The following is a 43693-nucleotide window of genomic DNA, read 5'->3' as shown; positions in this document are numbered from 1 at the left end:
GATGCCACTGTACCGCTGAAAAGCACGGCTCTCTGAGGGACATACCCGATTTTGTTATGGAGTGCCTGCTGCTTATAGTTTCTGACATTCACACCATCCACGAGCACCTCTCCCTCGGTCACATCGTAGAAACGGGGAATCAGATTGATCACGCTGGTTTTGCCGCTGCCTGTTGCGCCAATAAAGGCAACCGTCTCGCCCCGTTTCGCCGTAAAGCTAATGTTGCGAAGCACAGGCTCATCCGCGTCCGGATATTTGAAGCTGACATTACGGAATTCAACCTGACCCATAACGCCCTCTTTTCCAGCCGTCTCATGCCCGTTCATGATGCTGGATTTGGTGTTCAATACCTCCATGATCCGTTTGGCAGAAATCGAAGCGCGAGGCAGCAAGAAGAAAATCATACTAACCATCATAAAGGCCATGACCACCTGCATCGCATAAGACGAGAATACGACCATATTGGAGAACAGTGCAATGCGGTCCGGTACGGCCGTCCCGTTAATCAGGTAAGCGCCGATCCAATAGATAGCGACACTCAGACCCGACATAATAAAGGTCATACCCGGGCCAATCATCGCCATTAACCGGTTCGCAAACAGGTTTGTATTCGTCAATTCGACGTTGGCCTGTTCGAACTTCTGCTCCTGATACTGATCTGCATTATAAGCGCGCACCACTCGAAGTCCGGTCAAATGCTCACGTGTTACCCTGTTCAGATTATCGGTGAGACGCTGGATTCGCTGGAAACTGGGGAGAGCGAAAATAACAATAACACTTAGCATCAGGATCAGAACAGCCACGGCCGCTCCTGTAGAGGCGGTCCACTGCCAGTTTTTATCCGCAATCTTCACAATAGCCCACACGGCCAGTATCGGTGCCTTGATGATCACCTGGAGTCCCAACGCAACGATCGTTTGAATCTGGGTAACATCGTTCGTGGTGCGGGTGATGAGGCTTGCCGTCGAAAAGCTGTTCATCTCTTCCATTGAAAAGGATAAGGTCTTATCAAACACCATCGCACGCAGACGCATGGCCAGCCCTGCCGCCACCTTCGCCGCGAAGTAGCCTACAATAATAGATGCAACCATACTGCCGACGGCACACAACAGCATGTAACTGCCGGGAATCAGCAGTTCCGACATAGGCGTTCCTTCCGTTTGCAGCTTGGTCGTAATTTCCGCCATATAATCAGGCAGCTTCAGATCAAGCCATACCTGCACAACAATGAAAGCCAGGCTGCAAAGCACGAGCATCCATTCATTTTTCTTGAGATATTTGAATATCTTCAGCATTCTGTTGCTCTCCTTTTATCTGAAAATCTTAGGTGTTTGATGCAATTTAATGCATCCTGCATGCGACCTGCACAGGAATTCAGCTTTTAGAGACAATAAGCTTAATGAGTCGGATAAATTCTGTGGCATCCTGTTCGTCCAGCTTGCGAAGAATGCTCTCGGTCCAAGCGATTCCTTCATTATACTTGTCAATCATAAATTGCTTGCCTGAATCCGTAATGAATACAATCACCTTCCGTTTGTCGGTGACATCAGTACGCCGTACAACCAGACCTTTCTTCTCCAGGCTCTTCAGCGCCGTTGCTACCCGTCCCGTACTGACAGACAAGTATTCGCTCAAGTGGCCCGAGGTAACCCCGTCCTGATTGAAATTCAGACAGATGAGAATCCCCATTTCACCACGTGAGAAGTGCCCTCGTTCCTCTAATGCCGGTTTGCGCGATTTGACAACATACTCGAACAGTTCTTTCGCTAATGTCTTATAATCCAATGGTCACAACACCTTCTAGCTTTTATCTTATACTATAAGATAATAATGATGCCCGGGTAAAAAGTCAATTCGAGAAAATATGGAATAAAAGAAGCATCCATGACCATGTTTCACGGGAATACATTGAATGGGATCGATGATCTGGCAAAAAGAAGCACGTTCGGCCGATTCGTGTCGTCTACCAAGTGATTGAATGTTACAATGGAAGCCGATGGTCAGATCCTGGAGGGACGATTCCGATGCATATTGAACTCAGTCGCAATAGCAGTGTCAAATTATATTTACAAATTGCCAAAACATTGGCGGACCGTATCCAGTCCGGACTGCTGCCTCAGGGTACTAAGCTTCCCTCTGTCCGCCATTTGTCCAGTCTGCTTTCCGTTAGCCCTGTAACTGTAAGCAAGGCGTATGCGGAGCTGGAATCCATACATCTTGTGGTGTGTACACAGGGAAAGGGATGCTATGTAGCCGAACCTTCTGTGTCATTGCATCGTGAGGAGGCGCTGGATTTATCATGGCAAATGTCGCTGATTGATTACTTGCCGCGTGCACAGTTGTGGAGAAACTTTAATCATAGCCGTCAGGTTCCCTATTCATTTCATATTGCGGCAGTTCAGCCAGAACTTCTTCCCACTCGTGAAATCATTAACGATACCCGACGTTTATCCTCCGAAGATCCCGATGCGATGGCTGTTTACGGCACCTTCGAAGGGGATGTAGAACTGAGGGAAGTATGTGCAGTTCACCTGAGCGAACGTGGAATCCGTACTGAAGCAGAACATCTGCTTGTGACAAGCGGCGCCCAGCAGGGGATTGATCTTGTGGCGCGTACGTTCGTTGGTCCTGGTGACGTTGTCTATATGGAGGCTCCTACGTATACGGGTGCGATTGATGTATTCACCAGCCGAGGTGCCAAGGTGGTCATGATTCCGATGGATGAGCAGGGCATGCGCATGGATATCCTGACACGCCTCCGTGACACTCATCCTCCAAAGCTGATCTATACGATACCTACCTTTCATAATCCCACTGGAATAACCTTAACGACGGTCAGACGCATGCAACTTCTGGATCTGGCGCAAAGTTATCATTGTCTGATCGTCGAAGATGATCCGTTTTCTGATCTGTACTACAAAACAAAGCCGCCGCTTCCCATCAAGGCGCATGATCTGTCCGGACATGTGATTTATATTAAAAGCTTCAGTAAAACCGTCGCTCCCGGCTGTCGTATCGCTTGTGTAGTGGCTACAGGAAGTGTGCTGGACCGCCTTGTGGCAGCCAAGTCAACTACGGATCTGGGAAGCCCTTTGTTGACGCAAAAAGCATTGTTACCTTTCATCAGGCATCGGCTGGATAACCATCTCGTCTCGTTAAGAGATCAAATGCAGGACCGTCTGACCACTGCTCTGCACACACTCCAGCGCTTTGCCCCTGCAGAAGTCACCTGGCAAGCACCTGAGGGTGGTCTTAATATATGGATAAAACTCCCGCCTGCTGTTGATATCGCAGAGCTGGGGCGATTAGCTGATCGGGAAGGCATATCCTTTTTACCAGGAGGGGTATGTTATGCAGGTGGTATGGAAAGTAATCATATTCGTATTTCCTTTTCATACACGGCCAAGGACACACTCGAAGCAGGATTGCGCAAGTTATGCCGCTTGCTGGGAGAACTGCTTGACCGCTCGGTCATCATGGAACGAAGGCCTATTTTGTAAGGATATTTGCAATAGGGGGTAATCATCCAATCGCAGGGAGCCCCTTCGTAATATGCTGTACTAATTCACCGAAAGGAGTTGCACATTATGAGTCATTGCCCTAACGAACCGATCGTGTGCCCGCCGATCCAATTTGTAAATCATCAATTTTTCCCACAAGTGGTGCCTGTTATTCATCCGATTGAAATTATCAACCAAGCGCACATTATACCTGTACCACACCATGTATTCCCAGTGACTGTAAAAGACCCTTCTGATCCTTGCTGTCATACCCGCAGTCATACTCGCAGTAATGGCAAGCGTCAGGTACGTAGCAGCTCTAAGCGCTGAGGGATTACAAAAAAGCAGCCATGGAGCGTACCATGGCTGCTTTTTGCCCAAACGGAATCTTTTTTACGTTTCCAGCATCTTCAAGAGAGATTTTATCTTGTCACCCAAATGCTGTGGATAAAACTGCAAAGGAACATACGGACGTTGAGCTGCTTTCAACGCCTTATATACATCGATTTGGCCATATCCGAAATATTTGTCATGCCCCGGTGTACCCAAATCAATCACGCTGTTTCTCATCAAATCCATGACCTCTTTGTTCGTCAGGTCGGGGTTGATGGAACGAACGAGGGCCGCAAGCGCTGATACATGCGGACTGGCCATCGAAGTGCCTGAGAGGGCAGCGTATTGGTTCCCCGGATACGTGCTTGCTATGCTTGCGCCGGGGGCCATAACGTCAACATAATCTCCGTAGTTGGAAAAAGAAGCCCGGTGCATGGACGCATCTGTGGCAGATACGGCAAATACTTCCGGATAGGCTGCGGGATAGCCTGGCCGTTCCGTATTATCATTTCCCGTGGCTGCGACTAATACAACATCCTTGTCATAGGCATATTTAATCGCATCGTGCAAAAATTCAGCTTGCGCATAATTACCGAGGCTCAGATTAATGACCTTGGCTCCATGGTCTGCAGCCCATATAATACCTTCTGCCACGGAATAAGTGGTCCCGGACCCGGATTGATCGAGTACCTTGACTGGCATAACCTTGTTGTACCATGTCATGCCAGCAACACCCTCGCCGTTGTTCACGAGCGCGGAAATAATACCGGCAACATGCGTTCCGTGACCGACGTCATCGTAAGGTTTTTCCTTCGGGTTGACTACGTTGTGTCCCGGTAGGATTTGGCCCTTTAGATCAGGATGGTCCATATCCACTCCCGTATCCACGACGGCTACGACTACATTTTTGCTGCCTTTGGATAGCGCCCAGCCCCGGTTGGTTTCAGTGGCCGGCAGATTCCACTGATAGCGGGAAAAGAGCAGGTCATTCGGAATAGAGACATCCGAAGCTTTTACGGGTGTTTTTTCATTAGTCAGATACATGTAGTGAGGTTCTGCATATATCGGGTTCCACTTCTGCGAGAAATATTGCTTTAGCTCTTTGAAGTTCATGTTATTCGAATGAAACACATACGTATAACCGAGCTTTCGGCCTGGCTCACAGTTCAAATCTGCTGCGATCTCTCGCAATTGCCGTTGATCAGGATTGTGGCGGAAGCGAACGACGATTTCATTTTCAAAATAATGGCTCGCATTTTCATTGTCATGACCCGTCTTGACGGTAATATCGTGTAGTGTGTCGGGATGTACAGATTCGATTTTGTAGCTGCCTTCCTTCGGATATGGGATCAGGCGCAGGTTTTTACGCTGATGCTTTTCCACGTCACGAAGCACTTGCTGACTGACCAGCGCGGCAACGCCGTATGTCCCGTCAGTCGATGGCTCTGCCATGACAAAATATTTTCCACCCTCCGCCTGAAAAGCAGCGGACTCGTAAGATTTGTTTTGCAGGACGGAACGGCGAGCCGCAGCCAGGCTGTTTTTGACTTGAATGTGATTAAGCAGACGAGGTTGTGCCTTGCTGCCTGTGTAGGTAGTGCTCTTCCCGTCACGTGTATTGATCCACTGTAGCGTGTGAAGATGACTGTGCGACTGCTGAAGCTTGCGGGCAAAATGCTTTTTCTGATCATTAGTTTTATCATTCAGTTCTCGCATTACGTATTCAATATCCTGCCTGGCATCCATGCGAGTGATGGTATCCGTAGCGGACAAGTCCAAAGCCAACATTCCTTTTTTGAGCTGCTTTTCCTGCTGTGGCACCATTTTTGCCGTATATTCGGGCTGTGGTGTGTGGCGGTGATCTCGGGAAGGCAGCATCAGGGTGATGATAAGCACCCCGGCGGCTGCTCCGATCAGGGGTTTTAACCATTTTTGCCGAGACATGGGACCGTCCTCCTTGGGAGTTTATGAATTTATGGTTTAGCGTGAGAAGGTTGGCATGTTTTTATACCTTTCAATCCTTATTTGTGTTAGGATAAATACTGAAAATTACAGCTCTTTCGGTTAAGAAGGATCTATTTTCGGGTAACCAAATTGATGAACAAGCAACAAATAAGGGGGAGCTGCATTAATGTCAGCAGTCAACGTACAAAAATTATGTGAGTCGGCGCAGGAGAAACTGAAATCTGCCGTGGAACGGGTGGAAGCATTCCTTAATGAGCATGCACTGCCGGAGCTGGCTGTGGATCGCAGTGAGGAGTCCGTACTCTTTTACAAAGGCTTTTTGTCGGATCTCCGCCATGTCCTTGTTTTTTCCGAAATATCTTATGAAAAGCTGGGTGTGGCTTTGCGCCGTGCCAACTTTGACGTCGATTTTGCGGAAAAGGCATTGTATAACGTTTACCATGACTGCGTGAACAGCTTTTTTTATCCCAAAAATGAATCTTACGCAGAGGATGGACGCTACGCTTATACGGGACAAGATGCTATACGCTTCCGTAAAACGCCAGTAACGCCTGCCCGCGAAGTGATCATGGACATTACGAAAAATTTTGAAGAATTGCGCGATGATCTTGCTTATTACGAAAGTGATTATTTGACTCAGCGCCGGATGCAGACTCGCCGTACACATGCGTAAGCATCTAGCCAGGGGATTTTTTAATTGAAAACAAAAACATATGAGACAAGCAAGCCGTTTCCTGTTTGCTTCCTGCCAGTTTGGAGGAGGTGCCGGAAACGGCTTTTTTCGTATGTCACCAACTGCCATATGCTATGTGCGCATAGGTGAACGCTACGGGGGGGACAATGAATCCGAGGTGATAATCATGAGCCAAGAGGCCAAGCCAATAGTCAAATGCAGCGTAGCCAATTGTCATTATTGGGGAGAAAACAACTTGTGCAAGGCAGATTTGATCATGATAGAAATTGACAGTCATGCCGGGAAAAAATTTGATGAAGAATATGCGGGTGAAAGCTTCAGCTCAGTCGAACGTGACCAGGCTGCAACTTCTGCAGCAACCTGTTGTCACACCTTTAGACCAAAGTCTCTGTAACAATCCATCCCGCGAATCATTACGTAATTGGAGGTGCAGTGTATTATGGAAGATCATGAAACTGATAAGCATCGAGACGAAGAGCATTTTAGCCGCGAGCGTGTGGATTATCCCCGTCGAATTCAAGAACGCTCTGCCAAGCGTCGCAACCATCAAGAGGAATATGCGGCTGAGGTAGCTCCCGGCTCACCAGCCGTGACTCGGCATAAGGACAAGGATGAGCAGCATGTCATAAGCCAAAGTGGACGTATCTCAGGCTATATCGGTCTAGCCGCAGGTATTGCCGCACTGTTTATGTGGTCTATTGTGCTGGGGCCTATTGCTGCAGTGTTGGGTTTTTTTGCTTATGTAAATGGGAACAAAACAACAGGTATTTGGTCGATCGGGCTGGGTGCGCTGGCGACATTAAGTTACTTTGCTTTTATTCCGTTTGTTCGTTGATCTCGTGAAGGCACGAAAAGCCAGATGATCGCTTGCTCAGTTCGAGTAAAATTATAAGCGATCTATTCTGTATTGACCCAGTACCATGAAGCTCCGCTGTCAATTCGACAGATGCGGAGCTTTTTTCGTTAAAAAGTATGGCAGTACATAGCAAAACGTTGTATCATAAGCAATAATGATAGGCTGTTTGGGATATAACAACTAAAGAAAGTTGGGAATGCCACATGCAAATAGATCCGCGCGTGTCCAAGGCCATAATAGATACGCAGTTGTTGAGTAATATAGGTTCCACAGCACAAACGGATACAACGGACGCTTTTTCCGGATTACTTGAGCAGGCAGGGCAGTTGGAGACAGATGATGCTGCAGCTCGTGTAAATTCAGGGGACGTTACAAGGGATGAAAATGGGTTGCTCTGGCTCCAATTGGGACCATCGAGGGGAACGACTTCCCCATTGGCGGTGTATCCTGCTTCCAGCACAGCAACTGATGGGCCGACCAAGCCTACAGCTTATGATGATTTCATTAACGAGGCCAGCAATAAATATGGAGTTCCGGTGTCGCTGATTAAAGCAGTCATTGATACAGAATCTTCGTTTAACCCGCTGGTCACTTCTTCAGCTGGAGCCAAAGGGCTTATGCAGCTTATGGATGCTACGGCCCAAGGATTGGGAGTTAGCGATGCGTATGACCCTGCACAAAATATTGATGCCGGAGTTCGTTATTTGTCTTACCAGATTAAGCGTTTTAATGGACAGGAAAATATGGCCTTGGCAGCTTATAATGCAGGCCCCGGACGGGTACAGCGATTGGGCGTGAATAGTGACGAGCAGTTGATGGCTGTGCTGAACATGCTTCCGGTAGAAACGCAAAAGTATATTACCAAAATTCAGAATGCACGTGAAAAATATACGTTTTAAGCCCTGTAGCTTATAAAGAAAAAAACAAAAATTTAATCAGACAGGTCCGCAGGTGGGATCAATATGGGGAAAGGGTGTCACTGTGTAATGCAGTGGCCCTTCCCTGTTTTGGTCTTTTTTTGTTGTAGAGGTTGCAGGGCAGAAAGGGGAGTTTCATGAAATATTTTGATTATGCAGCGACAACTCCGCCTTTTGAAGAGGTGATTACGACGATTGCTGAGGTGATGAGACGCCACTATGGCAATCCTTCCTCAATGCATCGGTACGGGGAAGATGCGGATAAGCTGCTTAAGCGTTCCCGGGAGGTTTGTGCTACAGCTTTGGGGGTGCATCCGGCGGAGATTGTGTTCACATCCGGGGCAACGGAAAGCAATAATCTCGCTATTAAGGGAGTGGCCTTGCAGTATCAGGCCAGAGGCAAGCATATCGTTACGGTGTCAACAGAGCATCCGTCCGTGTATGAAGCTTGCAGACAACTGGCAGACCTCGGTTTTGAGGTCACATCTCTGCCCGTTGATGCGGAAGGGCATGTCAGTGCCGAGCAGGTATGTGCAGCTATCCGTAAAGACACGATTTTAGTCAGCATTATGCATGTCAATAATGAGACGGGAAGGGTACAGCCGTTGCATGATATCGGAGTTGCGTTGAAGGAACAGTTCCCACGTGTACTGTTCCATGTTGATGGTGTGCAGGGCTATGGAAAGCTTCCGGTGAATATCCGGGGCTGGAAGGCTGATCTGTACAGCCTGTCCGCACATAAGCTGCGCGGTCCCAAAGGAGCCGGACTGCTTTTTGTTCGGGAAGGTCTGGAGCTTTTCTCGCTGCTTAGCGGAGGCTCTCAGGAGCAGGGATTTCGTGCAGGTACGGAAAATGTTCCACTGCTTGTCGGTATGTCCAAGGCGGTCCGGCTGGCAGGAGAACGGCAAGCAGAGGCGGCGCAGCGTATGACTGCTTGGAGAGATCGGGTAGCCGCGGAAGTGAAGACGATCCCCCAATTGCGACTGAATAGCGGGGAGGAAGCACCGCACATTGTCCATTTTTCGTATCCGGGTATGAAGGCAGAGGTGCTGCTGCATACGCTGGAGCAATTGGGCTTTGCGGTATCGACCCAATCGGCTTGTTCCTCCAAATTAGCCGAGCCTAGCCGGATTTTGCTGGCGATGGGTCGAAATGAGGCGGAAGCGTCCGGCGGCATTCGGATCAGCTTCGGGGATGAACATACGGAACAGGATATTGACGAGCTTATTCTCGCGCTTCGCCAGGCTGTGGCGCAGTTGGAATCCCTTGAAAGGTGGAAACGTTAAAATGCACTATGATATGCTGTTGCTTCGCTTTGGCGAATTTACATTAAAAGGGAAAAACCGCGCCCGTTTTGAAAAGGCGGTACTGAATCACGTAAAACTGTTGCTCAAGCCGTTTCCCGGCGCTTCTCTGCGTAAGGAATTTGGACGGATTTATGTAGTTCTCGGAGGAGAGCCTTATGAGCAGATCATTCAGGTGCTACAAAAAGTCTTTGGTATCACCACCATCAGTCCTGTTAAAATGGCTCCTGTTGAGCTTGACACGATTATTGAGACCTCTGTAGCCTTGATGCGTGAGTTGAACCCAACGGAAGGAACGACTTTCAAGGTAAATGCTCGCAGGGTGTGGAAGGGATTTGCCCATTCCTCTCATGAGATGAATCATTTGATCGGTTCGCCGGTACTGCGCGAGTTCCCAGTGTTAAAGGTCGATGTCCGCCAACCGGATATCGAGCTACGGGTGGAAGTCAGAGAGCAGGCGGCTTATATATTTAGCGATATTATTACGGCTGTAGGAGGCTATCCGTTAGGTACAAACGGCAAAGCTATGCTGCTGCTCTCGGGCGGAATCGACAGTCCGGTAGCGGGATGGTCCTCCATGCGCAGAGGATTGGAAATCGAATGCGTCCATTTTTACAGCTATCCGTTTACGAGTGAGCGTGCGAAAGAAAAGGTTATTGACTTGGCGAGGGTATTGGCGGGTTACGCGGGACGCATTAAGATTCATCTCGTACCTTTTACTGAAGTGCAGACGGCTTTTACACGCACTGGACAGGATAATCTAATCATCACGCTGATGAGACGGTCCATGCTGCGTATTGCTACGATGCTGGCGGAGCGTGAAGGCGCGCTGGCGCTTGTGACGGGTGACAGTCTTGGCCAAGTAGCCAGCCAAACTTTATCGAGCATGAATGTGATTGGGCGTTCGACGGAATTACCGTTGCTGCGTCCTCTCGTGATGATGGATAAACAGGAAATTACGGAAATTGCCAAGCAAATCGGCACATACGATCTATCTATCCTGCCGTATGAGGATTGCTGCACGTTGTTTGTTCCCAAATCTCCAACGACTAATCCGAATCTGTGGGTTGTTCAAAAGATTGAAGCCTCTATTCGGGATTTAAATACGTTGATTGAGCAGGCCGTGGCTATAACGGAGACTGTTGTTCTTGAGGCAGATGGGGCTATAAAGGGACGTAAAGAGGAAGTTGTGCAGGAGGATTGGTTTTAAAATCTCCTTACAAGTTGCATCAAAAGCTTTTTAAGATGCTACGCTTAGCGGTATATAAAAAGGCAGATCCATCGACTAAAGTCGGGTCTGCCTTGTTTATAGATGTATGAGTTTTTTCTTAAAATTATTTCAAAACCGCTTTTTTTCGGCTGGATATGGCTCTGCGGTTTTGAAGATAGCCTGTGAGCAGAATACCAGCCATCACTGTGGCAACAAACAGGATACGCAGTGCGGGGTGCTCGGTAAAGTATGGCTCCAGCTTGCGTTCCTCGGTAATCATATTGGAGGCAGTATAGCCAAGCACAGCCGAGCCCAAATAGATGATCCAGGGAAATTTGTTAATAAGCTTGATGAAAAGAGTACTTCCCCATACGACAATCGGCACGCTGATCAGCAGACCGAGTACCACCAGTATCAAATGCTGTTGGGCAGCGCCTGCGACGGCAATTACGTTGTCTAGCCCCATGGCTGCATCGGCTACAACGATGGTGCGGATAGCCCCCCATAAAGTCGTTCCGGCTTTGACTTCGGCGTGATCCTCTTGATCTACCAGCAGCTTATATGCGATCCAGATCAGCATTACACCCCCGACGAGTAACAGCCACGGCACTTGAAGCAGCCAAAGCACCACAATCGTGGCGGCTATACGAATGAGTAGAGCACCTCCGGTACCGTACAGTATCGCTTTTTTTTGCGTTTCGGGCGGAAGATTTCGGGCGGCAAGTCCAATTACAATAGCGTTATCTCCTGCAAGCAGAAGGTCAATAAATATCACATTAAGCAGTAGCCCAAAAAACTGAAATCCGGACATGTCAATCGTTCTCATCTCCCTGATTAAACAACCTAAGTTCAGTATGCTCTGTTTATGATTAATACCCGTTTTTCGGAAATACGATTCATTATATTGCTGTTTGCTACTGATTTCAAGGATTATGCTCAACAAATCTGGTATTGATTTTTAATAAATTATGGCTATTGATGAATGAAATGATTAGATTCCAAGTACACAGCATAGCCTCGTCCTATTTCGCATACAAGTAGCATGGGGGTGTTTGTACACATGGAGCATATCATTTTGCTGTTGAAAATATTAATGATCAATTTGGTGTTAAGCGGTGATAATGCGGTTGTTATAGCCATGGCGAGCAAAAACTTGCCTGCAAGGCAGCGGAGCCAAGCAATATGGTGGGGGGCGCTCGGCGCAGTTGCCCTGCGCTGTGTGTTGACTTTTGCAGCTGTCATTTTGCTAGGCATACCCTTCATTCAGGCAGCAGGTGGTCTGCTTCTGTTATGGATTGCGTTTAAGCTACTTTATGAGAATAACGATAATATGGGAGTAAGAGCAGAAACGACCATATGGAAGGCTATACAAGTGATTCTGGTAGCGGATTTTGTGATGAGTCTGGATAACGTATTGGCTATTGCAGCACTTGCAAATGGGGACATTGCGATCATTGTCATCGGTATTGCGATTAGCATTCCAATTGTGGTGTGGGGAAGCAACATTATTGCAGTCTGGCTTCACCGTTTCCCTGTACTTGTTCTACTCGGATCTGCAATACTGGCCTTCACGGCAGGTGAAATGCTACTGCGTGATCCTAAACTGGGAGCATGGTTAGCCGGGTCTGTGGAAGTTTTACATTCATGGTTACCGGGATTACTGGCCACCGTAGTTGTAATAGCAGGATTATATCAGCAGTTGCGAGCCCGCCGTATTTGAACGTAGTTTTTTTGGAAAACATCGGCTAAACTAGACATAAGGCTTTTGCAAACGCCGGGGAATTTTCTCGGTTTTTGTAAAAACACTATAAAATCCAGCAAATAAAGGAGACTACGATGAATTCCGGAAAAGAGCGTATGATCGGATTGGGCATCATTGCCGTAGGACTGATTATTTTGTTGGGAAAACTGGGGGTCTTCTCCTTTTTGGGACGAAACTTCTGGCCCTTGCTGATTTTAATACCTGGTATTATATTGCATGCGATGTACATGATGCGTAAGGTTTCTCCCATTATGCTGTTGCCAGCCGGGATTTTGTCGGTGTACGGTTTTTTATTTTTTCTCTGTAATACATGGGGCTGGCATCTGATGGCCTATCTATGGCCTTTGTTACTGCTGGGTGTGGCGGTTGGATTATGGGAATACGCTATTAATGATATAACGCTGCCTCGCACTGTATATACAGGGAGCATGATTTTGGGACTCGTTTCGGTACTTCTACTGATTATTAGCATGTTGAGGACCGGAATGATTTATGTTGTTGCAGTTATATTGATCGGTGCAGGGATATGGCTGATGGTTAACAATCGTACCAAACGTAAATGGTGAAACGACAAGCAGTGCAAAATTTATGGCGGTAAATTACGGAACAGCCAATAATGTCTTGCTTTATGACATATTTCAACTATAATATAATGGATATGATAAGAGCGTCGGAATGTTTTCTGACGCTTATTTTAAGGTTTTCACGCGAATCGGAAAGAGAAGCTGCCTGCACAAAGCCTGAAATATACAGAGGGCTGGCAGGGAGCGGGCCTGAAGAACGATTGTTAGCCTTGGATAAGCATTACTTTCAGGATAGAGACACTATTTTGATATACGGAAAGGATATGGATACAAACCATGCATGCAAGAGAGAACATTCGCAATATTGCAATTATTGCCCACGTCGACCACGGCAAAACGACGCTTGTCGACAAGCTTCTTCAACAGTCCGGAACATTTAGAGACCACGAGGCTGTTCAGGAGCGCGCCATGGACTCCAACGATCTGGAGCGTGAACGCGGTATTACGATTTTGGCAAAAAATACAGCTATTACGTACAAAGATTATCTGATTAACATTGTGGATACACCGGGACACGCCGACTTTGGCGGCGAAGTGGAACGGATTATGAAAATGGTTGACGGTGTTTTGCTCGTCGTTGATGCTTACGAAGGTTGTATGCCGCAGACTAAATTCGTACTGCGTAAAGCGTTGGAGTCAAACCTGACGCCAATTGTTGTTGTTAACAAAATTGACCGTCCGGCAGCTCGTCCAGCCGAAGTTATTGACGAAGTACTCGATCTGTTCATCGAGTTGGGTGCGAGTGATGAGCAGTTGGAATTCCCTGTTGTTTATGCTTCAGCACTGAACGGAACATCCAGTTTGGATGCCGAAAAGCAAGATGATAACATGCAGGCATTGTACGAAACCGTTGTGGATCACATCCCAGCTCCAACGGAAAAAATAGATGAGCCTCTTCAATTCCTCGTAACACTGATGGACTATAACGAATATCTTGGCCGCATTGCAGTTGGTCGTGTAAACCGCGGTATTATCAAGCAGGGACAAGCGGTTACGGTTATGCAGCGTGACGGCAGCAGCAAATCAGCGCGTATTGAGAAGCTGTTCGGTTTCCAAGGTCTGAAACGGATTGAAACCGATCAAGCGGGTGCTGGTGACATTGTGGCTATTGCAGGGATCAAGGATATTAACATCGGCGAAACGATTGCCGATCCAAACCATCCTGAAGCTTTACCTGTACTCAAAATTGATGAGCCAACGCTGCAAATGACCTTCCTGGTTAATAACAGCCCATTCGCAGGTCGCGAAGGTAAATGGATCACATCCCGTAAACTCCGCGAACGTCTTCTGAAAGAACTCGAAACTGATGTCAGCTTGCGTGTCGATGAAACCGACAGTCCTGACGCATTTGTCGTATCCGGACGTGGTGAGTTGCATCTGGGTATCCTGATTGAAAACATGCGTCGTGAAGGTTATGAACTGCAAGTGTCCAAACCGGAAGTAATTGTGAAGGAAATTGATGGCAAGAAAATGGAGCCAATCGAACGTCTCCTCATTGATATTCCTGAAGAAAGCATGGGCGCAGTTATGGAAAGTCTGGGCTCCCGCAAAGCTGAAATGGTCAACATGATCAACAACGGCACCGGACAGGTTCGTTTGGAATTCCTGATTCCCGCACGTGGTCTGATTGGTTACACTACGAACTTCCTGACTTTGACTCGTGGTTATGGCGTAATGAACCATGCGTTTGACAGCTATGGTCCATTTATTGGTGGTCAAGTCGGTGGACGTCATCAAGGCGTACTCATTTCTACGGAAAATGGAAGCACTACATTCTATGGAATGATGGGTGTAGAGGATCGCGGTATTCTGTTCCTGGAGCCGGGTACTGAGATTTATGAAGGTATGGTCGTCGGAGAGCATACACGTGATAATGACATCGTTGTTAACATTTGTAAAGAGAAGCAATTGACGAACGTCCGCTCTGCAACAAAAGACGATACCGTAAAACTTAAAACGCCTCGTATCTTCTCTTTGGAACAGGCGCTCGAGTATTTGAATGATGATGAGTATTGTGAAGTTACACCTAATGCTATTCGTTTGCGCAAAAAGATTTTGAACAAAAGTGAGCGCGAGCGTGCAGAAAAACAACGTAAAACAGCACAAGCAAATTCGTAATTGATTGGATTGGTTTTGGCCACAGCGGCGACGCCCGGCAACGGGATGCGCCGCTGTATCTGTTTTAGGATTGTAAACTTGGAGAAAGTTTTATTTCTCAAAACGCAGGAAAAGGTGTTGAAGCATGAGTAATCTTTCTAACGGATTGCCTCCCCGGACACAAAGCGGGAAAAAATCCGCCAAACCGAAAAAAACGAAAAAGAAAAAAAGCTTTTTCAGATCGTTTATGAAGTTTGTTCTGTTTCTGCTCATTATAGGTATCTTGGCGGCTGGCGGTTATGCCTACTACCTATACAATCAGGTAGAGGAAGTTTTAGATACGGGGATCAATAAGGAAGTGCCCAAAACACAATTGGCCGAGGCCAAGCCTTTGACCATTTTGTTGCTTGGAACGGATTACCGCCCTGATCATCCAACTTATTTGTCGGACGTTATTATGGTAGCTACACTGAATCCGAATACCAAGTCATCTACAATCGTGTCGTTGCCGAGGGATACGCGACTGGAACTGGATGGATATAAACCTCGTAAGCTGAATGAGTACTATCCGGTGTTCAAGGCCAGAGAGAAAGAGTCTGGTGAAGTCGCTGAAGAGCAAATGAAGAAGATGGTCGGCAAATATTTGAATATTGACATCGATTATGTGACGGTTATTAACTTCCAGGGCTTCAGAGATGTTGTGGATAATTTGGGTGGCGTAGATGTTACAGTCGACAAAAATATGTGTTACCGTGACAGTGCAGATGGTACTAACATTAACTTGAAGGCTGGAGCACAACATTTGAACGGTGATCAGGCCCTTGATTTTGTTCGTTACCGCAAATCAAACTGTCGCCCGAGAACAGCTGAATCTGATGATTTTGATCGCAACCGTCGACAAAATCAGGTGCTTCATTCCTTAATTGACCAAATGCAGTCCTTCAGTGCTCTAAGTAAATTTAGTGCAATTATTAAATCTGTTGATAAGAATTTGATGACGGATATTGAGTCTCAGCAAATGAAAAATCTCGTACAGACCTATTGGAATATTTCCAAGCAAAATGTGAAATACAATCCGGTAGCAGGAACATGGCGCAGTCCTTATGTCTATATTGATGAGCAACAGCTTGAACTGGCCAGAAAATCCTTGCAAGAGGAGCTATCAAAAAAAGCGAGCGACAATAATACTGTCTCTTCTTCCAATTCTTGAGTTTGTATCTTTCTTCCCTCTTATGTTATACTCGCAGCGAGTAAAAGCTCTATTGCATAAGGGGGTTGAGGTATGTCTGAATGGGTAGCACGCCAAGTATATGGATTTGACATTCATACCCGTTTGCTGTCTAATGTCGTTTGCTTTTTCTGTAATGAAATGAATGAAATAAGTAAGGTCCAGTGAGTGATCACTGGGCCTTTTGTGTCTGATCCAAAGGTGTACAGGCTCTAAAGCTCTAATTACCTATCAACTTTTCGTTGTTTAACGCTGCTTCTGGGGTCTTTTTTCAGGGAATCAGCAAGTATTGGCTACTCGGTGAATAGGTATAGGTATGAAACACGAGATTGTCCACGCCGCTTTGGAGGGGATCTAAATGAAGAAAATTTTTGTGCTGGATACGAATGTGCTACTGCATGATCCGAAAGCCATCTTTACCTTCAAAGAACATGAAGTGGTTATTCCAGCTGTTGTTCTGGAAGAAATTGACTCCAAAAAACGCAACGCGGATGAGATTGGACGGAATGCCCGCAACGTATCGCGATTGCTGGACGGATTGAGGGAAGTAGGGCATCTGCACAGTGGTGTTCCGCTTCCGCAAGGTGGGAGGCTCAAGGTTGAATTAAATCATCGGAGCTTTTTGAAAGTTCAGGAGATGTTCGGGGAAGTTTCGAACGATAACCGAATTTTGGCGGTCGCCTTGAATTATCAGTTGGAGGAGCAGGAGCTCCCTGAACCGCGTTCGGTCGTACTGGTCAGTAAAGATGTGCTGGTGAGAATCAAGGCAGATGTGTTGGGACTGCTGACCGAAGACTATTTATCCGACAGAACCGGTGATCTGAGTGAGCTATATCCCGGGTACTCGGCAATTCAGGTGCATCCGTCCATCATAGATGAGTTTTATTCCAATCGTTTTTTACCGATTAAGCCATTGGAGCTATCTTATACGCTATATCCTCATGAATTCGTTATTCTAAAGGACGAGATGGGGACTGGAAAATCAGCATTGCTGAAAGTAAACCAGGAAGCAGACCGATTAGAGCCTCTGTATTTAAGCAATGAACCGGTGTGGGGGATCAGTGCGCGTAATGCCCAACAGCGGATGGCGCTGGAGCTATTGCTTAATGACGATATACCGCTGGTGACGATTACCGGAAAAGCGGGTACAGGCAAAACGTTGCTGGCGCTCGCTGCTGGTCTGCTCAAGGTAGAGGATGAACATCGCTTCAAGAAGCTGCTAATCGCCCGTCCTGTCGTTCCTATGGGCAAGGATATCGGTTATTTACCGGGAGAAAAGGAAGAAAAGCTTCGTCCGTGGATGCAACCGATTTACGACAATCTGGAATATTTGTTTGATACCAAAAAATCAGGCGATATTGATAAAATTTTGATGGGCTTGGGCAGTATTCAGGTGGAGGCGCTCACTTATATTCGCGGGCGTTCAATACCTGGACAATTTATTATTATTGATGAGGCACAGAATTTGTCCCGGCATGAAATTAAAACAATCGTGTCCCGTGTAGGTGAGGGGAGTAAAATCATCTTGATGGGAGACCCGGAGCAAATTGATCACCCCTATCTGGATGCTGCCAGTAACGGCTTGACGTATGTAGTAGAACGCTTCAAGCAGGAAGGGATTAGCGGACATATCATGCTGGAAAAAGGAGAGCGCTCCAAGCTGGCGCAGTTGGCAGCAGATTTGCTGTAGTAGCTCATATCACTATCCCATTATCAGGATGTTTATATACTGCGCAGTATTTGTTGTAAATAAGAAGACCTCGGGAACATCCCGGGGTCTCTTATTTTTGTCCATGTATTATTTATGATAGCAATACAAGGGTGACAAAGCCTTACTTCAGGCTCAATTCGAGCTTAACCTCAAGTACTCCGGCTATGGTGCGTACCTCTGTAGCCTTGACATAAGAAATGAGTTGCTGAGGATAGAAGCCCAGATCAAAATCCTTTTCCAGCTTGTTACGGGTCGTATCTGGTAGCTCCAGCCCATTAAAGACCAGGCGATCCACATGGAATAAAATCGCATTTTGCGGTTCATTCTCTACCGTGTAGTGCCCCTCTACCCTCAATTTCATGGTTCCCTGTTGACCTTCTACAACAATACGATCCTGCCCGAAGGAAAAGTTGAAGTGATTAAATAATTCATTTTCTGATTTCAGAAAACGGTTAAAATCTTCCTCACGTATGCTTATCGTAATGACTTTGCCGTTTGTAACCATGGCTCCTTGCTGTTGCTGAATAAATTGAGGTAAATCCTGCATCGCTTGAGCTAGCGCTTTAAAATGCTTGTTCACCTCGTAGACGCCTACATTCTCCCAATAAGCTGTCATTTCGCCGATCAGCTTGCGTAGAGTATCCGGGTTCTTGCTGGCGTTAACACCGTCATTTACACGCGCCTGAAGCAGGACAATACGCTTACGTTGTTCCAGCAGGTTTGTTTTGACGGTTTCCAAATCTGATGAAGCCCGGGTGACCTGTTCTTCTGTTTTTCGCATATTCCGATAATTGGACTCGTATTCTTGAAGTACATCCTGATCGTGGCTAATCAGCAACAAGTAGTAATCGTACAGGGAGAGAAGCTGTTTTAGACTTTTGGCACCCAATACTACACTGAGCAGCTTGTCCCTTTCTCCCATATAATAGGAGCGCAGCACAGAACCCGCGCGTTTCCTTTGCATAGTCATCTGTTCCTGCTGAGTGGCAAGATTGCTTCTAAGTTCCTGCTGACGTTGTAAAAGTATCTGTTGTTCCTGACTGATCCGCTCAATTTCATGATCAATCTCGACGATTGACAGACTATCTTGCAAAATCCGGTTTGCCTCTTCTGAAGGAGCGGCCAGAACAGGACGTGCTGACATGGAGGTCCATATCAAAATGATGGTCAGCAGAACACAACTTAACATTTTTAGAGCGGGTCTGATCATTGGTTTTCCCCTTTTGTGTATTCCCGAAAAAAGTCTAACAGTAATATATATGTGCCTTTCTTATTCTTTAACCATTCATATATTGTACAGCAGCCAGAGGATGCTTGAAACCCGAAACTATATTTGTCCACGTATGAGTTCTTATAGAAATGGAAATACAATTTAGTATCAAATAGATTCTATGAACTCTACGAGAGGCATAGAAATAAATAAACAGCTTTTATACCCTATTCAAATACCGGTAAGACCGGTTCATGAAGACGGTTATTTCAGGATGTTGTTAGGAGGGCTAGAGGCATGACTGCAATAAGACAAGATGCATGGAGTGTTGAAGATGATTTGATACTGGCGGAGGTGACATTGCGTCATATCCGGGAAGGCGGAACACAGCTCGCCGCATTTGAAGAGGTTGGGCAAAAAATAGGAAGAACCTCCGCAGCATGCGGCTTCCGCTGGAACAGTTGCGTGCGCAAGCGTTATGATGAAGCCATCAGCATTGCTAAAGCGCAACGTCAAAAACGTAGTTATATTCGCAAGCAGAGTCCAGTTGGTGTATCTCAGGTGGCAGCTTTTGCCACGCTTGATACGGCTGAAGGGCTATACAGAGCGGATGGAACGAGTGAGGATACGTTGTCCATCGACGCAGTGATCCGTTTTTTGCGTCAATGGAAGGGATCTGTACAGGAAACCAATCGACAGATCAAGATGCTGGAAAAAGATTTACGTGAAAAGGAAGAGGAATTAAATCAACTTCGCTCCATTAATGATCGGTTGTCCAAAGAGGTTAATGAGGTGCAAACCGACTATCGCGTCGTGAATGATGATTACAAAGCCTTGATTCAGATTATGGACCGAGCCCGCCGTTTGGCTTTAATCACTGAGGATGAGGAAGAGCTTAAATCCAGATTCAAAATGGACGCCAATGGGAACCTGGAGCGCATTGAGTAGCAAAATTACAGCAGTAAATGTTAAATAGAACGTCAACTCACGCTTTGCCGTAGTTGGCGTTTTTTGTATTTCTCTAGAGTGCATATGATATAGTAGAAAAAAAGATGGAAGTGAGACGATACATAGGTGATTGATATTATTGGAGCAGGTTCGCTCGGATTGTTGTTTGCCGGGAGGCTGGCAGCCTCAGGCACGAAAGTAAGGTTATGGACACGAACGCTTGAGCAGGCACGTATCATTGCTTGTGAAGGGATAACTGTACTTGAAAAAGAGGGGCATGTTGCTGTTCATGTGGCTGGAGGAGACGAATTAAAGGCAGCGCCATTGGCAGATTGGAAACGCTTGAATTCACAGGTTCCGGCACGGTGGATTTTGATAATGACTAAACAGGGGGCGATTGGGGAAGTGCTGGACCAGATTAAATCTGCGGCTAATACAGAAAGCGATATCGGAATTGTTTGCTTACAGAACGGAATCGGACATATAGAACGAATTAGACAAGCCTATCCTGAAGCGGTGGTATACCCTGCGGTAACGACCGAAGGAGCCAAGAGAATGGGGGTAGCATCCGTCGTGCATGCCGGGCTGGGGGCTACGGAGATTGGCTGTCCGGATGTGCTGGAGGAGAAACAGGTCGGGAGTTTCGAACAATATGTGCTAAATCGGCTGCTTACAGCAGGATTTGACGTTTGCTTGTCGAAAGAAATCGAGAACGGTATATACCGTAAGTTGCTAATCAACGCTGTGATTAATCCGCTGACAGCAATATGGCGAATCCCCAATGGAGAGCTGCTTTCCGATCCGGGCCGTATACATATGATGCACAAGCTATACGAAGAAGGCATTCAAGTGTACGAAGCCAATGGTATTCGGTGGGACAGCGCATGGTGGGATCAGATTATGAAGGTTTGCCGGGCAACGGCAGAGAATCAGTCGTCTATGCTGGCCGATGTGCTTGCACATTCCATGACAGAGGTTGCTTCCATTAATGGACAGCTGGTGCAGATGGCAGAGCAAGCGGGGGTTACTGCACCAACCCATGCGGTATTATGGCAATTAATTGAGGGCATGCGGCTAAAAGAGGGGTGATCAGTTGAGTCTCATACAAGGTACCATCATCACATTTAGTATTCTTCCCTTTTTTCCGTTTCTGATCGTGTTTGCGGTTTGCCGCTACCTGCTTAAACTGGAAAAAAAGAAGTCATTGCTTATATCTATGGACATTACCACGGCTTTTCTGATACTATCCGTCGCGGCTCTCTTTAATGTCATTTTTGCATCAAGATTCGGTTTTTATTTGATATTACTTCTGCTACTTTTGGCGCTGGGTTTAATTGGAGGAGCCCAAAATCGAATAAAGGGTAAGGTCGATGGGAAAAGATTATGTAGAGCAGTGTGGAGATTAACTTTTATAGCCATGACATTAGCGTATATTCTATTAACTATTGTTGGCATTTTTAAAAATATATTCAATAACATGTGATATAACATGACATGAAAACCCAAAAAAATATGAATTAATCATGTTTTTTTGAAAAAAAAGCTCAATTTCAAGAAATGTGATGTAGATTTTTTTGACCGCTGGTTGTATAATCTATAAACATATACCACTTTAGAACTAGGGGGAAAACGCTAGATGAAAAGGAAAAGCTTTTTAGTCCTTTTGACACTCATTCTTGCAGTTGGCGCACTGTTAGCAGGTTGTGGCTCCAGCAGCAAGAACGAAAACAATGGCAAGGGCGCGCAAGAAAATACCTCAACTACGCCGGCTCCGGCCGACAAACAGATTTTGCGCATTAATCTGGCATCCGAGCCGCCAACATTTGACCCGGCACAGGCTCAAGACACTCAAGCAAACACTGTTTTGAAAACAATGTATGAAGGTCTTGTTCGTATGGGCCCTGATGGTAAAGAAATTCCTGGCGTAGCTGAATCATGGAAAATTTCCGATGATGGCAAAACATATACGTTCAAGCTTCGGGATACTGCAAAATGGAGTAATGGTGACCCTGTCAAAGCAAGTGACTTCGTATTTGCTTGGCAACGGGTATTGGATCCTTCCACGGCTCCAGCACCTCCGTATGCTTACCAATTGTACTATATCAAGAATGCTGAGGGATACAACCTGAGCACATCCAAATCTTTTAAAGGAACTAAAATTCCAGACTTCAAAGATGTAGGTGTCAAAGCAGTTGACGACCATACATTGCAGGTAGAACTGGAACATGCAACACCTTACTTCTTGGGCTTGACTGCTTTCTACACCTATTATCCGGTGCACCCGTCTGTTAAAGGTAATGATAAATGGGCGACTAAAAAAGAAAGCATGATCACTAATGGGCCTTTCACATTGTCGACTTGGGAGACAGGTCAAAAGATCGAAGTTTCCAAAAATGAGAATTATTGGGGTAAGGACGAAATTAAGTTGAAGACAATTACAATGTCCCTTGTAAACAGCGGTGCAACAGAGCTGGCTTCTTACAGAAGTGGACAACTTGATTATGCAGGTAAACCTAATGGCGAAATCCCTGCAGATCAAATGATGGCTGTAAAAAATGAAATGCCTAATGAATTCCAGGCTAAAGGAATTGCAAGCACATATTACTATTTGTTTAACGTTACTGAAAAACCGTTCAACAATCTTAAAATTCGTAAAGCCTTTGCAATGTCCATTCAACGTCAGCCGATTGTTGAAAGAGTAACGATGGGTGGGGAAATTCCTGCTTATGGCTTTGTCCCTCCGGGTATTAAAGGTTTGTCTCAAGAATATCGTAATGAGCACAAAGATGATTATTTCAAGGAAGATGTGGCTGAAGCGAAGAAATTGCTTCAAGAAGGTATGAAAGAAGAAGGTGTAACTTCGCTTCCTCCAATAACCTTGCTTTATAACTCCACTGAAGGACACCAAAAGATTGCTTTGGCAGTCGCTGATATGTGGAAGAAAAACCTGGGTGTGGATATTAAAACACAGAATCAAGAGTGGGGCGTATTTATCCAAACTCGTAACAAATTGAATTTCCAAATTGCTCGTGGTGGATGGTCTGCTGACTTTAATGATCCAATGACATTCCTGGATATCTGGACAACTGGTAATGGTAACAATAATTCTGGATACGCTAATCCAGAATATGACGGTTTAATTAAAGCGGCTAGAACAGAAACTGATCCAGGTAAACGCATGGAAATATTTGCTAAAGCTGAGAAGCTTCTTGTTCAGGATGATATGATTTTGTTGCCTATTTACTATTACTCTAATACTTCCTTAACGAAACCAAATGTAAAAGGGATTGCCTTGGATTTTAGTGGTGCAATTGATTTTACAAGGGCTTATATAACACAGTAAGTAGCTGATACTTGATTCTGAAGTTGAAGGGTTACTTCGGGATATATATGTGGATACTACCATATATATCCCGTTTTTTTTGTGTGTGAGGGTTCCTTTCATGAATTATGTAACCATGCATATAAGTAGAGTGGACAACCTAACTCTATTTCTATAGAATCGAATGGTGTCGAAAAAAATGGGGGGTGTAAACGGGCGATGGCGCGTTATTTGATCAGTAAATTCGTTTTTATGCTTATTTCTTTGCTTATTCTGATCTCTGCGACGTTTTTTCTAATGAAAGCAATTCCGGGTAACCCTTTCATGAGTGAAAGAGCGACGTCTCCTGAGATTCAAGCCCGATTGATGGAACAGTATGGGCTGGATAAGCCGGTATATGTACAATATTTTAAATACTTAGGTGATATCGTTACAGGTGATTTTGGAATTTCTATGAAAAAATTAAATCAAGATGTAAGCGACATTATTGGACAAACTTTTATGGTATCACTTAAGTTGGGTCTGGTTGCTATCGTTTTTTCTGTTATTGTCGGTATTTTATTAGGTATGCTTGCGGCGTTGTATCATCGTAGGCTCATTGATACGGTAGCTATGATAATGGCAATTATGGGGATTGCGGTTCCCAGCTTTGTTCTTGCATCATTAATTCAGTTCTTTTTTGCTCAAAAGTTGGGACTATTTAATGTTATGGGCTTTGAGGGCCCGATGGACTACATTCTGCCTGTTGCGGCTTTGTCTGCTCAACCGATTGCATTTATTGCAAGATTGACGCGTTCCAGTATGTTGGAAGTGCTACATGCGGATTATATTAAAACGGCCAAGGCTAAAGGTTTGAAATCGATAACAATCATGTTCAAACACGTTGTGCGGAATGCTATTTTGCCAGTTGTTACCTATGTTGGCCCGATGACAGCAAATATTATTACCGGATCTGTTGTTATTGAACGAATCTTTGGAATAGGTGGTATCGGTAAAGTGTTTGTGGATAGTATCACAAGCCGCGATTACACTATGATTATGGGCATTACCATTTTTTATGGTGTTTTACTCATGTTAGCTCGTTTTATTACGGATGTTGCGTACGGGTTTATTGATCCTCGGATTAAGCTGACCGGCGGGAAGGAGGGGTAACTTATGTCTGTGAAAGACAATGCTATGAAACTGGACAAGCTCCAGGTAAAGCCGGAAGATTTCCAGAAAATCGGAGTGGATGAAAAGCAATCCGAAGTTATTAAGCGGGAAAGTTTGTCTGCTTGGCGCGATGCTTGGGAACGGCTTCGTAAAAACAAGGTTGCTATGACTAGCTTGATTATTCTATTTCTTATCGTGCTTTTCTCCTTGATTGGTCCGATAATGTCACCTTATAATTACTATTCTAATGATTTGCTGAGCACAAACCTGCCCCCTTCTGCGGAGCATTGGTTCGGAACGGATGAGTTGGGTCGTGATATGTTTGTACGTACATGGATGGGTGCCCGAATTTCCTTAACTATCGGCTTGGCTGCAGCAATGATTGATTTGCTGATTGGTGTCATTTATGGTGGGATTATGGGTTACTTTGGTGGACGTGTAGATGAAATCATGAATAAATTTTCTGAAATTCTGTATTCCATTCCTTATCTGCTTGTTACGATCCTGCTGCTCGTTGTACTGGAGCCGAGTATCACGACGATTATTATTGCCCTATGTGTAACTGGTTGGATTAACATGTCATGGATTGTGCGTGGGGAAATGATGCAACTCAAAAACAGAGAGTTTGTACTTGCTTCCCGTTCCATGGGTGCTGGAGCAGGTCGCTTGCTTTTCCGCCACCTCTTGCCTAATGCTGTAGGTCCGATCATCGTTACATTGACGTTGAGCGTTCCGACCGCTATTTTTTCCGAAGCTTTCCTGAGTTTTCTCGGTTTAGGGGTGCCGAATCCTCAGTCGTCGCTTGGTTCGATGATTGAATCAGCTCTGACAGGATGGATGTACTATCCTTGGCGTATGCTTTTCCCGGCAGGTTTGATCAGTTTGATTATGCTTGCGTTCAACCTTTTTGGTGATGGATTGCGTGATGCGCTTGATCCGAAGCTGAAGAAATAGGAGGTGAGATCATGGTGAGTAGCAACAATTTAATTGAGGTTGAAGGTCTTAAAAAGTATTTTAATGTTGGCAAAAACCGAGTGCTCAAAGCGGTGGACAACCTGAATTTTTATATTCGCGAAGGCGAAACACTAGGTATGGTTGGTGAATCAGGTTGTGGTAAATCTACAGCGGGCCGTACCATTCTTCGCTTATATGAGCCTACAGCAGGTAGCGTGCGCTTTAACGGTACGGATATCTATAAATTATCATCAGGTAAAATGAAAGCTATGCGCCGTGATATGCAGATGATCTTCCAAGATCCGTATGCATCCTTGAACCCGCGTTTTACGGTTTCTGATATTATCGGTGAGGCACTGGATATTCACAACATGGCAGGTAGCCGTGCAGAGCGCAAAAAACGGATTGAAGAGTTGTTGGATCTGGTAGGTTTGAACCCGGATCATGCAACCCGTTATCCGCATGAGTTTTCCGGTGGACAGCGTCAACGGATCGGTATTGCCCGCGCGCTGGCGGTTAACCCTAAATTCATCATTTGTGATGAACCGATCTCGGCTCTTGACGTTTCTATTCAGGCTCAGGTTGTCAACCTGTTAAAAGAGCTCCAAGAGCGTCTTGGTCTCACATACCTGTTCATTGCGCATGATCTGTCAATGGTCAAGCATATCAGTGACCGGGTAGCTGTAATGTATATGGGTAAAATGGTTGAGCTTGCAGAAAGCGCGGAGTTGTATGCAAACCCGATCCATCCTTATACGAAAATGCTTCTATCGGCGATTCCGATTCCCGATCCAGAAGTTGAAGCTAACAAAAAACGGATTATTATGCCTGGCGATCAAGCCGGCCCCATTCATACAAATGATGCATCCGGCAATAAGTCAGGAGCCTACAACCTGGAAAATGCCAAGCTGATCGAAGTGTCCAAAGGACATTTTGTAGCCGAGCCTTACGCCTGATGTTGCTTTTCTACCAACCGCCGAGTTTGCTCGGCGGTTTTTTTTGTGGGAAGCTTTGACGCGGACAAGGGCTTTCGGTACAATCAAGCAGTAAGGTTTTGGTGGAGACAGGAGGCAGACCCATGAGAATAATTCCGGAAGAGCTTCGCGGAGGGTCGGCTTTGGCAGAAGATTACATACAGGGTACAGGACGCGCACGCGATTTGTATGAATATGATGTTCTGCATGCCGATGCTTATGCCCAACGAGCGAAGCGGCTGGATGAGACGGAGCATCTGCGATTAAACCGCAAGGATGTCGTAGCATGTCTCCGTATATACAATGAGCAATACAATGCACACAAGGCAGTTCGTGCTTCATTGGATCGGCTGGAGCAGCCAGACGCTCTGGTGGTGGCTGGCGGGCAGCAAAGTGGACTGTTCACAGGCCCGATGCTGGTCGTTTACAAAGCTGCTACGATTATTAAGGCGGCCAAGGAAGCGGAGGAACGGCTGGGGCGTCCAGTTATTCCCGTTTTCTGGATTGCCGGTGAGGATCATGACTGGGATGAGGTCAATCATACATATGTAATGGCGAATGACCCGCAAGCAGTCAAAATCAAGCTGAATAAGCAGCCGGAACGTCGTTCTTCGGTTAGTGCGATTAAGGTCGATGTCGCAGAGTGGAAGCAAGCTATGGCTGATATAGAGCAAAGCTTGCCTGACTCAGAGCATAAGGCTGATATTTTACGCATGATTAAGCATGGTTTCAATGATTCTTACGGATTAGGTGAAGGCTTCGCCAAGTTGCTGGGACTTCTTTTCGGTGCCTACGGATTAGTGCTGCTGGATTCAGCTGATCCTTTGCTGCGCAAGCTGGAGACATCCGTTTTCCGTCGGTTGGTTCAACACAATGATGAGCTGGAGCAAGCTTACCACGCGACTGCTGCACGGATTGTAGATTATGGCTATCATTTGCAAGCAGATGTGAATGAAGGCGGCGCCAATCTCTTTTATATCCATGAAGAAGAACGCTTGCTGCTGTTCAAGCAAGATGGTCTATTCACGGATCGCCGCGGTCAGGTAGCATTTACAGTCGAAGAACTGCTCGAAGAGACAGACAGGCATCCGGAACGTTTTAGTAACAATGTCCTAACTCGCCCTCTTATGCAGGACTCACTGTTTCCAGTGCTGGCCTCTGTGCTGGGTTTGGGAGAAATTGCCTACTGGGCGATTACACGCGACGCTTTCGGCGTACTGGGGATGCAGATGCCATTACTGCTGCCACGGATGTCCTTTACGTTGGTGGAGCCAGGTGTGGAAAAGCATATGCTTAAGTACGAATTGAGCTTTGGAGAAGTTAGAGACGGGCTTGAGGAACGGAAAAAGCAATGGATTGTCACCCACGATCAACTTGGAATGCAGGAGCAGTTTGTCGGGGCCAAGGAAGCTTTTGTCCGTATGTACGAACCACTGATACAGCAGTCAGGCTTGATTGAAAAAGGTTTGCTTCGGATTGGGGAAACCAATCGTGAGAAGATTCTGGAGCAGATTGCCTATCTGGAAGCAAAAGTTCAGGAGGCACTGTTCCGGCAAAATGAAACAGCGCTTCGTCAATGGGATCGCATCGAGTGGTCACTTTTTCCGTTCGGACAGCCGCAGGAACGGGTGTATACGATCTATCATTTTCTAAACCGTTACGGCCGCAGCCTGATCGATATGATTATGGATGTGCCGACCGATCTGACGGGTATGCATCGTGTCATTTATGTATGATTTAGCATGTTAACAGCTACAACCAATATGAAGGAGGAACAAATATGACTTCCCATTCTTTGCAAAACAGCATCGTTCACGATCTTAAACTGGCGCCTGAGGGTCATCTGAAAATTGATTGGGTGGAAGCCCATATGCCGGTATTGAACCGTATACGTCAACAGTTCGAGCAGGAGCAGCCTTTTAAGGGTCTGAAGGTAACCATCTGTCTGCATCTGGAGGCCAAAACGGCCTACCTGGCTAAAGTAGTACAAGCGGGCGGGGCTGAGGTTACAATTACGGGTAGTAATCCGTTGTCCACTCAAGATGATGTTTGCGCAGCGTTGGTTGAAGATGGAGTTACGGTTTTGGCTAAATACAATCCGGACCCTGCTGAGTTTAAAAGCTTGCAAATTAAGGCGCTGGAAACAAAGCCGGACCTTATTATTGATGACGGGGGCGACCTGGTTACTCTCTTGCAATCCGAACGCCCTGATCTGATTTCTACCATCCGTGGTGGGGCGGAGGAAACGACTACCGGGATTATTCGCTTGAAGGCGCTCGAAAAAGAGGGTCAACTCCACTTCCCTATGGTGGCCGTTAATGATGCTTACTGCAAATATTTGTTCGACAATCGTTATGGTACTGGACAGTCAGCATTCGACGGCATTATTCGCACAACCAATCTGGTTGTGGCAGGCAGCACGGTCGTAGTGGTGGGTTATGGCTGGTGTGGTAAAGGGGTTGCGATGCGTGCGAAAGGGCTGGGAGCCAACGTGGTCGTAACCGAAGTTGATCCTATCAAGGCAGTAGAAGCGCATATGGATGGTTTCCATGTGTTGCCTATGGTGGAAGCAGCCAAGTTGGGTGACTTCTTCATTACGGTGACTGGCAACAAAGCTGTAATTACCGGAGAGCACTTTGATGTCATGAAGGACGGGGCTGTGCTGTGCAATGCGGGGCATTTTGATGTGGAGGTTAGTAAGCCTGAGCTTGCCAAACGTTCCGAATCCATTCGGACGGTGCGTCGCAACATTGAGGAGTACCGCTTCAAGGATGGACGTAAAATGTATTTGCTGGCAGAAGGACGCCTCGTGAATTTGGCTGCGGCGGATGGTCATCCTGCGGAAATCATGGATACCACGTTTGCACTTCAGGCGCTTGGCTTGAAATATGTGAACGATCGTTATAATGAGCTGGGCAAAGCCGTAATTAATGTACCTTATGAAATTGATGAGCAGGTAGCCCGCTTCAAGCTGGATAGCCTGGGAATCAAGATTGATTCTTTAACAGAGGACCAAAAGGTCTATCTGGATAGCTGGAATGCATAACTTGAGCATTGCCGATCACGATGCCCGGGTTCAAAGGTTTTAACGTGTAACACAGGTGTCTGTATAGGTTGATGATGAATGGACTAAGCCCTTTATTTTCATGTTGTTTCGAAGCCTGATGCATATTGTCGGGAGTTCGTCTTCATGGAATAAGGGGCTTTTTGGCGTGTTATGATACGTGGCAACAATAACAGACATCACCGTATGGATTTGTCGTTTATCACTTTTTGGAAATGTAAAGAAGGTCTTTGATTTTTTAAAGCGAATCTATTATGCTTAGGTGGTGGAAAGTGGGCCAAAGTGGGAGAATGGGGTAAGGGGTGACGAAACCAATGTTTATGGGGGAGTTCCAACATAGCATTGATGAGAAGGGACGGCTTACTGTTCCGGCCAAGTTTCGTGAACTTCTCGGTGCCTCGTTCGTGGTTACCCGCGGGCTGGACCAATGCCTCTTCGTGTATCCCATGGATGAGTGGGCTGTCATGGAGAAAAAACTTAAAGCACTGCCTTTGATGAAGGCCGATGCGCGGGCGTTTACCCGGTTTTTTTTCTCGGGGGCGACTGAATGCGAATTGGACAAACAGGGCAGGGTAAATTTACCGGGGAATTTGTGCGAATACGCCAAGCTTACCAAAGAGTGCGTCGTATTGGGAGTGTCCGCCCGGGTAGAGATTTGGAACAAGCACACTTGGGAGCAATATTTCAGCCAATCAGAAGAAGCATTTAACGACATTGCTGAGAAATTGGTTGATTCCAACTTTGAATTGTAATTTAGGAGGTCAGCCGTTTGTTTCACCACATTACCGTACTCAAGGAAGAAGCAACACAGGCACTAAACATCAGGCAGGACGGGATCTATGTGGACTGCACGTTGGGAGGGGCAGGACACAGTTCTGTCATTGCGTCACAGCTTGGCCCTGAGGGAAGGCTGATTGCCTTTGATCAGGATGACTGGGCATTGAACAATGCGCGCGAGAAGCTGTCGGCCTACGAAGGAAAGATTTCATTGGTGAAATCCAACTTTCGCCACTTGCAGGACAGGCTGGCCGAACTGGGATTGCCCGAAAAAGACGGCGTCCCGCAGGTCCAGGGTATTTTGTTCGATCTGGGTGTGTCCTCGCCCCAGTTCGATGAGGGGGAGCGGGGATTCAGCTACAATCATGATGCGCCGCTTGATATGCGGATGGATCAGAGTAGCTCGCTGACGGCTTACGAGATTGTCAATGAATGGCCAGAAGCAGAGATTGCGCGTATTTTGTTTCACTACGGAGAAGAGAAGTTTTCACGCCGGATCGCGAAGATTATGGTTGAACGTCGAAAGAACAAGCCTATTCACACAACAGGGGAACTTGTCGATATTATCAAAGAAGGAATTCCGGCTGCGGCACGCAGAACCGGGGGACATCCAGCCAAACGCAGCTTTCAGGCTTTGCGGATCGCTGTAAACGATGAGTTGGGTGCACTGGAAGATACTTTGCATCAGGCAGTAAAATGCCTGGCTCCAGGGGGCAGAATTTCGGTCATTACGTTCCATTCTCTGGAGGATCGGATATGCAAGCATATTTTCAAGGAGTATTTGGCGAGAAGCATCTATCCATCTGATTTGCCTATTTTGGAGGACAAAATGATAGGCGATCTGAAGCTGGTGAATCGTAAGCCGATTGTGGCGTCAGAGCAGGAATTGGAGCTTAATCCACGGTCCCGGTCAGCCAAGCTGAGAGTTGCCGAGAAATTGTAAATTTAATGGAGAAGGAGAGGCGACATGGCTTATACACGCGGTAATTTGGCTGTAAAAGAAAGAGCCCGTCAGGAACAGGTTCAGCAACAACGGTATCGTGAAACCACCAAAGTCGTTACACGCCGCAGAGAGCTGCCGATTCGAGAAAAGCTGCTGTATCTTTTGACACTTGTAACGTGCATTGTCATTGCTGGTATGCTGATTGGCAGGTACGCGCACATTTATCAAATCAATTATTCGATTAATACAGCGAGCAAGGACATTTCCAAATTACAGACCAATATCGCCCAACTGAAAATTCAGAAAGAACGGATGGAAAATCAGATTGTACCTACAGCAAAGGAACAGGGATATATCGAGCCGACAAGAGAGCCCATTCGTGTGGAAAAGCAGGCTGCCAAATAGTTTGTTGGGAGCATAGCATCAAGCTATGCTCTGACGTACATTTTTTCGCAGAGAGGTTTGAGCTATGGTCAAAAGAATAAAGCTTCGCACACTGCTGATAGGGGGATGTATTACCCTCTTTTTTCTTGTTCTGCTACTTAAGGTATTTTGGATTCAGGTCGTGAGCGGGGAATACTGGCATAATCAGGTAGTTACGCAGGTGGAAAGAGACCAGGTGATCCAGCCCAAGCGCGGAACGATTACGGATCGCAAGGGAAATGTACTGGCTGCAGATGCCCCTGCTTATACGGTAGTGGTCAACCCGAGCATCATTCAGGAATATGATCTGGAAAACGAGGTCGTAGCCAAACTGCATCAGCTGCTAAAAACACCTGAGGACGAACTGAGAAAGCATCTCTCGGCCAAGGACAAAGACGGTAAATATTTAATAAACCGCGAGATCCGTAACGGAGGTTGGAAGGTAGATCCTGAGCTCAAAGCACAGGTGGATACGTTCAAAGAATATTTAAAGGATAAGTACGAAGTGATTGGAGCTGTGGACACGGTTCAGGAATCCAAACGCTATTATCCGGAAAATAAGCTGGCTTCTCATGTTCTTGGCTATTACCGTAAAGATGGTACAGCAGGCATGGGGTTGGAAGCCTATTATAATAAAGAGCTCTCGGGCACGGCCGGAAAGCTTCTTTATCAGCGGGATCGAAAGGGAGTTCCTCTTCAGGGATCGGAGAGCATCTATGAACCGGCACAAAATGGTAAGAATTTAAAGCTGACGATTGATGACACAATTCAGTATTATATAGAGGGCGCTATGCAGGAAGCTATTGCAACATACAATCCTAAAACGATGACGGTTGTAGCCGCAGATCCCAAAACGATGGACGTTCTCGGTATGGCAAGTTACCCCAATTTCAATCCCAATACATACGGGAGCACATCTTCAATGGAATATTTCCGTAATAATGCAACTCAGTCCATCTATGAGCCAGGCTCCACGTTTAAGATTGTAACCTTGGCTGCCGCAGTTCAGGAAAAGGTGTTCAATCCAAATGAAACCTATCAGTCTGGTATGATCCGAGTCGGGGGATGGGATATTCGTGACGTGAGTCGAAATTGGGGAACGTTAACCTATCTTCAAGGGGTCAAGCGTTCAAGTAACGTCGGTTTCGTCCATCTGGGGCTGGATAAGCTGGGCGGCGAAAGGTTGAGGAAATATATTAACAACTTCGGATTTGGTGTGAAAACAGGGATTGATCTTCCGAGTGAGTCTAGCGGAGCCATTACGTTCCACACCCAATACAAATCCGAAGTTGCAACGGCTGCATATGGACACGGACGTGTTCAGGTAACGCCAATCCAGCAGGTAGCGGCTATCTCGGCCATTGCTAACGGCGGTAAGCTGATGCAACCTCATCTGGTGAAGGAAATTATGAACCCGGATACAGGGGAAGTACAGACGATTCAACCGAAGGAAGTCCGCCAGGTGATTTCGCAGGAATCGGCAGTACAGACCAGCAGCTATCTGGAGCAGGTCGTGTCTGACCAAGAAATTGGAACCGGGCGTCTTGCTTATATTGATGGGTATCGTGTTGCTGGTAAAACAGGTACAGCGACGAAAGTTGTGGGCAAAGTGTATGACCATTCGAAGGATGTCGTGTCCTTTATCGGCTTTGCACCCGTGAATGATCCGAAAATAGCTGTCCTGGTTGTTATGGATGAACCTAACAAATCGGTAGGTGGAGGTACGGCAGCAGCTCCTGTGTTCAAAAAAATCGTATCCCAGTCGCTGCAATATATGGGAGTTCCCAAAACAGGAGCCAAAGCGAGTAAATCAGACAGTGCTGCTGTGAAAACGGTGAATCTGCCGACAGTGCCACAATTAACCGGTCAGGTGAAGAAGGATGCGCAAAACGCATTGCTCAAACAGGGGATTGCCTATGAAACGGTCGGCAAAGGCTCCAAAATTGTCCGCCAGTATCCGGAGGCAGGCGTCAAAATGAAGCCGGGACAACGCATTTATTTGCTGACTGAAGATAGTGCCAACATGACCATTCCCGATTTTACAGGCGTCTCGTTGCGTGACACGCTACAAGTGTTGACGCTCATGAAGGTGGGCGTTCAGGTAAGCGGCGAAGGTTATGTTGTCTCGCAAAAGGCACAAATGGTGAGTGGCAAGCGGATCGTCAATGTGACGCTCCAGCCGGCTAAAGAAACCGTGACCGGAGTAAAGCCGGAGGAAACACCGGACTCAACTACCGGCGTAGCATCTAACCAAAAAGGCAGTACAGCGAAAACGAGTACCGATTCAAAAACCGATACCACTGCGAGTCCAAGCTCAAGCAGGGAGACTTCCAAGGTTGGGAGCTCTGCTGTAGCCGATGAAAAAAGTGCGGCTGCAATTAAAGGTGAGGATAACTGATAGCTTGTTCTAACGTCCGTTTTTTTGAATATTCATGAGGTAAGACATGTCATGAGTATTTGGAGGAACGGAGGGGAGCGCGTTTGAAGAAATCTAACGTGACCATGCGGCGCAGGCTGGTATGGGGGCTGCTGGGATTGTTTGTACTGTTTGCAGCCTTGTCGGTCCGGCTCGCCTATGTTCAATTGGGTAAAGGGGTCGAACTCTCGGCCAAGGCCGAGGAATTGTGGCGCCGGAATATACCTTTTGCCGCCAAACGCGGCGAAATTTTGGATCGGCAAGGTACGGCGCTGACCTATAATGTCACTTCGCCGACAGTCATGGCGATACCGGTGCAGATCAAGGAGCCGGAAGAAACGGCGCGCAGGCTGGCGCCCTTGCTTGACATGAGCGAGGATAAAGTGCTCAAGCTGATTACCAAACGAACAGCAAGCCAAAAACTTCAGCCCGGCGGACGAAAAATTACGATGGAGAAAGCGCAGCAAATTCGTGATTTGAAGCTGCCGGGTATCGTTGTTGCTGAAGACAACAAACGTTATTATCCTTATGGCGATTTGGCAGCTCATATTCTCGGGTTTACGGGAATTGATAATCAGGGGTTGACGGGGGTAGAGAAAAAGAATAACAGCAAGCTTCGCGGTATTGACGGAAGCATTGCGTATCTATCCGATGCAGGCGGTCGCCTAATGCCCGGTTCTTCTGAGAAGTACGTTGAACCAAAGGATGGCCTGAACTTGCAACTGACCATTGATAAGTCTGTACAGTCTATCATGGAACGGGAGCTTGACCAGGCTATGGTCAAATTCCAGGCTAATTCCGCGTTGGCCATCGCAATGAACCCCAAGAATGGGGAAATATTAGGCATGGCCGGGCGACCAGGCTATGAGCCTGCGCTATACAAACAATATGCACCTGAAATTTACAATCGAAATCTGCCGATTTGGATGACATATGAACCAGGCTCTACTTTTAAAATTATTACTTTGGCCGCTGCATTGGAAGAAAAGAAGGTCAATCTCAAAAACGATCACTTTTTCGATCCGGGATACATTGAAGTTGGCGGGGCTCGCCTGCGCTGCTGGAAAAAAGGCGGCCACGGCAGCCAGACCTTCCTTCAAGTCGTGGAAAACTCCTGTAATCCAGGCTTTGTGACACTGGGTCAGCGTCTAGGTAAGGAATCGCTGTTCAAGTATATTCGCAATTTTGGGTTCGGCAGTAAAACGGGCATTGACATGATTGGTGAGGGGAATGGTATTTTATTTAAGTTACCCCAGGTAGGACCGGTAGAGCTGGCGACAACTGCCTTTGGTCAGGGGGTATCTGTCACTCCGATTCAACAGGTGACGGCTGTGTCGGCTGCGATCAATGGTGGCAATCTGTATAAACCTCACATTACAAAAGGCTGGATTCAACCAGAGACAGGCAAGGTGCTGGAAAAAGTAGAGCCTGAACTGGTACACAGAGTCATTTCAGAGGATACCTCCCGACAGGTGAGGGAAGCGCTGGAGAGCGTCGTTGCGAAAGGCACAGGCCGTCCCGCTTTTATTGAGGGTTACCGGGTGGGAGGCAAAACAGGCACAGCGCAAAAGGTGATCAACGGACGTTATTCATCCTCGGAGCATATTGTATCCTTTATCGGTTTTGCCCCGGCGGATGATCCGCAAATTGTCGTCTATACCGCTGTGGATAACCCAAAGGGCATTCAATTCGGCGGGGTAGTCGCTGCGCCAATCGTGCAAAATATTTTGCGGGATTCGCTGCTTGCTCTGAAAATACCACCTCGTACCAATCAGATTGCCAAGGAATACAAGTACGGGGAAAATCGAATTGATACGGTGCCGGATTTGGTAGGTGCCACTGTGGCTGATTTATACGAAGATATGAATATGAACTTTATGCTCGTAAAATCCGGGTCAGGCAAGACGGTTGTCAGTCAGGCACCAAAGCCAGGCTCCCGGCTGGAGCGGGGATCAACAATCCGTATATATATGGGGGATTGATAGGTTCTTTTTATACCCATACTATGATTAACGAGAGAGCAATGGAGGAATGAAAGATGCAGCTTCAACAATTGGCTTCACTGCTGGCTGCCTCCCGCATTGTGGGGGACGGTACAGTGGACTGCCGAGGAATCGGGGCGGACTCACGCCGGGTACACCAGGGAGATTTATTTCTGTGTCTGCCCGGCTTTACGGTTGACGGACACGATTATGCGCAGCAGGCAGTCGCGTCCGGGGCGGCAGCTTTGGTTGTGGAACGGGAATTGAATGTACCTGTGCCACAACTCATAGTCAAGGATGCCAGGTACGCAATGGCGGTTTTGGCGGATTATATGTTTGATTCACCGAGCCGCCGCATGCGCATGATCGGCGTAACCGGAACGAATGGCAAAACAACCATAACTTATCTAATTGAGAAAATCTTGAACGATGCCGGAGTGAACACTGGACTGATTGGCACTATTCAAATGCGTTACGGTGGTCGGTCCTACCCTATGTCCGGTACCACGCCTGAGTCTGTAGAGCTGCAACGCTATCTTGGTAATATGGCGGAGCAAGGTGTCCAATGTTGTGCGATGGAGGTATCCTCACATGCGCTGGAGCAAGGGCGGGTGAAAGGAACTGATTTTCGCACCGCTATTTTTACGAACCTGACGCAGGATCATCTGGACTACCATAACACGATGGAGGAGTACCGTGCGGCCAAAGGGCTGTTATTTTCCCGACTGGGGAATACCTTCTCGCGGGATGCGTCGGACAGTAAATATGCTGTTCTGAATGCGGATGACCCGGCCTCATCCTATTTTCAGGCCATAACTGCGGCCCAAGTGATTACATACGGCGTGGAAAAGAAGTCGGATGTGCAGGCATCCCATATCGCTGTAGGTGCCAAGGGAACATCCTTCCATGTCTCTACTTTTAAAGGAGATACCGATATTGTGCTGCGAATGGTGGGCAAGTTCAATGTGTATAACGCATTGGCAGCCATCACGGCCGCTTTGCTGGAAGGAGTGGCTCTGGCTGATATCAAGTACAGTCTGGAGTCCATAGCAGGCGTAGATGGGCGGGTAGAGCCTGTAGACGCAGGTCAGCCATTTGCGGTTATCGTGGACTATGCCCATACACCGGATGGACTGGAAAATGTGCTTCGCACCGTTAAGGAGTTTGCAGTTGGCAAAGTATGGTGTGTATTCGGGTGCGGCGGGGACCGGGATCGTACGAAACGCCCTTTGATGGGAAAAATTGCTGCTCAATACAGCGATCATGCTTTTATTACCTCGGATAATCCGCGAACAGAGGACCCGGAAGCTATTTTGAAAGACATTGAGCAAGGGCTGATTGATGAAGGTATACCCGCAGAACGTTACGAGCTAATTACAGATCGTAGAGCTGCTATTCATAAAGCTGTTGAAATGGCAAGCCCTGACGATGTAGTATTGATTGCGGGAAAAGGTCATGAGACCTACCAGTTGATCGGAAAAACGGTGCATGAATTCGATGACCGCATCGTAGCCAAAGAAGCGATAAGGGGTTTATCCAAGTGATGAAAAGAACAATCGGTCAAATCGCCTCCATGAGCGGGGGAACGCTTCACATAGAGGCGGACGCCGAACGAATGGTTGAGGGCGTTTTTACAGATTCACGCAAGCCGCAGTCCCAGGGGCTGTTCGTTCCACTCACGGGTGAACGGTTTGACGGACATGATTATGTGCAGCAGATTGTGAGCGGAGAAGGCGCAGCTGCTTTTTTATGGCAAAAGGATCACGGTGCACCTCCGGAAGGGAATGCGATTGAAGTAGAGGATACCTTGGTGGCCCTCCAGTGTCTTGCGGCCGCATATTTGCAGGAAACGGGTGTCTCTGTCGTAGGGATTACCGGAAGCAATGGCAAAACGACGACAAAAGACATCGTCAACGCGTTGCTGGGTACGACCTTTAAAGTACACAAAACCGAAGGGAATTATAACAACCACATCGGTTTGCCTCTAACCGTGCTGTCCATGCCGCAGGATGCGGACATCCTGATTTTGGAGATGGGAATGAGTGGACGCGGGGAAATCCGCCTGCTGACGGATATTGCCCAGCCTGATGTAGCGGTCATTACGAACATTGGCGAATCGCATTTGCTCCAGCTCGGTTCCCGTGCAGAAATTGCACGTGCAAAGCTGGAAATCGTCAGTGGTCTCAAACCCGGTGGCTTGCTGATTTACAATGGAGATGAACCACTATTGCCGCAAGTGCTCGCGGAGCCCGAAACGGTTAAGCCTGACGGTTTGAAGCTGTTCACGTTCGGTATGTCTGCGGATAACGATGATTATCCAACTGGAATAACTACGGATGGAGAAGGCAGTTTGTTCACGACGGCCCAATCCGGCAAGGATGCTTTCCGGCTTCCGTTGCTTGGGCAGCACAATGTTGTGAACGGTTTGGCAGCACTGGCGGTAGCGCGTCATTTTGGGGTGGATGCAGACCATGTGCGCCAAGGGCTGTCGGCTTTGAAATTGACAGGCATGCGCATTGAGGTCGTGAGCTGCACCAATGGGCTTACCGTGCTGAACGATGCTTATAACGCCAGTCCGGCTTCAATGAAAGCTGCAATTCAGACGTTATACGGTTACGAAACGAAGGGACGTAAAATCGCCGTGCTGGGTGATATGCTAGAGCTGGGTCCCGAGGAAAAGCAATTCCACGAGGAAGTTGGGCTTTTTGCAGCGAAACATGACGTAGACGTGCTGTTCACCTACGGTGTGTTGGGCACGTCCATTGCGCATGGGGCGCAAGCGTCCATGCCGTCTGATGACGTACATGCTTATGAAGATAAGCAAAAGCTGATCCAAGACCTGCAAGCTTACCTCCGTGCCGATGATATCGTGCTGGTAAAGGCATCCCGAGGGATGCGACTGGAAGAAATTGTGGATGCGCTGAAAAAGGGTCCGCTACAGAAATGATGTTGACGAGAGGGAGACTCCCATGGATATTCAATTATTACTGCTGACGATCGTCGTATCGTTTATACTGGCGGTCATTGCCGCTCCAATACTCATTCCGCTGCTGCGGCGAATGAAATTCGGCCAGCAGGTCCGGGATGACGGGCCACAAAGCCATCTCAAAAAGACGGGTACGCCTACTATGGGCGGAATCGTTATTCTGGTGGCTTTTACGCTGACCTTTCTTAAGTTTTCGGCGATAAAAAATACGGACTTTTACGTCCTGCTGGTCGCTACACTTGGTTTTGGGCTGATCGGCTTCCTGGACGACTATATCAAAATTGTTTTCAAGCGTTCGCTCGGACTGACTGCCCGTCAAAAGCTATTCGGGCAATTGCTGTTCAGCGGGATCATGTGCTGGCTTCTGATTAGCAATGATCACAGCACTGCCATCGGCATACCAGGAACTTCCTGGTCGTTTGATTGGAGCGGCTGGTTCTATTATCCGTTCATCGTCATTATGATGCTGGCGATTAGCAACGCCGTCAACTTCACAGATGGGCTGGACGGGCTGCTGTCCGGTACCAGTGCGATTGCCTTCGGTGCTTATGCCATCGTAGCGATTCAAGCAACCTCGCTTCCGGCTGCGGTTTGCTCAGCGGCCATGATTGGTGCTGTACTTGGCTTTCTTGTATATAACGCGCATCCCGCCAAGGTATTTATGGGCGATACAGGCTCGCTGGGAATCGGAGGCGCTATAGGTGCCATCGCTATCGTCACCAAAAGCGAAATTTTGTTCATTATTATTGGTGGTGTATTTGTAATTGAAATGCTGTCCGTAGTTTTGCAAGTAGCTTCCTTTAAAACACGTGGCAAACGCATTTTCAAAATGAGCCCGATTCATCATCACTTCGAGCTGTCCGGCTGGTCCGAATGGCGCGTTGTTATTACATTCTGGGCTGTAGGACTGCTGCTGGCGGGACTCGGACTTTATCTCAACAAGGGGTTGTAGACAAATGAACCATCCAGACACATACCGAGATCAAGAGGTCGTCATTATAGGCCTGGCCAAAAGTGGCGTGCAAGTCGCCAAGGTACTGCATCAGGCCGGGGCCAAGCTGACAGTCAATGATAAAAAAGACAGGGAACAATGTCCCGAAGCTTCTGAATTAGAGGCTTTGGGAATTTCCGTTTTATGCGGCAGTCACCCGGAAGGGCTAATTCATCCGGGAGTGAAGCTGGTTGTCAAAAATCCGGGTATTCCTTATACGGCCCCGCCAGTGCAGAAAGCTGTCGAACTGGGCATTGAGGTCGTGACCGAGGTCGAGGTCGCCTATCATCTATGCAAAGCGCCGATGATCGGGATTACTGGCTCGAATGGGAAAACGACCACAACCACTTGGGTAGGTAAGCTGTTAGAGGCATCCGGCATGAAGCCGATCGTGGCTGGTAATATCGGCACTCCATTATGTGAGGCCGCTGTGGATGCCAGGTCGGACGAGTGGATGGTGGTGGAGCTGAGCAGTTTTCAGTTAAAAGGAACAAAGGATTTCAAACCTGCTGTAGCCTGCTTGCTGAACGTGGCTGAAACCCATCTGGACTATCATGGTGACATGAAGGACTATGTTGCGTCCAAGGCACGTCTGTTCGCCAATCAAACGGCGGCTGATACTGCGGTATTGAACTGGGATGATCCTGTTTGCCGGGAGCTTGTGCCCTATATCAAAGCGAAACTGCTTCCGTTCTCGATGACAGAACGTTTGCAGGAAGGGTTGTTCGCTGACCCGCCATACATACCGGATTTGACGGATGACATTGAACGCAGCATCGTATATCGCGATGCCAGTGGTGTGGTGCATCCAATTATAGGCGTGGCCGAAATTGGCCTTCCGGGCCGCTTTAATGTGGAAAATGCCCTCGCCGCTTGCGCAATTGCTATTGCCGCAGGAGCGGAACCGTCTGGATTGGCTGAACCGCTAAGCGCTTTTCGTGGAGTGGAACATCGGCTCGAATATGTTGGAGAACATGCCGGAGCGGCTTATTACAACAATTCCAAAGCCACCAATTCCAAAGCGACGATGATGGCGTTGTCTTCCTTCAAACAACCTATTGTACTAATAGCTGGAGGACTGGATCGTGGTTCGGATTATGCCGAGCTCGTACCGTCCTTGCAGGAGGGCGTAAAGGCTGTTGTGCTGCTGGGCGAGACTCGGCATAAGCTTGCAGACCGGGCACGCCAGGCCGGAATAGAGCGTGTGGAGGTCGTCGATAATGGGGAGGACGCCGCCGCTACGCTCGTGGAGGCTGTGAACAAGGCAGCTAAACTTGCTGAGCTGGGAGATGTTGTATTGCTCTCACCCGCGTGTGCAAGCTGGGATATGTTCCGGTCCTATGAAGAGCGTGGACGTATTTTTAAAGAGGCGGCGCATAAATTGTAAGTAGGGGGGTTGGATAAGCCCCTACTTTTATGCAAGGGGTGGCCTCCTGATGAAGCAATCTCGTCCGGCGCCGGATATATGGCTTTTCGTCTGTATTTTGAGCTTGTTAGCCATCGGCATGGTTATGGTATACAGTGCGGGCGCCGTCCTCGCTTTTCACGAGTACGGGGACTCCTACTATTTTGTAAAGCGGCAGTTGCTGTTCGCCGGGTTAGGTCTTGTGGCCATGTACTTCACTGCCCGAACAGACTATCGGATCTGGCAGAAGTATGCCAAGGTCGTGCTGCTGATTTGTCTCGCGTTGCTGGTTGCCGTACTCATTCCAGGCATTGGTGTAGTAAGAGGCGGGGCACGAAGCTGGCTCGGTATCAGCTCTTTTGGCATTCAGCCATCCGAGTTTATGAAGCTGGGCATGATACTTTTTCTCGCCCGCTGGCTCAGCCGCCCGGATTATGATATTAATTCCTTTACTCGCGGCCTGTTGCCCCCGCTTGGACTCATGGGACTGGCCTTTGGCCTGATTATGCTCCAGCCCGATTTGGGTACAGGCACGGTGATGATGGGGGCGTCCATGCTAATCGTATTTACGGCAGGCGCACGCATGAAGCATCTGGGCTTGCTGGCATTAACGGGAGCGGCGGGATTTGCGGCCCTGATTGCGGCAGCCCCTTATCGGCTCCAGCGGATCACTGCGTTTTTGGACCCATGGTCCGATCCGCTTGGCGCAGGCTATCAAATTATTCAATCGCTGTATGCCATTGGACCTGGTGGGCTGGCAGGCTTGGGGTTTGGCATGAGCCGCCAGAAATACAGCTATGTTCCCGAGCCGCAGACGGACTTTATTTTTTCGATTTTGGCGGAGGAGCTTGGCTTTATCGGTGGAATGACGGTGCTGGCGCTCTTTCTGGTTCTCGTGTGGAGAGGAATGCGCATCGCTATTACCATCCCGGATACTTACGGCAGTTTACTTGCTGTAGGCATTGTGGGAATGGTTGCCGTACAGGTGGTCATTAACATAGGTGTCGTAATCGGCTTAATGCCGGTGACAGGAATAACACTGCCCTTAATCAGCTACGGAGGCTCTTCTCTGACGTTGATGCTGACAGCGCTGGGCATTTTACTAAATTTATCACGTTATGCGAGGTGAACGTTTATGCGCGTCGTGTTGAGCGGCGGCGGTACCGGAGGGCACATTTATCCGGCGTTGGCCGTAGCCAGACAGTGCGAAGAGATTGATCCGGACGCTGAATTTTTATACATTGGCGGTCAGCGGGGACTGGAAAGCAAACTGGTTCCTCAGGAAAAAATTCCGTTTGAGGCTATTGATATTACAGGATTTCGTCGCAGCTTGTCTGTGGAAAATATAAAAACGATCATGCGTTTCTTCAAAGGGGTTCGCAGATCCAAAGCATTATTGAAAAAATTCAAGCCAGATATCGTCATTGGCACCGGGGGTTATGTATGCGGCCCTGTCGTCTATGCTGCTTCCAAGTTGGGGATACCCAGTATTATTCATGAGCAAAATGCAATCCCGGGATTGACCAATGCGTTTCTGAGCCGTTACGTGGATACGGTGGCCGTCAGCTTTGAGGGCTCGGAAGGAGCTTTCCCCAAAGCCAAAAATGTACTGTACACCGGGAATCCACGCGCTACAACAGTTCGTCAGGCTAACCGGGACCGGGGCTTTGCTACCATCGGGGTTCCAATGAACAGCTCGGTCGTGCTTGTGGTCGGTGGCAGCAGGGGAGCAAAGGCCATTAATGATGCCATGATTGCAATGGCTCCGCAACTTTCCCAACTGAAAGACGTCCATTTTGTATATGTGACTGGTGAATCTTACTATGAGCAGACATTGGACAGCATACGGAATCAGATCGGATCATTGCCCAATCATCTGCATGTGCTTCCCTATATTCACAATATGCCGGAGGTGCTGGCTTGTACCTCTTTAATCGTTAATCGCGCCGGCGCATCCTTTTTGGCTGAAATCACATCATTGGGTA

General features: G+C 47.4%; 38 protein-coding genes. 33 read left to right on the top strand and 5 right to left on the bottom strand.

Annotated features, from left to right (window positions below; genetic code table 11):
• A partial coding sequence (locus QD47_RS22390) for an ABC transporter ATP-binding protein (protein WP_044648206.1) occupies positions 1-1295 on the bottom strand: 1295 nt, incomplete at its 3' end.
• A gap of 79 nt (positions 1296-1374) precedes the next feature.
• Positions 1375-1785 (bottom strand): MarR family winged helix-turn-helix transcriptional regulator, encoded by a 411-nt coding sequence (locus tag QD47_RS22385; RefSeq protein ID WP_044648205.1) that lies wholly within the window; start codon positions 1783-1785, stop codon positions 1375-1377.
• A gap of 239 nt (positions 1786-2024) precedes the next feature.
• On the opposite strand from QD47_RS22385, the gene pdxR reads away from it, so the two are divergent.
• Together pdxR and QD47_RS31070 are read left to right on the top strand one after the other, a co-directional pair.
• Positions 2025-3500, top strand: coding sequence for a MocR-like pyridoxine biosynthesis transcription factor PdxR (pdxR, locus tag QD47_RS22380; RefSeq protein WP_044648204.1), 1476 nt, complete (start codon positions 2025-2027; stop codon positions 3498-3500).
• 87 nt (positions 3501-3587) lie between these two features.
• Positions 3588-3830 (top strand): hypothetical protein, encoded by a 243-nt coding sequence (locus QD47_RS31070; protein WP_082067272.1) that lies wholly within the window; start codon positions 3588-3590, stop codon positions 3828-3830.
• 63 nt (positions 3831-3893) lie between these two features.
• Here QD47_RS31070 and QD47_RS22375 read toward each other — a convergent pair whose 3' ends face one another.
• The gene (locus tag QD47_RS22375; RefSeq protein ID WP_044648203.1) at positions 3894-5777 is read right to left on the bottom strand and encodes a S8 family peptidase; all 1884 of its coding nucleotides are present in this window, start codon (positions 5775-5777) and stop codon (positions 3894-3896) included.
• Positions 5778-5964: 187 nt separating this feature from the next.
• Between QD47_RS22375 and QD47_RS22370 the strand changes: the two genes are divergently transcribed.
• From QD47_RS22370 to thiI, 6 genes are all read left to right on the top strand, one after another.
• Complete coding sequence (locus QD47_RS22370) at positions 5965-6471, top strand: YpuI family protein (protein WP_044648202.1); 507 nt, start codon at positions 5965-5967, stop codon at positions 6469-6471.
• A 187-nt stretch (positions 6472-6658) separates the two neighbouring features.
• Entirely contained in the window at positions 6659-6886 is a 228-nt protein-coding gene (locus QD47_RS22365) for a DUF1540 domain-containing protein (RefSeq protein WP_044648208.1), read from the top strand.
• Between the two features lie 45 nt (positions 6887-6931).
• On the top strand, positions 6932-7327 hold the full coding sequence (locus tag QD47_RS22360; protein WP_044648201.1) for a hypothetical protein: 396 nt from the start codon (positions 6932-6934) through the stop codon (positions 7325-7327).
• A gap of 224 nt (positions 7328-7551) precedes the next feature.
• Positions 7552-8247, top strand: coding sequence for a lytic transglycosylase domain-containing protein (locus QD47_RS22355; protein WP_044648200.1), 696 nt, complete (start codon positions 7552-7554; stop codon positions 8245-8247).
• A gap of 155 nt (positions 8248-8402) precedes the next feature.
• Positions 8403-9551, top strand: a complete 1149-nt coding sequence (locus QD47_RS22350) for a cysteine desulfurase family protein (protein ID WP_044648199.1) — start codon at positions 8403-8405, stop codon at positions 9549-9551.
• 1 nt (position 9552) lies between these two features.
• Complete coding sequence (thiI, locus tag QD47_RS22345; protein WP_044648198.1) at positions 9553-10779, top strand: tRNA uracil 4-sulfurtransferase ThiI; 1227 nt, start codon at positions 9553-9555, stop codon at positions 10777-10779.
• Positions 10780-10903: 124 nt separating this feature from the next.
• Here the strand turns inward: thiI and QD47_RS22340 are convergent, their stop codons facing one another.
• A complete protein-coding gene (locus QD47_RS22340) occupies positions 10904-11590 on the bottom strand; it encodes a TerC family protein (protein WP_235332333.1) in 687 nt (228 codons plus the stop codon).
• Between the two features lie 249 nt (positions 11591-11839).
• Between QD47_RS22340 and QD47_RS22335 the strand changes: the two genes are divergently transcribed.
• From QD47_RS22335 to QD47_RS22315, 5 genes are all read left to right on the top strand, one after another.
• Entirely contained in the window at positions 11840-12499 is a 660-nt protein-coding gene (locus QD47_RS22335; protein WP_044648196.1) for a TerC family protein, read from the top strand.
• 116 nt (positions 12500-12615) lie between these two features.
• Entirely contained in the window at positions 12616-13107 is a 492-nt protein-coding gene (locus QD47_RS22330) for a hypothetical protein (protein ID WP_044648195.1), read from the top strand.
• A 294-nt stretch (positions 13108-13401) separates the two neighbouring features.
• On the top strand, positions 13402-15243 hold the full coding sequence (gene typA, locus QD47_RS22325) for a translational GTPase TypA (RefSeq protein ID WP_044648194.1): 1842 nt from the start codon (positions 13402-13404) through the stop codon (positions 15241-15243).
• 124 nt (positions 15244-15367) lie between these two features.
• Positions 15368-16432 (top strand): LCP family protein, encoded by a 1065-nt coding sequence (locus QD47_RS22320; protein WP_044648193.1) that lies wholly within the window; start codon positions 15368-15370, stop codon positions 16430-16432.
• A gap of 376 nt (positions 16433-16808) precedes the next feature.
• Positions 16809-18140 carry a PhoH family protein gene (locus QD47_RS22315; RefSeq protein WP_044648192.1) on the top strand — a complete coding sequence of 444 codons (1332 nt, stop codon included), beginning with the start codon at positions 16809-16811 and terminating at the stop codon, positions 18138-18140.
• A 142-nt stretch (positions 18141-18282) separates the two neighbouring features.
• Here QD47_RS22315 and QD47_RS22310 read toward each other — a convergent pair whose 3' ends face one another.
• Entirely contained in the window at positions 18283-19371 is a 1089-nt protein-coding gene (locus QD47_RS22310; protein WP_052646875.1) for a coiled-coil domain-containing protein, read from the bottom strand.
• A gap of 297 nt (positions 19372-19668) precedes the next feature.
• On the opposite strand from QD47_RS22310, the gene QD47_RS22305 reads away from it, so the two are divergent.
• From QD47_RS22305 to QD47_RS22210, 20 genes are all read left to right on the top strand, one after another.
• On the top strand, positions 19669-20319 hold the full coding sequence (locus QD47_RS22305) for an RsfA family transcriptional regulator (protein ID WP_044648191.1): 651 nt from the start codon (positions 19669-19671) through the stop codon (positions 20317-20319).
• A 126-nt stretch (positions 20320-20445) separates the two neighbouring features.
• Positions 20446-21408: a ketopantoate reductase family protein gene (locus QD47_RS22300; protein ID WP_044648190.1), complete on the top strand. Its 963-nt coding sequence runs from the start codon at positions 20446-20448 to the stop codon at positions 21406-21408.
• Positions 21409-21412: 4 nt separating this feature from the next.
• A complete protein-coding gene (locus QD47_RS22295; RefSeq protein ID WP_025685747.1) occupies positions 21413-21802 on the top strand; it encodes a DUF3397 family protein in 390 nt (129 codons plus the stop codon).
• Positions 21803-21955: 153 nt separating this feature from the next.
• Positions 21956-23662 carry a peptide ABC transporter substrate-binding protein gene (locus tag QD47_RS22290; protein ID WP_044648189.1) on the top strand — a complete coding sequence of 569 codons (1707 nt, stop codon included), beginning with the start codon at positions 21956-21958 and terminating at the stop codon, positions 23660-23662.
• 198 nt (positions 23663-23860) lie between these two features.
• The gene (locus tag QD47_RS22285; protein WP_044648188.1) at positions 23861-24793 is read left to right on the top strand and encodes an ABC transporter permease; all 933 of its coding nucleotides are present in this window, start codon (positions 23861-23863) and stop codon (positions 24791-24793) included.
• Positions 24794-24796: 3 nt separating this feature from the next.
• On the top strand, positions 24797-25747 hold the full coding sequence (locus QD47_RS22280; protein WP_044648187.1) for an ABC transporter permease: 951 nt from the start codon (positions 24797-24799) through the stop codon (positions 25745-25747).
• Positions 25748-25758: 11 nt separating this feature from the next.
• Entirely contained in the window at positions 25759-26703 is a 945-nt protein-coding gene (locus QD47_RS22275; protein ID WP_044648186.1) for an ABC transporter ATP-binding protein, read from the top strand.
• A gap of 122 nt (positions 26704-26825) precedes the next feature.
• The gene (bshC, locus tag QD47_RS22270; protein WP_044648185.1) at positions 26826-28457 is read left to right on the top strand and encodes a bacillithiol biosynthesis cysteine-adding enzyme BshC; all 1632 of its coding nucleotides are present in this window, start codon (positions 26826-26828) and stop codon (positions 28455-28457) included.
• Positions 28458-28501: 44 nt separating this feature from the next.
• Positions 28502-29767, top strand: coding sequence for an adenosylhomocysteinase (locus QD47_RS22265; RefSeq protein ID WP_014282449.1), 1266 nt, complete (start codon positions 28502-28504; stop codon positions 29765-29767).
• Between the two features lie 332 nt (positions 29768-30099).
• Complete coding sequence (gene mraZ, locus QD47_RS22260; protein ID WP_044648184.1) at positions 30100-30537, top strand: division/cell wall cluster transcriptional repressor MraZ; 438 nt, start codon at positions 30100-30102, stop codon at positions 30535-30537.
• Positions 30538-30554: 17 nt separating this feature from the next.
• Positions 30555-31505, top strand: a complete 951-nt coding sequence (rsmH, locus tag QD47_RS22255) for a 16S rRNA (cytosine(1402)-N(4))-methyltransferase RsmH (protein WP_044648183.1) — start codon at positions 30555-30557, stop codon at positions 31503-31505.
• 24 nt (positions 31506-31529) lie between these two features.
• Positions 31530-31910, top strand: coding sequence for a type VI secretion system membrane subunit TssM (locus QD47_RS22250; protein ID WP_044648182.1), 381 nt, complete (start codon positions 31530-31532; stop codon positions 31908-31910).
• A 64-nt stretch (positions 31911-31974) separates the two neighbouring features.
• On the top strand, positions 31975-34326 hold the full coding sequence (locus QD47_RS22245; RefSeq protein ID WP_044648181.1) for a penicillin-binding transpeptidase domain-containing protein: 2352 nt from the start codon (positions 31975-31977) through the stop codon (positions 34324-34326).
• Between the two features lie 83 nt (positions 34327-34409).
• Positions 34410-36326, top strand: a complete 1917-nt coding sequence (locus tag QD47_RS22240) for a stage V sporulation protein D (RefSeq protein ID WP_044648180.1) — start codon at positions 34410-34412, stop codon at positions 36324-36326.
• A 56-nt stretch (positions 36327-36382) separates the two neighbouring features.
• Positions 36383-37870, top strand: coding sequence for a UDP-N-acetylmuramoyl-L-alanyl-D-glutamate--2,6-diaminopimelate ligase (locus tag QD47_RS22235; protein WP_044648179.1), 1488 nt, complete (start codon positions 36383-36385; stop codon positions 37868-37870).
• Positions 37870-39273: a UDP-N-acetylmuramoyl-tripeptide--D-alanyl-D-alanine ligase gene (locus QD47_RS22230; protein ID WP_044648178.1), complete on the top strand. Its 1404-nt coding sequence runs from the start codon at positions 37870-37872 to the stop codon at positions 39271-39273. The genes QD47_RS22235 and QD47_RS22230 overlap by 1 nt, the downstream gene beginning before the upstream one ends.
• Positions 39274-39295: 22 nt before the next feature.
• Positions 39296-40264: a phospho-N-acetylmuramoyl-pentapeptide-transferase gene (gene mraY, locus QD47_RS22225; RefSeq protein ID WP_014282442.1), complete on the top strand. Its 969-nt coding sequence runs from the start codon at positions 39296-39298 to the stop codon at positions 40262-40264.
• Positions 40265-40268: 4 nt separating this feature from the next.
• A complete protein-coding gene (gene murD / locus QD47_RS22220) occupies positions 40269-41690 on the top strand; it encodes a UDP-N-acetylmuramoyl-L-alanine--D-glutamate ligase (protein WP_044648177.1) in 1422 nt (473 codons plus the stop codon).
• Positions 41691-41739: 49 nt separating this feature from the next.
• Positions 41740-42837 (top strand): stage V sporulation protein E, encoded by a 1098-nt coding sequence (gene spoVE / locus QD47_RS22215; RefSeq protein WP_044648176.1) that lies wholly within the window; start codon positions 41740-41742, stop codon positions 42835-42837.
• A 6-nt stretch (positions 42838-42843) separates the two neighbouring features.
• Positions 42844-43693 (top strand): UDP-N-acetylglucosamine--N-acetylmuramyl-(pentapeptide) pyrophosphoryl-undecaprenol N-acetylglucosamine transferase (locus QD47_RS22210; RefSeq protein ID WP_044648175.1); only part of this gene is annotated, 850 nt, incomplete at its 3' end.

The organism is Paenibacillus terrae (assembly GCF_000943545.1).
GTDB lineage: Bacteria > Bacillota > Bacilli > Paenibacillales > Paenibacillaceae > Paenibacillus > Paenibacillus terrae_A.
The sequence above is the reverse complement of the archived record's forward strand: the minus strand, read 5'-3'. Positions and strand labels throughout refer to the sequence as shown.

Bases quoted from the DNA above. Each gene is read 5' to 3' on its own strand.
- QD47_RS22310 (WP_052646875.1), bottom strand. From the start codon at position 19,371: ATGATCAGACCCGCTCTAAAAATGTTAAGTTGTGTTCTGCTGACCATC.
- QD47_RS22235 (WP_044648179.1), top strand. From the start codon at position 36,383: ATGCAGCTTCAACAATTGGCTTCACTGCTGGCTGCCTCCCGCATTGTG.
- QD47_RS22365 (WP_044648208.1), top strand. From the start codon at position 6,659: ATGAGCCAAGAGGCCAAGCCAATAGTCAAATGCAGCGTAGCCAATTGT.
- QD47_RS22350 (WP_044648199.1), top strand. From the start codon at position 8,403: ATGAAATATTTTGATTATGCAGCGACAACTCCGCCTTTTGAAGAGGTG.
- QD47_RS22370 (WP_044648202.1), top strand. From the start codon at position 5,965: ATGTCAGCAGTCAACGTACAAAAATTATGTGAGTCGGCGCAGGAGAAA.
- QD47_RS22375 (WP_044648203.1), bottom strand. From the start codon at position 5,777: ATGTCTCGGCAAAAATGGTTAAAACCCCTGATCGGAGCAGCCGCCGGG.
- spoVE (WP_044648176.1), top strand. From the start codon at position 41,740: ATGAAGCAATCTCGTCCGGCGCCGGATATATGGCTTTTCGTCTGTATT.
- thiI (WP_044648198.1), top strand. From the start codon at position 9,553: ATGCACTATGATATGCTGTTGCTTCGCTTTGGCGAATTTACATTAAAA.
- mraY (WP_014282442.1), top strand. From the start codon at position 39,296: ATGGATATTCAATTATTACTGCTGACGATCGTCGTATCGTTTATACTG.
- QD47_RS22280 (WP_044648187.1), top strand. From the start codon at position 24,797: ATGTCTGTGAAAGACAATGCTATGAAACTGGACAAGCTCCAGGTAAAG.
- QD47_RS22285 (WP_044648188.1), top strand. From the start codon at position 23,861: ATGGCGCGTTATTTGATCAGTAAATTCGTTTTTATGCTTATTTCTTTG.
- QD47_RS22290 (WP_044648189.1), top strand. From the start codon at position 21,956: ATGAAAAGGAAAAGCTTTTTAGTCCTTTTGACACTCATTCTTGCAGTT.
- bshC (WP_044648185.1), top strand. From the start codon at position 26,826: ATGAGAATAATTCCGGAAGAGCTTCGCGGAGGGTCGGCTTTGGCAGAA.
- mraZ (WP_044648184.1), top strand. From the start codon at position 30,100: ATGTTTATGGGGGAGTTCCAACATAGCATTGATGAGAAGGGACGGCTT.
- QD47_RS22320 (WP_044648193.1), top strand. From the start codon at position 15,368: ATGAGTAATCTTTCTAACGGATTGCCTCCCCGGACACAAAGCGGGAAA.
- QD47_RS31070 (WP_082067272.1), top strand. From the start codon at position 3,588: ATGAGTCATTGCCCTAACGAACCGATCGTGTGCCCGCCGATCCAATTT.
- QD47_RS22230 (WP_044648178.1), top strand. From the start codon at position 37,870: ATGAAAAGAACAATCGGTCAAATCGCCTCCATGAGCGGGGGAACGCTT.
- QD47_RS22265 (WP_014282449.1), top strand. From the start codon at position 28,502: ATGACTTCCCATTCTTTGCAAAACAGCATCGTTCACGATCTTAAACTG.
- QD47_RS22330 (WP_044648195.1), top strand. From the start codon at position 12,616: ATGAATTCCGGAAAAGAGCGTATGATCGGATTGGGCATCATTGCCGTA.
- QD47_RS22315 (WP_044648192.1), top strand. From the start codon at position 16,809: ATGAAGAAAATTTTTGTGCTGGATACGAATGTGCTACTGCATGATCCG.
- typA (WP_044648194.1), top strand. From the start codon at position 13,402: ATGCATGCAAGAGAGAACATTCGCAATATTGCAATTATTGCCCACGTC.
- QD47_RS22355 (WP_044648200.1), top strand. From the start codon at position 7,552: ATGCAAATAGATCCGCGCGTGTCCAAGGCCATAATAGATACGCAGTTG.
- QD47_RS22305 (WP_044648191.1), top strand. From the start codon at position 19,669: ATGACTGCAATAAGACAAGATGCATGGAGTGTTGAAGATGATTTGATA.
- QD47_RS22340 (WP_235332333.1), bottom strand. From the start codon at position 11,590: ATGTCCGGATTTCAGTTTTTTGGGCTACTGCTTAATGTGATATTTATT.
- murD (WP_044648177.1), top strand. From the start codon at position 40,269: ATGAACCATCCAGACACATACCGAGATCAAGAGGTCGTCATTATAGGC.
- QD47_RS22245 (WP_044648181.1), top strand. From the start codon at position 31,975: ATGGTCAAAAGAATAAAGCTTCGCACACTGCTGATAGGGGGATGTATT.
- QD47_RS22335 (WP_044648196.1), top strand. From the start codon at position 11,840: ATGGAGCATATCATTTTGCTGTTGAAAATATTAATGATCAATTTGGTG.
- QD47_RS22360 (WP_044648201.1), top strand. From the start codon at position 6,932: ATGGAAGATCATGAAACTGATAAGCATCGAGACGAAGAGCATTTTAGC.
- QD47_RS22250 (WP_044648182.1), top strand. From the start codon at position 31,530: ATGGCTTATACACGCGGTAATTTGGCTGTAAAAGAAAGAGCCCGTCAG.
- QD47_RS22275 (WP_044648186.1), top strand. From the start codon at position 25,759: ATGGTGAGTAGCAACAATTTAATTGAGGTTGAAGGTCTTAAAAAGTAT.
- pdxR (WP_044648204.1), top strand. From the start codon at position 2,025: ATGCATATTGAACTCAGTCGCAATAGCAGTGTCAAATTATATTTACAA.